This window comes from Pseudomonas sp. B424 (assembly GCF_055408345.1).
The window spans coordinates 1-56616 of the sequence record NZ_JBUZTL010000027.1 but is presented as its reverse complement, the minus strand read 5'-3'; the positions used below and the strand labels follow the sequence as shown (position 1 = coordinate 56616).

The following is a 56616-nucleotide window of genomic DNA, read 5'->3' as shown; positions in this document are numbered from 1 at the left end:
GCTGGCCTTGTTGCTGATCGCAAAACCGATGTGCTTGAGCAGCAGGGCGTCAAATTCCAGCAGCGCCTGATCCTTGTCTTCACGGGCGGCCAGGGCCATTTCCTTGAGAACAAAGGGATGGCAGCGAATGGCGCCCTGGCCAAAAATCATCAGGTTGCGTGACAGGATGTTGGCGCCTTCCACGGTGATGAAAATCGGCGCGCCTTGCCAGTTGCGGCCCAAATAGTTGTTGGGCCCCATGATGATGCCTTTGCCGCCATGGACGTCCATCGCGTGGCTGATGCATTCGCGGCCACGCTCGGTGAGGTGGTACTTGAGAATCGCCGATAGCACCGAGGGTTTTTCGCCCAGGTCCACCGCGTTGGCAGTGAGCATGCGCGCGCTGTCCATCAGCCAGGCATTGCCACCAATCCTTGCCAGGGCTTCCTGGATACCTTCAAAGGCGGCCAGAGGCACATTGAATTGCTCGCGCACCTGGGCGTACTGCCCGGTCACCAGGCTGGTGAACTTGGCGGCGCCGGTGCCGACCGCCGGCAGGGAGATCGAGCGCCCGACCGACAGGCAGTTCATCAGCATCATCCAGCCTTTGCCGAGCATCTCCTGGCCACCGATCAGGTAATCCAGGGGGATGAACACGTCTTTGCCGGAGTTCGGGCCATTCATGAAGGCTGCGCCCAGTGGCAAGTGCCGGCGCCCGATCTCGACGCCCGGGGTGTCGGTGGGGATCAGCGCCAGACTGATGCCCAGGTCTTCCTTGTCTCCCAGCAGTTGATCCGGGTCGTAAGCCTTGAACGCCAGGCCGAGCAGGGTGGCGACGGGGCCGAGGGTGATGTAGCGCTTTTCCCAGTTCAGGCGCAGGCCGAGCACTTCTTCGCCTTGCCACTGGCCTTTGCAAATGATCCCGGTGTCGGGCATTGCGCCGGCGTCGGAGCCTGCCAGCGGGCCGGTCAGGGCAAAGCACGGGATGTCATCGCCGCGGGCCAGGCGCGGCAGGTAGTGGTCGCGCTGCGCGTCAGTGCCGTAATGCAGCAGCAGTTCGGCCGGGCCCAGAGAGTTGGGCACCATCACGGTGGAGGCCAGGTCTCCGCTGCGGGTGGCCAGTTTCATCGCCACCTGGGAGTGGGCGTAGGCCGAGAAACCTTTGCCGCCGTACGCCTTGGGGATAATCAGGGCAAAGAAGCCATGCTCCTTGATATGGGCCCAGGCACGGGGCGGCAAGTCCATCGCCTGACCGATTTCCCAGTCGCTGACCATTGCGCACAGTTCTTCGGCGGGACCATCAATAAACGCTTGTTCCTCTTCTGTGAGCTGGGCCTTGGGGTAGGCCAGCAACTGGTTCCAGTCCGGCCGGCCGCTGAACAGCTGGCCATCCCACCACACCGTGCCGGCATCGATGGCGTCACGCTCGGTTTGCGACATCGGCGGCAAGGTTTTCTGGAACCAGCTGAACAGCGGGGCGGTAAACAGTTTGCGCCGCAAATCCGGCAACAGCAGCAGCGCGGTGGGCGCAGCCAGCAATAGCCAGAGGATCGTCAGCAACCAGCCCGGCACATGGCCGATCACGCCCATGGCCAACAGATAAACCGCGACCACGGCAATGGTCGTCAGCGGGGCGATCCGGCGATGGGCCATATAGGCGATGCCAACGATCAAGACCAGTATCCACAACAACAGCATATTCAATCATCCATGAAACCAGGGGCGTGCACTCTTGTGAGCTTAGTCGCAACTTTCGATCAGGGTTGTAAGGATAGTGACCTTGGGTTGAAGGCAGAGTTCTGCTTCCCGGCGTAGACTGCGTCGGCGTCTATCAATCAGGAGCCAGATCATGCTGAAAGTGTGGGGTCGCAAGAATTCGTCAAATGTCAGGAAGGCGTTGTGGTGTGTCGAAGAATTGGCTTTGCCCTATAGCCGGGTAGAAGCGGGTGGTGCATTCGGGGTTGTAGACAGCCCTGAGTACCGGGCGTTGAACCCTAATGGCCAGGTGCCGATGATCGAAGAGGACGACGGCTTTGTGCTGTGGGAATCGAACACCATCGTGCGCTATCTCACGGCCCGCTATGGCGCGGATACATCCTGGTACCCGACCGATGCTCGTGTCCGGGCGCAGGCTGACAAGTGGATGGACTGGACCAGTACCTCCTTTGCCGGCGCGTTTCGCCCCGTGTTCTGGGGTGTGTTGCGCACGCCTGCCGAGCAGCAGGACTGGTTAGCCATTAACGCCGCGATCAAAGCCTGCGCTCAGTTGCTGGTCATTGTGGATCGGGCTCTTGCTGAAAAACCTTACTTGTCGGGTGATGAAATCGGTATGGGTGATATCCCGCTGGGATCATTTATCTATGCCTGGTTTGAAATGCCCATCGAACGTCCACACCTGCCACATCTGAGTGCCTGGTATGAGCGCTTGAAGCTGCGTCCGGCTTACCGCAGCGCAGTCATGACCGCGTTGACTTAATAGCCACTATTAATACGGGCGACTGTACTTGTGCGGCAAGGCCAAGCACCATACGGCCTTGTCGGACTTGCCCTACAGGCAGTTCGCCCTTATCTAAACCTCCTCTTTCCCCCATCTTGGTGCGTAATCCGATATGAGTTCCGCTCTGTCCATACGGCAGCTAACCAAAACCTACGGCAACGGTTTCCAGGCCCTGAGTGGTATCGATCTGGATGTTGCTGAAGGTGACTTTTTTGCCTTGCTGGGCCCCAACGGTGCCGGCAAATCCACCACCATCGGCATTCTCTCGACCCTGGTAAACAAAACCGGCGGCACAGTGAATATCTTTGGCCATGACCTCGACCGCAATCCGGCTGCCTTGAAGCGTTCGATTGGCGTAGTGCCGCAGGAATTCAACTTTAACCAGTTTGAAAAGACCTTCGATATTGTCGTGACCCAGGCGGGTTACTACGGCATTCCGGCCAAAATCGCCAAGGAACGCGCCGAAAAGTACCTGTCGCAGCTGGGCCTTTGGGATAAGCGCGACACGCCATCGCGCTCGTTGTCGGGCGGCATGAAGCGCCGCCTGATGATTGCCCGTGCGCTGGTGCACGAGCCGCGCCTGTTGATTCTCGATGAGCCGACGGCGGGCGTGGACATTGAACTGCGTCGCTCGATGTGGAGCTTCCTCACAGAGCTCAATCAGCAGGGCACCACCATCATCCTCACCACGCATTACCTGGAAGAGGCTGAGCAGTTGTGCCGCAACATCGGGATCATCGATCACGGCACCATTGTCGAAAACACCAGCATGCGCCAGTTGCTGGGCCAGCTGCATGTCGAGACGTTTTTGCTCGATCTGAAAACCCCCTTGCACGCAGCCCCGCAGCTGATCGGTTACCCGAGTCAATTGCTCGATAACCACACCCTGGAAGTACAAGTCGACAAAGCCATGGGCATTACCGGCCTGTTCACTCAACTGGCTGCGCAAAACATCGAAGTGGTGAGCTTGCGCAATAAAACCAATCGCCTTGAGGAGTTGTTCGTGTCGTTGGTCGAGAAAAACCTGGCAAAGGTGGCGATATGAGCTCGGAGCTGCGTCCCAACCTGATTGCGTTGAACACCATTGTTTACCGCGAAGTTCGACGTTTTATGCGTATCTGGCCACAAACCCTGCTGCCGCCTGCGATCACAATGGTTTTGTACTTTGTGATCTTCGGGAACCTGATCGGTCGTCAAATCGGCGATATGGGTGGCTTCACTTATATGGAGTACATCGTGCCGGGCCTGATCATGATGTCGGTGATTACCAACTCCTACGGTAACGTGGTCTCAAGCTTCTTTGGTGCCAAGTTTCAGCGCTCGATTGAAGAGCTGATGGTGTCGCCGGTATCGCCGCACACCATTTTGATCGGTTTTACCGTGGGCGGGATTTTGCGCGGGTTGATCGTGGGCTTGATCGTGACGCTACTGTCGCTGTTCTTCACCCACCTGCAGGTACACCATCTGGGCCTGACCATTGTGGTCGTGGTGCTGACGGCGACTATTTTCTCGTTGCTGGGGTTTATCAACGCCGTATTTGCGCGCAACTTCGACGATATTTCGATTATCCCGACCTTCGTGCTGACGCCGCTGACTTACCTGGGCGGGGTGTTTTACTCGATCACACTGCTGCCGCCGTTCTGGCAGAGCGTATCGCTGGCCAACCCGGTGCTGCATATGGTTAACGCATTCCGCTACGGCATTCTTGGCGTCTCGGACATAAAGATCAGTGTGGCGCTGACCTTTATGGTGGTGGCAACCATCGTGCTGTACTTCGGATGCGCGAAGCTGCTGGTCAGCGGGCGGGGTATGCGTCAGTAGTTGGGAGCGCCATGTCTTTGAGCTGCGCTGCCGTGTAGAGAACATGCCGATGTCTTGGGTAATGACTTGTCTTGCTAATCAATAAGATAAGTCATGTTCTGTTCACGCAGCGCTAGAGCCGTATTCCAAACGGGCTAGCTAAACGAATCAATATCGAAATTGAAGGGGGTTCCCGCAACGTGGGCCCCCGCAATGGCTGCTATCGCCCGCTCATCATCATCGTCGGCTGCTGGCGGAGCCATTGCCAGTTGTTCCTCCTTACGGTTCTCTGCATGAGCTTTCCAGCGAGGCAAATCGTCCTCTGCCAGTTCGGGTAGTCCCGCGAACAATCCATACACATCGGCCTCACTGATACGGTTTACCCGTAACTCGCTCAGCCGCGTGCGCGTGATTTCTATGTTGGTGAACTCTTGTTGAAGAGCGGCCATCGCCGCGGCTTGATGACTGACATATCTGTCGGGGCTCGCCGCCAGGCGGCTCTCCAGGGTGAGTATTTGCCGCTTGGCATTCGTTAATGCCTCATCCACTTGCTCAAACTCATCAACAGTCACCAATGAGCAATTGGACGTCTGAGCATCCTGCCAGCGGCGCAGGCTGGCCCAACAGTTTGGAATGTAGCTGACGACCATTTTGTGGTGGGCATTATCAATCACCTGCCGCAAGAATGGGCCGCGGGAGGGCAGGCCGTCGGTTGCCTTCAGCGCTACGGCACAACCGTGGTCGTTGATGGTGCTGCACCCTGGCTTCCAGAGGATCGAGGACATGATGCCCGCGTTAAAGTAGACCGGCATGAAGTGTCGCAATGTGCCGTGGTGAGCGTAGGGTTCACCGGTCATGTTGACCATGCCCAGTACCAGCGATGCCACCCCGATAGCCGGATTCACCACGGTAACGACACCCTGTGCCATGTACTCCCGCTGGGTGGACGTACTCATCCATGTCGATGGAACGCTTGGCACCGGGTCGTTGTGGTTGACTATGCGGTGGTGAACCAGCGGTTTTGCGCCCTCAACGAAGGCTTTGTCACCGGCCCGGGGGGCGCCGTAGGTGTAAAGTACGATGTCTGCTGCATACCGTTTATCACGTCGTAGCATTTCAGACACGATCAAGGCAATCGCGCCGCCCAGGCTGTGCCCGGTGATAACCAGTTTTTGTCCGCTGTAAAACTTGTCCAGGTAACGGGTAACAAAAAGGTAGGCCACCTTGGCCGCACCATAAAATCCGTTGTGCACCTTGCCAGGCGAATCGCCAAAGGGCACCTGAGTCGCATCCATGTCGCGCAAGGCATCAGCCACACTGGCCGTGCCCCGGATCGAGAGAAGAATCAGCGCATCATGGTGAGTGATGAAAGCTTGGGTATCGGTGCCACCGTCTTCTGCACGATCATCAAGCCAGTGAATAGTCGCCGGATTTTCCTGCTTCTCCCCCAGGCTTGGGCTATTAACCTGCGGGTAGAGTTCCGGGTCGAAGGGCACCACCTCCAGGCGTCTGGAGTACGGCACCTCCTCATACAGCGGGTAATACGCCTTTCCCCCGGCCTGCGCCGCATCCACCTGCCAAAGCTCGTCAAATTTTGCTAATGCGTCAGCAAACCAATTGCCGATGCTCGGCTGTAGCGGAAAGCTCACTGTGTCGGTTTCTACCGGATGATCGTTGGGCTGCTGGGCAAAGTCGCTGTAACTCAGGGTCGACATCAGTGCCAACTGGTAGAGGTTGAGCGCGCAGAAATCGTTGCCGGGCGACAGCATGGGGCGCAGGGCACGCAGTGGGCGCACCTCCAGCACGGTATGCCGGTTCGGCATCAGCGCAACGCCGAAACGTTTTGCTAGCTCAGGCTTGTAGCCAGCACTCCCTTTGACAGGTAGCGGTCGAAACAGCTTAAAGACATGGAAGTTGGGAGGGGAATGGCGTGCGGCCAACGGCGGCAGGTGTGCGCCGTGTTCCACGAGTTCTCGTACCTCTACCTGATAAAAGGCTCCCGCATTGGTCTTGTCTTGTGCAGGATTGGATTGAGTGCGAAGACCGGCTTTATGAATAAAACGGGTTTTCTCGGCTCGCACCTGTAGTTCGGTAATGGGTAGGGGGTAAGCCTTTCGCTCTATCAAACGCTCGTAAGGCTTTTCCGTACCTTGATACGCTTGATTTAATCGAAGCTCTACAGGGCCGCAGTAGTGATTTTCAACCTTGCCGAAGCCTGTCGCATCCAGCTTGCCGGTGTAAATAATGTCTTCGTGGTCGATGATTTGATAGGCCAGCCCTGCATAAGGTTGTCCATCTCCGAACTCGTCTACTAACTGAAAACTGGTCGAGTCTTCCCGTAAAGGGCAAGCGTGAATGGTGCCATCCATGGATGACCTGTCACGTTCTGGCAGTGTAAGGCTCATGGGGTCACCTCCTTGTTTTCGGTACAACTGGGGTAAATGGTGCAGGTGTCGCGGCCATCCGGCATGCGGAAGGTGCTGAAGTCTTTGTAATTGCCATTGCAAAAGGCATCCTGGTCTTCAAAACTGTCGCCCAAGCATCGCTTCCAGCCACCGGGTACCTTGACCCAGGTATCGCCCATGTAGGGTTCTTCCTCATCAGCCAGCTTGATCTTCAGTTTTACGGTTTTGCCCGGCAACTGATCGAGGGTGTACGCGGCAAACGGACGACCTTTGGTGACATTGCCTTGAGCATCAGTATTTTTGCAGTCAAGAATTTTGGTGATGTAACGCTTGGGGCCAATCGTGCGAAATAACCACTGACACTGCCCGGAAAACTGACTTTCGCCAGCCGCATTGAATGTGCCCTTGTCGCGAGCGTCGAGATAATCGCGCACCGCGATAAACCCGGAATCACCGCCGGAGTCACCAAAGTCTTTGCCGTATACCCCATTGATCTCAAGGTCTATGCCATTCACCACCAACTCGCAGCCTTTGCGGGTGCGGTGTATTTCAATCTCTACAGTGGCCTTGTATTCAGCCCACCATTCGCGGTTGAACTGCTGTTTCACATTGTTATACCTGCCCAGGTTGCAAGATTGACCGGGGACTGGCACGTAGGTCACTTTCGCGACATAGGCAAAGCCCGGAGGCATGTCGGCAGTAAGGGTAAAAGTGTCGGACTTTCCTGTGGCTGAGCAGCCGATATTCAGGACCAGGCAACTGCCGAGAATTAAACTCTGAATGACGCGTTTTATACGGGGGCAGGTATGGATACGACCCTCAAAGGACGCTTTATGACTGTCTTTCAGGGAAGCAAGGCTCATGGGGTCACCTCCTTGTTTTCCGTACAACTGGGGTAAATGGTGCAGGTGTCGCGGCCATCCGGCATGCGGAAGGTGCTGAAGTCTTTGTGGTTGCCGTAGCAGAAAGCGTGCTGGTCTTCAAAACCTTTGCCCATACAGCGTTTCCAGCCACCGGGTACCTTGACCCAGGTATCGCCCATGTAGGGTTCTTCCTCATCAGCCAGCTTGATCTTCAGTTTTACGGTTTTGCCCGGTAGCTGATCAAGGGTGTACGCGGCGAACGGACGACCTTTGGTGACATTGCCTTGAGCATCGGTGTTTTTGCAGTCGAGGATTTTTCTTAGAATTCGAGTTTTACCCGAGGTCCGAAATAACCACTGACACTGCCCGGAAAACTGACTTTCGCCAGCAGCATTGAAAGTGCCCTTGTCGCGAGCGTCGAGATAATCGCGCACCGCGATAAACCCGGAATCTCCGCCAAAATCCCCTCGGTCTTTCCCATACGCCGCGTTGATATCGAGTTCAATGCTGTACAGCACCAACTCGCAGCCTTTGCGGGTGCGGTGTATTTCAATCTGCGCATCAGGCTTGTATTCAGTTCGCCACTCGCGGTTGAACTGCTGTTTCACATTGTTATACCTGCCCAGGTTGCAAGATTGACCGGGGACTGGCACGTAGGTCACTTTCGCGACATAGGCAAAGCCCGGAGGCATGTCGGCGGTAAGGGTAAAAGTGTCGGACTTTCCTGTGGCTGAGCAGCCGATATTCAGGACCAGGCAACTGCCGAGAATTAAACTCTGAATGACGCGTTTCATAAGGGGGCAGGTATGGATACGACCATCAAAGGACGCTTTATGACTGTCTTTCAGGGAAGCAAGGCTCATGGGGCCATCTCCTTGTTTTCCGTACAACCGGGGTAAATGGTGCAGGTGTCGCGGCCATCCGGCATGCGGAAGGTGCTGAAGTCTTTGTAGTTGCCATAGCAAAAGGCATATTGGTCTTCAAATTTTTCGCCCATACAACGCTTCCAGCCACCGGGCACCTTGACCCAAGTGTCGCCGATAGCGGGTTTTTCCTCATCAGCCAACTTGATCTTCAGTTTTACGGTTTTGCCCGGTAGCTGATCAAGGGTGTACGCGGCGAACGGACGACCTTTGGTGACATTGCCCTGGGCATCGGTGTTTTTGCAGTCGAGGATTTTTCTTAGAATTCGAGTTTTACCCGAGGTCCGAAATAACCACTGACACTGCCCGGAAAACTGACTTTCGCCAGCCGCATTGAATGTGCCCTTGTCGCGAGCGTCGAGAGAATCGCGCACCGCGATAAACCCGGAATCACCGCCGGAGTCACCAAAGTCTTTGCCGTATACCCCATTGATCTCAAGGTCTATGCCATTCACCACCAACTCGCAGCCTTTGCGGGTGCGGTGTATTTCAATCTCTACAGTGGCCTTGTATTCATCCCACCATTCGCGGTTGAACTGCTGTTTCACATTGTTATACCTGCCCAAGTTGCAAGATTGACCGGGGACTGGCACGTAGGTCACTTTCGCGACATAGGCAAAGCCCGGAGGCATGTCGGCAGTAAGGGTAAAAGTCTCGGACTTTCCTATGGCTGAGCAGCCGACGGTCAGGGCCAAACAACTGCCAAGAATTAAACTCTGAATGACGCATTTCATACGGGGGCATTCCCCTGCCAATACAGCGTCTCCTGATAAACCCGGTCAAAGTGCATCGCCGGGGTTTCGTTTGGCCGGGGTAGCCAGTTTTTGGGTGGGGTGTAATCCGGCGCCTGCAAGCTTTGCGTCAACAAAAAATGAATGCTGTCGGGTTCCTGCCAGCCCCAGGTGTGCGCTAGGTCGAGTTGACCCCGTAGCCAGGTATCAATGTCTTGTTCTCGGGCCAGATCGAGCAGCGTGTCGAGGTACTCGCGGACCAGGTAACGGCGCGTATTGTCGAACTGTATGCCCTTGAAGGTTTCTTCCGGTGTAGGGGTATGGCACCAGGCGGGGTCTGTGGGCAGGGGATGAACACCGGGATCAGGGTTGTCGGTAACAGTCCACTGCTCAGCCTGCCAGTAACACACGCTGGTCATGAGGCCGAGGTACTCTGCACGTTGCTCGGGTTGCAGGTAGGCCAGTGCACGCCCCAGTACGCGGTTATCGTGAAAGCGATAAAGCGCTTGGTTCGGCCGCTCACCGGTCACCAGACGGTTCTGCCAATGGGCGGTCAACGCATCGAGGTCAGCGCTTGCGGCGCTGGCAAGCCAGCCCCAGTGACGGTCCGGTGTCTTGAGCAGGGCCTGAAGGGCCGGATGCTCAACCGCGTCCAACCGGAAGAGGTAGGGGGCAACGTTGGCCAATGAATCAGCAGGTGTATCCCTATACAGATTGCGGTAGTGATCGACGCCCAGTTCACTGACCAACCCATTTCGCTCGTCAAGTTGGCCATCTGAATCCAGTACCAGGTAAAGGTGTCGTCCCTGCCGGGTTTGCTCTTGCAACCATTGCTCAAGGGTAATCATGCACGTTCTCCAGTGCTGCATAGACCATCACGACAGGCCTCGCACAGTGGGCATTTGTCCGCCGCTTTCTGTTTGACGGCGGCCAGGATGGACAGCGGACTCGCGATAATCGATTGCGGTGCGCTGACCAGCGCCTGCGCGGCTTGCAGCGAAGGAACACCCGCCACGGGCGCACCTCCCTGGACGATGGGCACGCTACTGAAAATGCCGCCTGCGGTAATGAGAATGTGTTGACCACCTGCCTGGAGCGTCAGGCTCATGCCGGCATTGATCACCACATTGGCGGCAGAGACATGGGCGTGTGCCCCCGCCTGAATCACCAGCGTGCCGTCGGCCGTCGTGCTGCTGTTACCGGTGATGCTGATCAGTTCGTTGCCACCGATCACCGTGTTACGCAGACCTTGGGTGGTGTGCAGTTCATCACCCTTGATCAGGCTGGAGCTGTTGTTGTCGACTTGTTCAAAACGGTCGTTGCTGATCAGGCTGTGGCTGTCTCGGGTGACCTGTTCGCGGCGGTCATTACCGACTTTAGTGTCGATGTCGTTGAGGATCACCTGCTCCATGTCGCGCTGCGCACGCAGGTAGATCAGTTCCTGCCCGGCCCGGTCTTCAATCGACAGCTCGTTGTAGCCGCCACTCGCGGGCGAGCTGTGGCTGCGCAGGACCGTTTTGGTTTTGTTCGCGGGCAAGGGGTATGGCACCGGCGTGATCTTGTTGGGTACGCAACCCGTAATCAGCGGGAGGTCGGGGTTGCCCTCCAAATAGGTCACCACCACTTCCATGCCGATACGCGGGATGGTCACCGCACCGAAACCTTCCCCCGCCCAACTGGATGACACCCGTAGCCAGCAACTGCTCTTGTCGCTGCCCAGCTCAGCGCGATCCCAGTGGAATTCGACCTTGACCCGGCCGTATTCATCGCAAAAAATCTCTTCCCCTACTGGGCCGGTGACTCTGGCCGTCTGACTGACCAATACTGATTGGCGCATGACCAAGGGGGGGCGGTAGAACACGTCCCAAGGGATCGCACTGAAGGTGTTGCGGTAACCCTGGGTGAAGCCGTCTTCGGGGTTAACGTCGTGGGCGATCGTTTCTTCTAGCGCCTGAGGCTGCTTGCCTGTGTGCGTCACGCTGAGCAACAGCCACAAGTCGTTGCACGCTGTGCGGGGGTGTTCGGTCAGGTCGAAGAAGTGACCGCTGCGCAGAGTCGGCTGGTCGCTTTTGCCCTCGGCCAACTGGTAGTCGGTGCGGTGCCGCTCCAAGGCCTGCTGGGCAATCTGTTTGCCGAGCTTTTCATTTTCGATCAACGCCGGGTAACGGTAGTCTTCGAGCGCAGGACTGAACTCGGCAGTGAAGTGGCTTTCCAGCAACAGGCTTGGGCGTTTTAAGTCATAGTCCCGGCGCGTGGTGGTGCTGGTTCGGGTGCTGAAACGCATGGAGAACTGGCTGACGACCGGGTGATCCGCGGCGAGGCCAGAGCCTTGCAGAGAGGGCGTGCCCCCCAGCTTTGGGAAATAGGTCTGATCGTCGGTGAATACGAGCAGGTGGCCATCTTGGCTGTGTTGGTGGTGCCACGAAATCCCGTCCTCACTGCACAACCTCTGGATGAACTCGAAGTCGTTTTCCCCATATTGAGTGCAGTATTCGCGTTCCGGGCTGGTGTTGACGTGGAAGGTGTACGCATCGGCCTGGATGCCATGGCCTTTAAGGACCTGAGCCACGATCTGCGGCACTGTCAGGTGCTGAAAAATTCGTTGGTTATGGCTGAACTGCAAGTAGTAAAGCGCTGGCACCAAGGTCAACTGATAGCGGGTCAGACGTTTACCGGCCTCGCCCACGAACACCTCTTCGATATGGCCATGAATGCCTTCACCCCTCAGACCAAACTGGAGAAACGCCGGCTGACTGAGCAGGCTCTCCAGATCGAAATCAGCGGACTCACTGACAAGTTCAACCTGGATCGCATACGGGCTGCTGATGGCTTCGGTGCCCTTAAAGGCCAGCACCTTGAAGTCGTTGCGAACATGGGGGATCACTAACGTGAAATGCGCAGCATTGGCCGACGCGAACATACGCTTGTCCTTAAGCCGATAATGAGGAGTATTGCGATATCTGAGCCTGAGCGAGCTCGAAAACTGCGGTGCAAGCTAGCAGGGCGCCAAGCCGATTGATGTAAGACGCTTCCTAAAACAGGAGGGAATTTTCAGTTGTTCAGGGTGCTGAGTCGGCGAACGGCAGAGGCAATGAAGGTGAGGCTGAAGTGATGGTTCAACTGTCTGGATGCGCTACCCAGAATTATTCATCAGCGCGAAACTGCTGATCCTCGGGTGTGGTATGCGTCAGTAGTTGTCGTTAAATACACATGAAAAGGCCCCTTTCGGGGCCTTTTCTATGGGTGCTTGTTTTTCCGTCCCTTCCATTTACGGCTGACCCACCAGCGCCAATAAAGCATGGTCAGGCAGTAGGCCAGTGCTGCAAGTACCACTCCGCACACGACTGAGCCCAATAGGAATGGTTGCCACACGGTAGAAAGCTGGCCGCTGATCCATTCCCAGGTCAGCGCCTCCGGCAGGGTGCGTGCCGGCACATTCATCAGCCAGGCGCCCAGCTTGTAGGTGCAATAAAACACCGGCGGCATGGTGATCGGATTGGTCAGCCATACCAGCCCCACCGATATCGGCATGTTGCTGCGTACGTTTATCGCCAGGAAAGCCGCCAGCAGCATTTGAAACGGCATGGGGATAAAGGCGGCAAAAATACCCACCGCCATCGCTCGGGCAACGGAGTGACGATTGAGGTGCCAGAGGTTGGGGTCATGCAGCAAGGTGCCCAAAAATCGTAAGGACTTGTGTTCCCTGATCAGGGCCGGATCTGGCATGAAACGTTTGATCAAACGCCGTGGCATGGGCCTCTCCCTAGGTCAAGGGGGCAGTATGCCCAAATTCGACAGGATACCTATTTAGACTTTGTGACAATTTCTTAAGCGCCGGACCCAGATACCAACTAATCCGAGGCAAAGGGATAAGTTGAGTATAGGTATGTATACAAGGATGTTTGCGCTGGCGTCGGGTCTGATCGCCCTGCGGTATTTACCCGCGTTGCCATCAGTGGGCTGGTTGCTGCTGATGTTGATGGCGACGCTGTTACTGTTGGCTTTCCGCGTCTGGGTGGTCGGGTTCTTTCTACTCGGGCTGACCTGGGGCTGCGTTCAGGGGCAAAGGGCGCTGGATGACCGTCTGGCGGATTCGCTCGAGGGTCGCACGCTTTGGGTGGAAGGGCGGGTCGTCGGCCTGCCGCAACAGGCTGACGCCGCGGTGCGTTTTGAGCTGCAAGATGCCCGTTCGCGCCACGGCGTATTACCCGCAACCCTGCGGCTGAGCTGGTACGGCGGGCCGCCCGTCAACAGCGGCGAGCGCTGGCGGCTGGCGGTCAAGCTCAAGCAACCATGGGGGCTGCTTAACCCCCGGGGGTTCGATTATCAGGCCTGGCTGCTGGCCCGACGCATTGGCGCAACGGGCACGGTCAAAGATGGCCAGTTACTGTCTGCGGCCCATCACGCCTGGCGTGACAGCCTGCGCCAACGGCTGTTAAGCCGCGATGCCAACGGTCGGGCGCCCTGGTTGGCGGCGCTGATCATGGGCGACGGCTCGGGTTTGAGCCGCGACGACTGGAAGCTGCTACAGGCCACCGGGACTGTGCATTTGCTGGTGATTTCGGGGCAGCATATCGGGTTGTGTGCAGGGCTGATCTACGGCCTGGTTGCCTTGCTGGCGCGTTATGGGCTGTGGCCGCGCGGCTGGCCGTGGCTGCCCTGGGCCTGCGGCCTGGCGTTTGCGGGGGCAACGGGGTACGGCGTGCTCGCGGGTTTTGCCGTGCCGGTACAGCGTGCGTGCGTGATGCTGGCGCTGGTGCTGATATGGCGTCTTCGGTTCCGCCATCTGGGGGTGTGGTTGCCCTTTTTTCTGGCACTCAACGCAGTGCTGATCATTGAGCCGCTGGCGAGTTTGCTGGCGGGTTTCTGGTTGTCCTTTGCAGCCGTGGCGGTGCTGATATTGACCTTCAGCGCCCGTTTGGGGCCTTGGGGGTGGCGGGCTGCGTGGCTGCGGCCCCAGGGCCTGATTGCCCTGGGCCTGTTCCCGGTGCTGTGGATACTGGGTTTGCCCATCAGTGTGAGCGGGCCCTTGGCCAATCTGGTGGCCGTGCCCTGGATCAGTCTGTTGGTCTTGCCGACGGCATTGTTGGGCACCTTGCTGCTGCCGGTGCCCTGGCTGGGGGAGCACATGCTGTGGCTCTCGGGCGGGTTGTTGGACTGGCTGGTCCGGGGGCTTGGGCTGTTGGCCGGTTATGTTGCGCCCTGGTCACCTGCCGCAGTCCCGCTCAGTGTCTGGGCCTTGAGCACCGCCGGGGCCTTGATCCTGTTGCTCCCGGCCGGGGTGGTGCTCAGGCCGTTAGGCTGGCCCTTGGTGTTATTGGCGTTTTTTACCCCGAGTGAGCCAATCCCCCACGGTCAGGCCGAAGTGTTGCAACTGGATGTAGGGCAGGGCCTGGCGACAGTGGTGCGCACCCGGCATCACACCCTGCTGTATGACGCCGGGCCCAGGGTTCGGGACTTTGATCAGGGCGAGCGGGTGGTAGTGCCTGCATTGCGTGCCCTGGGAGTTGGCGAGTTGGACATGATGCTGCTCAGCCACGCCGACTCGGACCATGCGGGCGGTGCGCTGGCCGTGCAGCGGGCAATCCCCGTGGTGCGGGTGGTCGGTGGTGACGTCCCGGGCCTGCCGAAGCAGTTGCAGGCTCAGTCGTGCGTCAGCGGGGAGAGTTGGGCGTGGGACGGGGTGACGTTCACACTCTGGCGGTGGTCGGGTGCCAGTGATAACAACCAGAAGTCCTGTGTGCTTCAGGTGCAGGCCGGTGATGAACGGTTGCTGTTGACCGGGGATATCGATGCGCAGGCGGAACGGGCCTTGCTGAAGACTCCGCTGGCCGTCCCCACGCAGTGGTTGCAGGCGCCGCATCACGGCAGCCGGACCTCGTCATCCATGGTTTTTCTCAAGGCGCTGTCCCCGGCAGCGGTATTGGTGTCCCGTGGTCGCGGCAATACGTTCGGGCATCCGCACCCTCAGGTCATGGCGCGGTATGAAGCGCTGGGTGTGCAAGTGCTCGACAGCGCGGAGCAGGGGGCCGTCAGGTTTCGCCTGGGGGCTTTTGGCGAGGCTCAGGGCGAGCGCGATCAGCGACGGTTTTGGCGCGATCGGCCAGGTTGAAAAGGGTGTGGCTTTAGCGCGATGGCCCGCCTGCGCCCACCAGAGCAGCTCCCACAGAGTCCGCTTCATTCATATGGTAGAGTGGCGCACTTTTTCGAGGGGATTGTCACTGTGTGGGAACTGGTCAAATCCGGCGGCTGGATGATGCTGCCGATCATTCTGAGCTCTGTTGCCGCGTTGGGCATTATTGTCGAACGCCTGTGGACCCTGCGTGCCAGCCGCGTGACCCCGGAGCATCTGCTCGGCCAGGTCTGGGTCTGGATCAAAGACAAGCAGATGGACAAGGAAAAACTCAAACTGCTGCGCGCCGACTCGCCGCTGGGTGAAATCCTGGCGGCGGGCCTGGCCAACTCCAGGCATGGTCGCGAGATCATGAAAGAGTGCATCGAAGAGGCCGCTGCCCGGGTGATCCATGAGCTTGAGCGTTACCTCAATGCACTGGGTACGATTGCCGCCATGGCGCCGCTGCTGGGCCTGCTGGGTACCGTGCTGGGCATGATCGATATCTTCAGTTCGTTCATGGGCTCGGGCATGACCACCAATGCTGCGGTGCTGGCGGGCGGTATTTCCAAGGCGCTGATCACTACTGCCGCCGGTCTGATGGTGGGTATCCCGGCCGTCTTCTTCCATCGCTTCCTGCAGCGTCGTGTTGACGAACTGGTCGTTGGCATGGAGCAAGAGGCGATCAAGCTGGTCGAAGTGGTACAAGGCGACCGCGAAGTCGACATGGTCGGGAGCAAAGCGTGAAATTTCGTCGCAAGCCACGGGAAACGGTGGATATCAACCTCGCGTCATTGATTGACGTGGTGTTTATCCTGCTGTTGTTCTTTGTCGTGACCACCACCTTTACCCGCGAAACCCAACTGCGCGTCGATTTGCCGGAAGCCGTCAGCGGCTCGCCCAGCGAAGATCAGGGCGCCAAGGAGCTGGACATCGCCATCAGCGCAGACGGGGTGTTTTCGGTGAACAACCAATTGCTGCCCAAGAACGACTTGCAGAGCCTGATGGAGGCCCTGCAGAAAGAATCAGGCGGCGATACCAGCTTGCCGCTGTCGATCAGCGCCGATGGCAAAACCCAGCATCAGGCGGTCATTACCGCAATGGACGCGGCCGGCAAGCTCGGCTTCAGCCATTTGCGCATGACCACTGTTGAGGCGCAGGCGACCCCCTGATGGCCATGTCCGATCGTTTATTGCGCGCCTGGTATGCGGGGCACCCGCTGCTGATCCTGCTGCGCCCGCTGGAGTGCCTTTACCGCCGGGTAGTGGCGCGCAAGCGGGCGCGGTTCGTGGCCGGGGAGGGCGATATTTACCGTCCCCCGGTGCCGTTGGTGGTGGTGGGTAACATCACGGTCGGTGGTACCGGAAAAACCCCGCTGATCCTCTGGCTGATCGAGCATTGCCAGCGCAAAGGTCTGCGGGTTGGTGTGGTCAGTCGCGGCTACGGCGCCACCCCGCCTCAGTTGCCGTGGCGCGTGAGTGCCGAGCAAAGTGCCACGCAAGCGGGGGATGAACCCTTGCTGATCGTACAGCGCACCGGCGTTCCCTTGATGATCGATCCGGATCGCAGTCGTGCGGTCAAGGCCCTGCTGGCCAGTGAACCGCTGGACCTGATCCTGTCTGACGATGGCTTGCAGCATTACCGTCTGGCCCGGGATCTGGAGCTGGTGCTGATCGACAATGCCAGAGGCCTGGGCAATGGTCGCTGCCTGCCGGCCGGGCCGCTGCGCGAACCGGTCGAGCGCCTGCAGAGTGTCGATGCGGTGCTTTACAACGGCGCTGCCCGCGACCCCCAGGGCGGTTTCGCCTTTGAGTTGCAGCCCACGGCGCTGATCAATCTGGTCACCGGTGAGCGTCAGGCACTGGACTTTTTTGCGGCCGGGCAAGCGCTGCACGCGGTGGCCGGGATCGGTAATCCGCAACGTTTCTTCACGACACTTGAAACGCTACACTGGCGGCCAATTGCCCATGCTTTTGCCGATCACGCGCCCTACAGCGCCGAAATCTTGAATTTTACGCCGTCGTTACCCGTGGTCATGACCGAAAAAGACGCGGTGAAGTGCCGCGACTTTGCGTCACCTGACTGGTGGTACCTGGCGGTTGACGCAGTGCCCTCAGAGGCTTTCGCCTTTTGGTTTGATCAACAGCTACTGCGTCTTTTGCCCTAACTCATCTTTATCCAGGGGAACCCTTATGGACACCAAACTGCTCGATATCCTTGCTTGTCCTGTTTGCAAAGGCCCGCTCAAGCTCAGCGCCGATAAAACCGAGCTGATCAGCAAAGGCGCCGGTCTGGCATACCCGATTCGTGATGGCATTCCGGTAATGCTCGAAACCGAAGCCCGCACCCTTACCGCAGAAGAGCGTCTGGATAAATGATTCCGGTTTTCACAGTCGTTATCCCGTCGCGCTTTGCCTCGACCCGTTTGCCCGGCAAGCCGCTGCAAATGATCGCCGGCAAGCCGATGGTCCAGCACGTCTGGGAACAAGCCTGTAAAAGCAGCGCGCAGCGCGTGGTGGTTGCCACTGACGATGTGCGCATTGTCGAGGCTTGCAAGGCGTTCGGCGCCGAGGTGTTGCTGACCCGTGCCGATCACGAGTCGGGCACCGACCGTCTGGCCGAAGTGGCTACGCAACTGGGGCTGGCCAACGATGCCATCGTGGTCAATGTCCAGGGTGACGAGCCCATGATCCCGCCGCAGGTGATCGATCAGGTGGCCGTCAACCTGGCCGCCCACAGCGAAGCGAGCATGGCCACACTGGCCGAGCCGATTGAAGACGCCGAGACGCTGTTCAATCCCAATGTGGTCAAGGTGGTCAGTGACATCAATGGCCTGGCGCTGACATTCAGCCGGGCCACATTGCCTTGGGCCCGGGATGAGTTTGCCCGGAACCCGGCCCAACTGCCGGCCGGCGTGCCTTATCGCCGGCATATCGGCATTTACGCCTATCGTGCGGGTTTCCTGCATGACTTCGTGAGCTGGGGCCCTTGCTGGCTGGAAAATACCGAGCGCCTAGAGCAGCTGCGAGCCCTCTGGCATGGGGTGCGGATTCACGTGGCCGATGTGCTCGAAGCGCCGCCTGCCGGCGTTGATACCGTTGAAGACCTTGAACGCGTTCGGCGTTTGCTGGAGTCATGAGTTTGAACGTTCAGGTCAATGCATCACTCAAGCCCTTCAACAGCTTTGGCGTTGATGTGACGGCGAGCCTGTTTGCGCAAGCCCATACCGATGCCGATGTGCGTGAGGCGTTGCTGTATGCAGCGGATCGCAAACTGCCGTTGCTGGTCATTGGCGGCGGCAGCAACCTGTTGCTCACCGGCAATGTCACGGCATTGGTTCTGCGCATGGCCAGTCGTGGCATTCGCTTGCTGGAAGATGACGGCGAGCGCGTGGTGGTCGAGGCCGAAGCGGGCGAGGTGTGGCATTCCTTTGTGCTGTGGACCCTTGAACAAGGCCTGTCAGGCCTTGAAAACCTCAGCTTGATACCCGGAACCGTGGGGGCTGCGCCGATGCAGAATATTGGCGCTTACGGGGTTGAGATCAAGGACGTGTTTGCAGGGCTCACCGCACTGGATCGCCAAACCGGCGAGCTGCGCGATTTCACCTTGGCCGAGTGCAACTTTGGCTATCGTGACAGCCTGTTCAAACAGCAGGCAGGGCGCTGGCTGATTCTGCGGGTGAGATTCGCCCTCAGCCGTGCTGCAAGCCTGCACCTGGAGTACGGTCCTGTGCGTCAGCGCCTCAGTGAGCAGGGCATCGACCAGCCGACGGCCAGCGATGTGAGTCGCGCAATCAGCAGTATCCGCAGCGAGAAGCTCCCGGACCCGGCAGTGCTGGGCAATGCGGGCAGTTTTTTCAAAAACCCTGTGGTGTCTGCCACCCTGGCCGCTGAGCTGAAGCTGGCGCATCCCGGCATGATTGGCTATCCACAAGCCGATGGGCGGGTGAAGCTGGCGGCGGGCTGGCTGATCGAAGCTGCGGGCTGGAAGGGTTTTCGTGAGGCTGATGCCGGCGTGCATCGTCTGCAGTCGCTGGTACTGGTCAACTATGGTTCGGCTACCGGCTTGCAGTTGCTGGCCCTTGCGCAGCGTATTCAGGCTGACATCGAGCAGCGCTTCGCGGTGCAGCTGGAGATGGAGCCTAACCTGTATTAGTGGCTTGAGTGCCTGTTTCCCGGTCTGGAATATTAATGAATCGAATACCGGCAGGGGCGCTGGCGCTGGCACTGGTGACGTTAACCGGTTGTGTCACCGCACCGCCCAAAGATCAAAACAATCTGTGCAATATCTATCGTCAATACCCGGCCTGGTACAAGGACTCGGTAGCGATGCAGAGTCGCTGGGGTACGCCTGTTCATGTTGCGATGGCAATCATGAAGCAGGAAAGCAGCTTTGTCGCCGACGCACTTCCGCCCCGCGCCTACCTTCTGTGGGTTATCCCGTGGGGAAGGGTCAGTCCGTCCTACGGCTATGCGCAGGCTCAGCCGCCGGCATGGAGCGACTTTGAAAGAAGCATGGGCAGTTCAGGCTCTCGCGACAACTTTGATGATGCCATCATGTTTATCGGCTGGTACGCCGCCGGAACCCAGCAGCAGTTGGGGATCTCCAAGTGGGATACATATAACCAGTACCTGGCGTATCACGAGGGCAGGGGCGGTTACAGCCGCAATACCTACCGCGCCAAACCCTGGTTGATGCAGGTGGCCCGCAAAGTCGAGCAGCAGGCCAAGACCTATGGTGCGCAGCTGGGGCAGTGTCGCGGTGAGCTGGAGAGAGGTCGCCGCACGTTCTGGTTCTTCTGATCGATGTCTGAATCCCGCGTATAAAAAAAGCCCCGCCAGTTCAGAACTGGCGGGGCTTTTTAATGGCCTGTGGAATTACGCGAGGGGTTTGGACTCGTGTTCTTCCTGGGCGGGTGCCTGAGCAGCGGCAGCGGCAGCGGCAGCGGCGGCTGCAGCAGCCTCTTCACGCTTGCGGCGACGCACTTCGCGCGGGTCGTTAGGTGCACGACCATTGCTTGGCAGGGCGACGGCAGCCGGAGCGGCAACCACGACTTCTACCACTTCAGCCGTCACTACCGCTTCAACTGGAGCTGGCTGCTGAGTGACTACGGTCTCGACCACAGCTTCAACGGCTACCACTTCAGGGGCGGCAGGTTCTGCTGCGACGACAGGCGCCGGCTCTGCAACTGGCTCGCGTACTACACGGGCTTCCCGGGGTTTTTCGAAGGCCGGAGTCTCGACGGCTGCTGTTTCAACGATAGTCGCTTCAACAGTTGCAGTTTCGACTGTCCGGGTTTCTGCCGCAGCTTCGATGACAGGCTCCGGAGCAACAACAGGTGCTTCTACCACTGGAGCAGGTTCGGCTACAGGCTGTGCTTCCTGAACCGGTGTCACTTCAACTTCAGGTGCCTTGACCAGTTCGACCGGCGTTACGGCTTCTACGGCCGGCGCTTCAACAACGGTAGCTTCTACTGCAGCTGTTTCTACCGCGCGAGTTTCAGCAACTGGTGCGTGAGTAACAGGTGCCTCGACAGCAGCAGTCACTTCCTGCGCTGCTTCAACAGCCACTACGGTTTCGGCCGGGGCTGATTCCTGGGTTGCTTCAGTTGCGCGTTCAGCTTGCTGGTGAGCCTGGGCTTCAGCAGGTGCGCTGATGATCTGGCTGGCAACCACTTCGGTCACGGCTTGAGCAACAGCGACTTCAGCGGTGGTTGCAGGAGCGTTTTGGGCGATGCCTTCTTCGCTGTTCTCATCCGAGCCTTCAATCACGTCGCCGTTGGCGTCACGCTGACGTTCACGACGGTTGCTGCGACGACGCTGGCCACGGGAGCGGCGACGTGGACGATCGCCTTCGGCGTTGTCCTGGTTCTCGTCCTGGGACTGCTCTTCGCCGGACAGTACTTCTTCGTCTTCGGCAGCTGCTGCAACCTGCTCTTCACGTGGAGCGCGTTCTTCGCGAGGTGCACGAGGCTGGCGTTCTTCACGAGGCGGGCGCGGTGCGCGTTCTTCAGTTACGGCTGCGGCAGCAGCAACGGCAGGTGCTGCGTCCAGTGGCTCGCGCAGTTCACGTACGCGCTCTTCACGGCCTTCGCCACGAGGTTTGCGCTCTTCGCGTGGTGCGCGGGGTGCACGCTCTTCACGGGGTGCACGCGGTGCGCGCTCTTCGCGAGGGGCTTGAGCCACAACCGGTGTTTCTTCGCGAGGCGAGCGCTCTTCACGTGGTTCGCGAGCAGCACGTTCTTCACGTGGTGCACGCTCTTCGCGCGGTTTGCGTTCTTCGTCACGGCGACCGTTGCGGTTACGGCTTTGCTGGCGACCGTTGCGACGCTCTTCGTTACGTGCCGGGCGCTCGGTGGCAACTGGTTTCTCAGTTACGGCTGGCGCTACAGGCGGCTCTTCCTTGGTGGCGAACAGGCTGACCAGCGACTTGACCAGGCCTTTGAACAGGCTTGGCTCGGGGATGGCAGCAGCAGGTGCCGGTGCAACTGGCGCAGCGGCGGCTTCGGTTGGAACCGGTGCCGAAGTGCGTGGCGGTGCTGTTTTAACCGCGGCTTCCTGGCGAACCAGGGTGCGGGTGGCAGCAGCCGGCTGGACTTCTTCCACTTCAGCAGCAGCGGCAGCAATTTCATAGCTGGACTGGTTGGTGTGGGCTTCCGGGCTGTCGTCGCGCAGACGCTGAACTTCGAAGTGTGGCGTTTCGAGGTGATCGTTCGGCAGGATGACGATGCGGGCACGGGTGCGCAGTTCGATCTTGGTGATCGAGTTGCGTTTTTCGTTCAGCAGGAACGCGGCAACCGGGATTGGCACTTGAGCGCGCACTTCGGCAGTGCGGTCTTTCAGGGCTTCTTCTTCGATCAGGCGCAGGATGGCCAGCGACAGCGACTCAACATCACGGATGATGCCGGTGCCGTTGCAGCGTGGGCAAACGATGCCGCTGCTTTCACCCAGGGATGGACGCAGGCGTTGGCGGGACATTTCCAGCAGGCCAAAGCGCGAGATACGGCCCACTTGAACGCGGGCGCGGTCTGCTTCCAGGCATTCGCGGACTTTTTCTTCCACGGCGCGCTGGTTTTTGGCAGGGGTCATGTCGATGAAGTCGATGACGATCAGGCCGCCGATGTCGCGCAGGCGCAACTGACGGGCGATTTCTTCAGCCGCTTCAAGGTTGGTTTGCAGTGCGGTTTCTTCGATATCGCTGCCTTTGGTGGCGCGGGCCGAGTTGATGTCGATGGACACCAGGGCTTCGGTCGGGTCGATAACGATGGAACCGCCGGAAGGCAGTTCAACGACGCGCTGGAAGGCGGTCTCGATCTGGCTTTCGATCTGGAAACGGTTGAACAGCGGAACGCTGTCTTCGTAGAGTTTGATTTTGCTGGCGTACTGCGGCATCACCTGGCGGATGAAGGTCAGGGCTTCGTCCTGGGCTTCAACGCTGTCGATCAGCACTTCGCCGATGTCCTGGCGCAGGTAATCGCGGATAGCGCGGATGATCACGTTGCTTTCCTGATAGATCAGGAATGGCGCGGAGCGATCCAGCGAGGCTTCTTTAATGGCGGTCCACAGTTGCAGCAGGTAGTCGAGGTCCCACTGCATTTCTTCGCTGCTGCGGCCCAGGCCGGCAGTGCGCACGATCAAGCCCATGTCGGCAGGGGCGATCAGGCCGTTCAGCGCTTCGCGCAGTTCGTTGCGCTCTTCACCTTCGATGCGACGGGAGATACCGCCAGCACGCGGGTTGTTAGGCATCAGCACGAGATAGCGGCCGGCGAGGCTGATGAAGGTGGTCAGGGCTGCGCCCTTGTTGCCACGTTCTTCTTTCTCGACCTGCACGATGACTTCCTGGCCTTCGCTCAGGACGTCCTTGATGTTTACGCGGCCTTCAGGGGCTTTTTTGAAGTACTCGCGGGAGATTTCCTTAAGGGGCAGGAAGCCGTGGCGCTCAGAGCCGAAATCGACAAAGGCAGCCTCAAGGCTTGGTTCTATGCGAGTAATACGGCCTTTGTAGATGTTGGCTTTCTTCTGCTCGCGGGCACCCGACTCGATGTCCAGGTCATAGAGGCGTTGGCCATCTACCAGTGCAACGCGCAACTCTTCAGGTTGAGTTGCGTTAATCAGCATTCTTTTCATGTTGTACCGTCGGTTTCCGGGCTACCGGAAACGGCGTTCGGCACACACGACTTCTCATGGTCGGTGTCAGGTGCGTCAGGAGTAGTTGGCCACTCCAGTGTCCAGCGAGGTTCGACCAATGGGGGCGAAGTCGCGACTTACGCTTCCTGCTTGCTGTGGTGACTTAAGTAAGCACTCAGTCAGGAGGAGGAATCAACAGCGGCTGTGGACGAGATGAAGCGTCTTGATAAAGCCTAGTGCTACACAGTCCGGCGGTTGTGCATCTCCACCCTACACCTATCCTTGATAATTCGGGTGCTGCCGCGCGCAGAATCCGCAGCGGGTTGGCATTTACCGTGTTCTCCAAAAGGGGAGTTCACGCATCATGGCTAATAAAGGCGATGTTTCCGAAGCATTCGCTCGAAATGCCAGTAGCTGACTGCACTTTGTGAACTGGCCGTGAATATCGGCGTAAAAGGCGAGTTTTCACTCTGCTTTCCAGGCTCGCTTCAGGCCTCATGTCACCTGCGCTCGTTACAACTCCAGGTATTGCGTATGCAGCAAAAGCCCCGTAGGACGGCCTCGCGTCCTTGTTAAGAGCGTTGGTCAGGGCCGGTGATACACCGTTAATCCGCTGTCCAGGCCGCTTTTGGCGGCGTTCGCGACTATAGCAGCAATGATTAAGTGCTTCAATTCCATAAAAAATTGTTATCATCCGCGGCATGACGACGACTACCCCCCCGACCCCCAGCGTCCAGCTGCTTGAGGTCTCGCCGGAATATGCCGGCCAACGCATCGACAACTTTCTACTTGCACGGCTCAAGGGTGTTCCCAAGACCTTGATTTACCGCATTTTGCGTAAAGGCGAAGTGCGTGTGAACAAGGGGCGGATCAAACCCGAGTACAAGCTGCAGGCGGGCGATATTGTGCGCGTACCGCCGGTTCGTGTGCCCGAGCGCGACGAGCCGGTGCCTGTGGCGCAAGGTTTGCTGCTGCGTCTTGAGGCGGCCATTGTCTATGAAGACAAGGCGCTGATTGTATTGAACAAGCCCGCGGGTATTGCCGTGCATGGCGGCAGCGGCCTGACGTTCGGCGTGATTGAAGCCTTTCGTCAGATGCGTCCCGACGCCAAGGAGCTGGAACTGGTGCATCGCCTGGACCGCGATACGTCCGGGCTGTTGATGATTGCCAAAAAGCGCAGCATGTTGCGCCACTTGCATGAAGCGCTGCGCGGCGACGGTATCGACAAGCGCTACATGGCGCTGGTTCGTGGCAACTGGGCAGCTTCGATCAAGCAGGTACGTGCGCCGTTGATGAAGAGCAATCTGCGTTCCGGCGAGCGCATGGTTGAAGTCAACGAAGAGGGCAAAGAGTCGGTCACCGTGTTCAAGGTGCTGCGCCGCTTCGGTGATTTTGCAACCATGGTTGAAGCCAGGCCGATCACTGGCCGTACTCACCAGATCCGCGTGCACACCTTGCATGCCGGGCACTGCATTGCCGGTGATACCAAATACGGCGATGAAGGGTTCTCCAAGGAAATCCGTGACCTGGGCGGCAAACGGCTGTTCCTGCATGCCTACATGCTGACGGTGCCGATGCCCGATGGCAGTGAAATGAAATTCCAGGCCCCTGTTGACGAAATGTGGGCCAAGACCGTGGAGCGACTGAGTGTCCCCTACTGAGTACAAGCTGCTGATCTTTGACTGGGATGGCACGCTGGCTGACTCCATCGGTCGTATTGTCACCGCAATGCAGGTTGCTGCGCAGCGTTCGGGTCGGCCTGAGCGCGATGCGCCTGCGGTCAAGGGGATTATCGGGCTGGGATTGCCCGAGGCGATCCTGACGCTTTATCCCGACATGACCGCTGAGCAGGTCATTGCCTTTCGTCAGCACTATGCCGATGTGTACATCGCCATGGATGCTGAGCCTTCCCCGTTGTTTGCCGGGGTCAAGGAGTCGCTTGAAGCCTTTCGTGAGCAGGGTTATCGCCTGGCGGTTGCAACAGGCAAGGCGCGTCGGGGGCTTGATCGTGTGCTCGGGGCTCACGGTTGGGAAGATTTTTTCGACATCACCCGTGCGGCGGATGAGACGGCGAGCAAGCCGGATCCCTTGATGCTGAACCAGATTCTGGCCCATTGCGATGTGCGCCCGGACCAGGCATTGATGGTGGGTGATGCTTCGTTTGATTTGCTGATGGCGCGCAATGCGGGTATCGATTCTGTTGCGGTAGGCTATGGTGCTCAGTCGATGGAGCGCTTGCTCACGTTTGAGCCCAGGCTGGCGATTGGCAGTTTTCCCGAATTGCGCGCTTGGCTGGAACGTCAGGTTTATTAAAGTCTTTGCTGGGGTAGTGCATGGTTGATCAATGGAAGGCGCCTTCTGAGGCTGAGTCGGCTGTCGGTGATGACAAGAGCTGGAAGTTGCTGGAAAAGACCTTGTTGGCGGGTATTCAGGAGCAGCGCCGTGCGCGTCGCTGGGGCATCTTCTTCAAGGTGCTTACGTTCTGCTATCTGATCGGGGTGTTGATGCTGTTTACGCCGCTGCTGAGTGTGGAGCGGAGTGCGATCAGTGGCTCCAGCTATACCGCGCTGATTGATGTGCGTGGTCCGATTGCCGACAAGGAGCCGGCCAGTGCCGATAACCTGGTCACCAGTCTGCAGGCTGCGTTCGAAGATCCGCGGGTCAAGGGTGTGGTGCTGCGCATCAACAGCCCGGGCGGCAGTCCGGTGCAGTCGGGTTATGTCTATGATGAAATCCGTCGTTTGCGCGGTCTGCACCCCGATACCAAGGTGTATGCGGTGATCTCCGATCTGGGGGCTTCCGGCGCTTATTACATTGCCAGTGCCGCAGATGAGATCTACGCGGACAAAGCCAGTCTGGTGGGTTCGATTGGCGTGACGGCGGCAGGCTTCGGTTTTGTCGGTGCAATGGACAAGCTGGGCATTCAGCGTCGCGCTTACACGTCGGGCGAGCACAAGGCATTTCTGGATCCGTTTGAGCCTGAAAAGCCGGACGAAACCAAGTTCTGGCAAGGCGTCCTGAATGTGACGCACGAGCAGTTCATTGCCAGCGTCAAGCAGGGGCGTGGCGATCGCCTGAAGGACAAGGAGCACCCGGAGTTGTTCTCGGGGCTGGTCTGGACGGGTCAGCAAGCGCTGCCGCTGGGTTTGATCGACGGGCTGGGCAATGCCAGTTCGGTTGCCCGTGATGTGGTCGGCGCAAAAGAGCTGGTGGACTTTACGGTCCAGGAATCGGCGTTTGATCGCTTCTCGAAAAAACTCGGTGCGAGTGTGGCTGAGCAATTGGCGATGTGGATGGGCTTTCAAGGGCCTACCCTGCGCTGATTGACGAGTGCTTGAAAAAAAACCGGCCCGTGAAGGGCCGGTTTTTTTATGTGCGTTTAACGCAGATTTCGCTCAGGGGGTGTCGACGCCTTCGGTGAGCAGCATGTCCACCAGGCGAATCAGTGGCAGGCCGACCAGGCTGGTGGCGTCATCGCCTTCGGTGCGTTGAAACAAGCTCACGCCCAGGCCTTCGGCCTTGAAGCTGCCAGCGCAGTCGTAGGGCTCCTCTGCGAGCAGGTAGCGCCGGATCTGCTCTGGGCTCAGTGTGCGCATGTGCACGGTGAAGGGGATGCAGTCGGTCTGCTGGTGCCCGGTCTGGCTGTTGAGCAGGGTCAGGCCGGTCAGGAAGCTGACGCTGGCTCCGCTTGCGCGGGTCAGTTGCTGGTGCGCCTTGTCGTAGGTGTGGGGCTTGCCGATGATCTGTCCGTCGAGGACTGCGACCTGGTCCGAGCCAATGATCAGGTGGTTTGGGTGGCTGGCGGCCAGTGCCCGGGCTTTCTCCAGGGACAGGCGCTTGACCAGTTCGACAGCAGTCTCGCCAGGGCGGCGGCTTTCGTCGATGTCGGGTGAACTGCAGCTGAAAGGCAGGCGCAGGCGAGCCAGTAAATCGCGGCGATAAACCGAGCTTGAAGCGAGTAATAAAGGCAGCATGCGCAACTCCTGTGGGCGGTTGCAGATTCTAACGGGCGTACGGGATGTCGCACAGGCACAATTTCCTTTGACAGGTGAGGGGGTCGTCCCTAGAATGCTGCGCCTATGTTGAATGACCCGATTCCACCTCACGTTGACCCGCGCAAATTAGCTGATCGTGGCACTACCCTTCAAGGTGAAGTGCTGCTGGCTGATTTGGAGAGACTCTGCGACCCGCTTTCCGACACTGTCGGTGTGGTCCAGGCGAAGTTTATTTTTGAACGAGATGAACGTAGATCTGTGGTCATCCACAGCTCTATCGACGCCGAAGTCAAAATGGTTTGCCAGCGCTGTCTTGAGCTGGTCACCCTGCCGATCCACAGCGAGTGCAGTTATGCTGTGGTGAAGGAGGGTGCAAATACCCAGTCGTTACCGCAAGGTTATGACGTGCTGGAACTGGGCGAAGATCCTTTGGATCTGCTGGCACTGATCGAGGAAGAGCTTTTGCTTGCCTTGCCCATTGTGCCTGCTCATCATCCGGAAGAATGCCAGCAGCCGGCGGGTCTCGATGAGCCCGATCCAGGCGAGGACGAGGTAACGCGGTCCAACCCGTTCAGTGTATTGGCGCAGTTAAAGCGTGACCCAAACGTTTAGGAGTTAATTAATTATGGCTGTTCAGCAGAACAAAAAATCCCGCTCTGCCCGTGACATGCGTCGTTCGCACGATGCTCTTTCGGCTAGCACTTTGTCTGTAGAAAAAACCACCGGTGAAATTCACCTGCGTCACCACGTATCGCCAGAAGGCGTATACCGTGGTCGTAAAGTGATCGACAAGGGCGCTGACGAGTAATCACTTGTCCGCTCAGGTCATCGCGATCGACGCAATGGGCGGGGACTTCGGTCCCCGCAGCATTGTTCAGGCCTCTATTGCTTGCCTGTCTGCTACCCCCTCGCTGTATCTGACCCTCGTCGGTCAACCCTCCATACTTGAAGAACTGATCGCTGGCCATTCGGCTGTGGATCGCGCGCGCCTGACCATTACTCCCGCATCAGAAGTCATCGCCATGCACGAGCGGCCTTCGCACGCCTTGCGCGGCAAGCCTGACTCGTCCATGCGTGTTGCGCTGGAGTTGTTGCGTGATGGCAAGGTGCAGGCGTGTGTGAGTTCTGGCAATACCGGTGCTCTGATGGCGCTGTCGCGGCATGTGCTCAAGACCTTGCCGGGGATTGACCGCCCGGCGATGGTGGCGGCGGTTCCGACCCAGACCGGCTACTGTCAGTTGCTGGATCTGGGGGCCAATGTCGATTGCACTGCTCAGCAGTTGTTCCAGTTTGCGGTGATGGGGTCTGTGGCGGCGCAGGCGCTGGGTGTGTCTCGTCCGCGGGTTGCCTTGCTCAATATCGGCACCGAGGACGTCAAGGGCAACCAGCAGGTCAAGGAAGCTGCTGCCTTGTTGCAGGCAGCGACGGGGTTGAATTACATCGGATTTGTCGAAGGTGATGGTGTGTACCGTGGCGAAGCTGATGTGGTGGTGTGCGACGGATTTGTAGGCAATATCATGCTCAAATCCAGCGAAGGCCTGGCGACGATGATTTCGAGCCGGCTTGAGGCGGTCTTCCGGCGCACGCTGTTCAGTCGGTGCGTGGGCGTGCTGGCGTTGCCGTTGATGCGGCGTTTGCAGTCCGATCTGGCGCCTGCGCGGCATAATGGCGCGAGTTTTCTCGGGTTGCAGGGCATTGTTGTGAAAAGTCACGGTTCGGCAGGTGCTCAGGGCTTTCAGAGTGCGATAGAGCGCGCATTGATTGAAATCCATGAAGACCTGCCAAAGCGTTTGTATGGACGCCTTGAAGGGTTGTTGCCGTAGGCGTTTTGCCGCGCGAGTGCTTAAATGTGACCGCTCGGTCCAATCAGCCATCCAACTGTCAGTTTCTTGCGCCCGCTACGGCAGGGCGTCAATTCTCCGACGACAAGATCATTAGGGGCTTGTTATATGTCTACATCCCTCGCATTCGTCTTTCCAGGGCAGGGTTCGCAGTCCCTCGGCATGTTGGCCGAGCTGGGCGCGGCTCATCCGCTGGTCATTGATACGTTCAAGGAAGCTTCCGATGCCCTGGGTTACGACCTGTGGGCGGTGACCCAAGAGGGTCCGGCAGAAAAACTGAACAGCACAGATATTACCCAGCCTGCCATTCTGACGGCTTCGATCGCCTTGTGGCGTCTGTGGCTGGCCGAAGGCGGCAAGCGCCCGGACTTCGTTGCAGGCCACAGCCTGGGCGAGTACAGCGCGCTGGTGGCTGCCGAGTGCCTGACGCTGGCCGAAGCGGTCAAGCTGGTAGAGCGCCGCGGCCAACTGATGCAAGAAGCAGTGCCGGCAGGGCAGGGCGCCATGGCGGCGATCCTGGGCCTGGACGATGCTGTTGTCCTGCAGGCCTGTGCCGAAGCGGCGCAGGGTGAAGTGGTCAGCGCGGTGAACTTCAACTCGCCAGGCCAGGTCGTGATTGCAGGCGCCAAGGCAGCTGTCGAGCGTGCCATGGAACTGTGCAAGGCAGCAGGTGCCAAGCGTGCCTTGCCGCTGCCGGTCAGCGTACCGTCGCACTGTGAGCTGATGCGCCCGGCGGCTGAGCGTTTTGCCGAGTCCATCGAGGCTATCGACTGGAAAATGCCATCGATCCCGCTGGTACAAAACGTCAGCGCCGGTGTTGCAGCCGATCTGGACACTCTCAAGCGCGACTTGCTTGAGCAGCTGTACAAGCCTGTGCGCTGGGTTGAGTCGGTTCAATGCCTGGCGGCCAACGGCCCGGTTGAATTGGTTGAGTGCGGTCCGGGCAAGGTCCTGGTCGGCATCAGCAAGCGTTGCGCCGAAGGCGTAACGACCCACAACTTGAATACCCCGGATGCCTTCGCTGCCGCACGCGCGGCACTGGTCTGAATTAGGAGAAGCCTGCATGAGCTTGCAAGGTAAAGTTGCACTGGTAACAGGCGCAAGCCGTGGCATTGGCCAGGCTATCGCGCTGGAATTGGGTCGTCAGGGCGCCGTTGTCATCGGCACTGCGACTTCTGCTTCCGGTGCTGAGCGCATTGCTGCCACGCTGAAGGAAAACGGTATTCAGGGTACCGGCATGGAACTCAATGTCACCAGCGACGAATCAGTCGCGGCGGTGTTGGCCAGCATTCAGGAACAGTTCGGCGCGCCGGCGATCCTGGTCAATAATGCCGGTATCACCCGCGATAACCTGATGATGCGCATGAAAGATGGCGAGTGGCATGACGTTATCGATACCAACCTGAACAGTCTGTTTCGCCTGTCCAAGGGTGTTTTGCGCGGCATGACCAAGGCCCGTTGGGGACGAATTATCAGTATTGGCTCTGTTGTGGGTGCCATGGGCAACGCAGGCCAAGTAAACTATGCCGCTGCCAAGGCCGGCCTCGAAGGTTTCAGCCGTGCGCTGGCGCGTGAAGTGGGCTCGCGCTCGATCACCGTCAACTCGGTAGCACCAGGGTTTATCGATACTGATATGACCCGCGAGCTACCGGAAGCACAGCGTGAAGCTTTGCAGGCACAGATTCCGCTGGGCCGCCTGGGCCAGGCACAAGAGATCGCCAGTGTGGTCTCTTTCCTGGCTTCGGACGGTGCAGCTTACGTGACTGGAGCTACAATTCCGGTCAACGGCGGGATGTACATGAGTTAAATGTGACGGATTGCTTCAAAAAAATGTCATACGAGCTGTCTAAAATCCGTTATAAAGCTGCAATCTTTTTATAGGCAGCTGGTTGTTGTGAGGTGAGTGCAAAGCTTTCAGTTGAAAAACCGAAAAGCCTTTCGATACACTTGCCCACTGGCCAGCTGCCTGAATTTGTCCATTAGGAGTGAAAACAAGGTATGAGCACCATCGAAGAACGCGTCAAGAAAATCGTAGCCGAGCAACTGGGCGTTAAAGAAGAAGAAGTGACCAATGCCGCTTCCTTCGTTGAAGACCTGGGTGCCGACTCCCTTGACACCGTTGAGCTTGTGATGGCTCTGGAAGAGGAATTCGAGACTGAAATTCCTGACGAAGAAGCTGAAAAGATCACTACTGTACAAGCAGCTATCGATTACGTTACTAGCCACCAGGCGTAATAGTTTGTAATCGTTGCTTGCTGTCATGGAAAAACCGCACTGCCGCTCTGGCGTGCGGTTTTTTCTTTAGGTGTGATGCAAAGTGTCGTCAATAGAAAAAGGAGAGTGCTGTGTCGCGTAGACGCGTCGTAGTCACCGGTATGGGGATGTTGTCGCCACTGGGTGCGGATGTACCTAGCACCTGGCAAGGCATTCTGGCAGGCCGAAGTGGCATTGGTCTGATCGAACACACGGATCTTTCTGCCTATTCCACCCGTTTTGGCGGCTCGGTACAGGGCTTTAATGTTGAGGATTACCTCTCCATCAAAGAATCCCGAAAACTTGACCTGTTTATTCAATACGGTCTGGCAGCCGGGTTTCAGGCTGTGCGCAATTCCGGCCTGGAAGTCACGGACGCCAATCGTGAGCGCATCGGTGTGGCAATGGGGTCGGGTATTGGCGGTTTGACCAATATCGAAGAAACCAGCCGTACCCTGCATGAGCAAGGCCCGCGACGGATTTCCCCGTTCTTCGTGCCAGGCTCGATCATCAATATGATTTCCGGTTTTCTGTCCATCCATTTGGGTACACAGGGGCCTAACTACGCCATTGCGACAGCCTGTACCACCGGTACGCACTGCATCGGCATGGCGGCACGCAACATTGCCTACGGCGAAGCCGATGTAATGATTGCCGGCGGTGCCGAAATGGCTGCCTGCGGTCTGGGCATGGGCGGCTTTGGTGCCTCGCGTGCATTGTCGACCCGTAACGACGACCCGACCCGTGCCAGCCGTCCGTGGGACAAAGGCCGTGATGGCTTCGTTCTGTCTGACGGTGCCGGTGCGCTGGTGCTCGAAGAGCTTGAGCATGCCAAGGCGCGTGGCGCGACCATCTACGCCGAGCTGATCGGCTTCGGGATGAGCGGTGACGCGTACCACATGACCTCGCCTCCGGCTGACGGGGCGGGTGCTGCACGCTGCATCACCAATGCCTTGCGTGATGCGCAGATCAGCCCTGATCAAGTGCAGTACATCAATGCCCACGGTACCTCGACACCTGCCGGTGACCTGGCAGAAGTCTCGGCGATCAAGTCGGTGTTTGGCGACCACGCCTACAACCTGGCCGTGAGCTCGACCAAGTCCATGACCGGTCACCTGTTGGGCGCGGCGGGCGCAGTTGAGGCGATCTTCAGCGTGCTGGCGATCAACAGCCAGATTGCGCCGCCGACCATCAACCTCGATGAGCCCGATGAGGGCTGCGACCTGGACTTCGTGCCGCACACCGCGCGGGAGATGCCGATCGATGTAGTGTTGTCCAACTCCTTCGGGTTTGGCGGTACCAACGGCTCGCTGGTTTTCCGCCGGTACGCCGAGTGATGCAAAGCTGGGTCGACGGTCAACCGGCGAACGCTCTGGCGTCGCTTAAAGACCGTGGGCTGGCCTATGGCGATGGTCTGTTTGAGACCATCGCTGTCAAGGCCGGGCAACCCTTGCTGCTGGAGCTGCATCTGCAGCGTCTGGCGCAGGGGTGTTCCAGGCTGGTGATTGCTGCGGATCAGTCCTTGATTCGCAGCGAGTTGCTGGCTTATGCGCAAGCGATGGGCGAGGGCGTGCTCAAGCTCATCCTGACCCGTGGCGATAGCCTGCGTGGTTATGGCGCGTCCCCCGAGGCCAAGCCTCGAAGAATCCTGCAAGCCAGTCCGGCGGCGGCTTACCCTGATGCCTACGCGCAGCAAGGTATTGCACTGTTTGACTGTGCCACCCGTTTAGCCGAGCAACCGCTGTTGGCGGGGCTCAAACACCTCAATCGACTCGAACAGGTGATTGCGCGCTCCGAATGGCAAGACCCGGCCTACGCCGAGGGCTTGATGCGCGACACCTCGGGCCGTGTGATTGAAGGGGTATTCAGCAATCTGTTTATGGTGCGAGACGGCGTCTTGATGACTGCCGACCTGCACCGTTGCGGCGTGGCCGGCGTGATGCGGGCTGCACTGCTGGCTGAGGCCGTGCGCCTGGCCATCCCTTGTCAAGTCACAGACATCAGCCTTGCGCAGCTGCTGCAGGCCGATGAACTCTTCCTCTGCAACAGCGTGTATGGCGTTTGGCCCGTACGCGCATTTGCAGACCTGAGCTGGCCGGTGGGGCCACTCACCCGTAAACTGCAAGGCATTGCTCGCACCCTATTGGATGTTTGATTCGTGAAACGTAAATTCTTGGTGCTGCTGGAGACAGGTCTGGTGCTGGCGGGCTTGCTGCTGGGCGCCAGTGCCTGGAAGCTCAACTCCGCGCTGGAACAACCCCTCAACCTGACGCAAGAGCAATTGCTCGACGTACCGGCTGGCGCCACGCCGACCGGCACGTTCAACCGTCTCGAAGCCGACGACATCCTGAACGATGCGTTCTGGTTGCGTTTGTACTGGCGCTTCAATCTTGAGGGCCAGCCCCTGCACAGCGGTGAATACCGCATGACCCCAGGCATGACCGCCCAGGACCTGATTGGCCTGTGGCAACGTGGCGAAGTGGTGCAATACAGCCTGACCCTGGTCGAAGGCTGGAACTTTCGCCAGGTACGCAGTGCCCTGGCCAAACATGAAAAAATCGAACAGACCCTCGACGGCCTGAGCGACAGCGAGGTCATGGAAAAACTCGGTCATCCGGGTGTATTCCCCGAAGGCCGATTCTTTCCTGACACCTATCGCTTTGTGCGGGGCATGACAGATGCCCAACTGCTCGAAAAAGCCTACAACCGGCTGGAGAAGGTTCTGGCCCAAGAGTGGGAGCAGCGTGCGCCTGATTTGCCGTACACCGGGCCATATCAGGCTCTGATCATGGCCTCGCTGGTCGAAAAAGAAACCGGTGTGCCCCAGGAACGTGGGCAGATTGCCGGGGTTTTTGTGCGTCGCATGAATATCGGCATGCCGCTGCAAACTGATCCTACGGTGATCTATGGTCTGGGCGAACGTTACAACGGCAAGCTGACCCGGGCCCATTTGCGTGAGCCTACGCCGTACAACACCTACACCATCCCCGGCTTGCCGCCGACGCCGATTGCCATGGTCGGGCGTGAAGCGATTCACGCTGCCTTGCACCCGGTCAGCGGCTCCAGCCTGTATTTTGTGGCCAAGGGCGATGGCAGCCACACGTTTTCCGATGACCTGGATGCTCACAACAGCGCCGTGCGCGAGTTCCAGATCAAGCGCCGGGCAGATTACCGCTCGAGCCCTGCGCCGACCCCTGCTACCGAGCCGGCGAGTACCCCGGTCGGACCGCAAGGCCCGAAAGACACTGATTAAGGATTGCTGCCTGTGACTGGCTTGTTTATTACCCTGGAAGGCCCCGAAGGCGCGGGCAAAAGCACCAACCGTGAGTACCTGGCAGAGCGTTTGCGCGCCGAAGGTATCGACGTGGTGCTGACCCGCGAACCCGGCGGTACACCGTTGGCAGAGCGTATCCGCGAGCTGTTGCTGACGCCCAGCGATGACGCCATGTGTGCCGACACCGAGCTGCTGCTGGTGTTCGCCGCCCGCGCCCAGCATCTGGCCGAAGTCATTCGCCCGGCCTTGGCCCGTGGTGCGGTGGTGTTGTGTGATCGTTTTACCGATGCGTCCTACGCCTACCAGGGCGGTGGCCGTGGAGTGCCGCACGAACGCATCGCGACCCTCGAAACCTTTGTTCAAGGCGCGCTGCGTCCGGATCTGACCCTGGTGTTTGATCTGCCGATTGAAGTCGGCATGGCCCGGGCCAGTGCCCGCGGTCGTCTGGACCGTTTTGAGCAGGAAGGGCGCACGTTCTTCGATGCCGTGCGTAGTACCTACCTCGCCCGTGCCGCCGCCGAACCCGGGCGTTACCGCCTGATCGATGCCGCGCAAACCCTGGAGCAGGTGCAGGGCCAGCTGGACGTATTGTTACCGCAAATGTTGGGGCTACACCGTGGCTGAGGCCTATCCGTGGCAAGACAGCCTGTGGCAGCAGATGGCCGGGCGTGCGCAACATGCCCACGCCTATTTGCTGCACGGGCCGGCGGGTATCGGCAAGCGGGCGCTGGCCGAGCGACTGATGGCCAGCCTGCTGTGCAAGCAGCCGGTCGGGCTTGAAGCCTGCGGCGCGTGCAAGTCCTGCTCGTTGCTGGCTGCCGGGAGCCATCCCGACAACTACATCCTTGAGCCTGAAGAGGCTGACAAGGCGATCAAGGTCGATCAGGTGCGCGACCTGGTCAGCTTTGTGGTGCAGACCGCCCAATTGGGCGGGCGCAAGGTGGTGCTGGTCGAGCCGGTGGAGTCGATGAACATCAACGCCGCCAACGCCTTGCTCAAAAGCCTTGAAGAACCCTCGGGCAACACTGTCTTGCTGTTGGTCAGCCATCAGTCCAGCCGGCTGCTGCCGACCATTCGCAGCCGTTGCGTGCAGCAGGCCTGCCCTTTGCCGAGCGAGGCCTTGAGTCTCGAATGGCTGGCCGGCGCTCTGCCTGATACCAGCGATTCCGAGCGGGCCGAGTTGTTGACCCTTGCCGCCGGTTCGCCACTGGCGGCTGTCAAATTGCAGGCCCAGGGTGTTCGCGAGCAGCGGGCGGCCGTCGTGGACGGGGTCAAGAAGCTGCTCAAACGCGAATTGTCAGCCACGCAACTGGCTGAAAGCTGGAATGCAATTGCGCTGCTGCTCTTGTTCGACTGGTTTTGCGACTGGTCGAGCCTGATCCTGCGTTATCAGCTGACCGAGGACGAAGCCGGCCTTGGGCTGGAAGACATGCGTAAAGTGCTGCAATACCTGGCGCAGAAAACCCCGCAGGACAAGGTCCTGAATATTCAGGACTGGATTCTCGCCCAGCGCCAGAAAGTACTGGGCAAGGCCAACCTCAACCGGGTGTTGTTGCTTGAGGCGTTACTGGTGCAATGGGCAGGCCTGCCCGGCCAGCGCTGATTTGATCGAATTGAAAAACAGGTAATTTTTGTATGCTCGTTGACTCCCATTGCCACCTCGATCGTCTTGATCTGAGTGCCCATGACGGCTCGCTGGATGCGGCCCTCGAGGCTGCGCGTCAGCGCGGTGTCGGGCATTTTCTGTGTATCGGCGTGAGTGCCGACAACGCGGCTGATGTCAAAGCCCTGACGGACCGTTATGCCGATGTGGATTGCTCGGTGGGCGTCCACCCGCTGGATGTTCAGCCGGGAGCCGCGCCAGCGCTGGACTGGCTGCTGGGCGAGTTGAACCACCCGCGGGTGGTGGCCATTGGCGAAACAGGCCTGGATTACCACTACGAGCCCGAAGCCGCCGAGTTGCAGCAACTGTCGTTCCGCGTACATTTGGACGCGGCCCGGCAGACCGGCAAGCCTGTGGTGATCCACACCCGCGGCGCCCGCGCCGATACCCTGGCCCTGCTGCGTGAGGCGGCGTTGCCCCAGGCCGGTGTGTTGCACTGCTTCACCGAAGACTGGGACATGGCCAAGGCTGCGCTGGACATGGGGTACTACATTTCCTTGTCGGGGATCGTAACCTTCCGCAATGCCGACGCTTTGCGCGATGTTGCCCGTCAGGTGCCAGCAGATCGCCTGCTGGTCGAGACCGATTCGCCTTACCTCGCACCGATCCCCTATCGTGGCAAACCGAACCTGCCGCAGTACGTACGTGAAGTGGCAGAGTTTCTGGCCATGTTGCGCGGTGAGTCCTACGAGCGTTTTGCCGAGCAAACGACTGAAAACTTCCAGCGGCTATTCCCGCTGGCTCGGGTTGCGCAGTCAATCTGACGTGGGAGCGGGCTTGCTCGCGATGCAGGCAACACGGTCTGTCAGAAAGACCGCAGTGATGCAATCGCGAGCAAGCCCGCTCCCACCGTTTTTAAGGTAAACAGCAGGCAAAAAAAACCCGGGCTCTGGGGAATCCGGGTTAAGACCATTAGGAGTAAAACAAAGGCACACATTCCGTTGCTGCCTATATCGGCGAAACACTTTGGGGGGGATGTCACGCCGACATATTAAGTATTGGTCAGCTTTATCCAACGTCCAGCCGGGATTGATCGTTTTTTAAACAGATTTGGAATACCCGTGCTTCGCTTGAGTACTCATTGAATTGCAAGGAAATCGTTTGCAGCCATCGATATGCAGGATGATCCGTGCAATTTAGCGTGACTAATGCATAATACTCCGCTTCTATTTTGACCCCAACAGACCTTTTCTTATGCACAAAGAACCCCGTAAGGTCCGTGAGTTTCGTCGCCGCGAGCAAGAAATTCTCGATACCGCGCTCAAGCTGTTCCTCGAACTGGGTGAAGACAGTGTCACCGTCGAGATGATTGCTGATGCCGTGGGTATCGGCAAAGGCACGATCTACAAGCACTTCAAGTCCAAGGCCGAGATCTACCTGCGCCTGATGCTCGACTACGAGCGCGACTTGAATGAGCTGCTGCATTCCGCTGACGTGGATAAAGACAAGGAGGCTCTGTCGCGGGCCTACTTTGAATTCCGCATGCGTGACCCTCAGCGTTACCGGCTGTTTGACCGCCTTGAAGAAAAGGTCGTCAAAGGCAATCAGGTGCCCGAGCTGGTTGAGGAGTTGCACAAGATCCGTGCTTCCAACTTTGAGCGTCTGACCCTGCTGATCAAGGGCCGGATCAGCGAAGGCAAGCTTGAAGACGTACCGCCTTACTTCCATTACTGCGCGGCCTGGGCCCTGGTGCACGGCGCCGTGGCGTTGTACCACTCGCCGTTCTGGAGCAATGTGCTGGAAGATCAGGAAGGTTTCTTTCAGTTCCTGATGGACATCGGGGTACGTATGGGCAACAAGCGCAAACGTGACACCGACACCCCGCCAGCGGAGTAAGCACCGCCAGCATTTGCTTCATGGCAGATGGCCTTGAAGCTTATACTCAGGCAAGGGTCTGTTGACGTTTGATTGTGAGCCGCGTCGCTGGGTCAAATTTTGCCAGGCAAGGCGCAGGGCGAAGGGAATGGTTGTTCCCTTCTTAAGCCCTGCAACGCAGCCTGGCGAAATTTGACACGCGACCCGAAGGGCCGATAGCCCATGTGGCCCAGGGCGGCGTTGCTCGCAGCTTATTTGGAACAACCCAAAAACGCTGCTCGCGTCTTGCCCTGCACCCCATGGACTATCGGCGCGGCCACAACCAAACGCCAACAGACCCTAGGGCCTTGCTAAAACCTGATTTATGAGTCAGGTTTTGCGGCGACCCATTTCCCCGTGCCGGAGTCATCCATGATTGTCGATCGCCAGGGCAGACGTTTTCGCAATTTGCGTATCAGTCTGACTTCAGCTTGCAACTACGCCTGTACCTACTGCGTGCCCAACGGCAAGCGACTGGTCGCGGCGCAGGATGAGCTATCGGCCGAGGCCATGGTGCGCGGGGTGGCCTATCTGATTGAAGCAGCGGGCATCGAGCGCTTGCGCATTACCGGTGGCGAGCCGCTGGTCAGCCCAAAGCTTGAAACCTTTATGCGTGAAGTCGGGCAGTTGGGGTTGAGTGATATCAGCCTGACCACTAACGGCCAGTTGCTTGCGCGCAAGCTGCCTTTGTTGCTGGACGCGGGCATCCGCCGGCTCAATGTTTCCCTCGACACCCTTGATCCTGAAGCCTTTCGCCGCATTGCCCGGGGCGGCGACCTGCCGACCGTGCTCGACGGCATGCAGCAGGCCCGTGAAGCGGGAATCAAGATCAAGGTCAATATGGTGCCGTTGCGCGGGCAGAACCTGGATCAGGTCATGCCGCTGCTGGAGTACTGCCTTGAACGCGGCTACGAGCTGCGTTTTATCGAACTGATGCGCATGGGGCATCTGGCCAGTGATGGCAATGCCTTCCTGCAGCAGTTCGTCAGCTTGCAGCAGCTGTTGTCGCTGATTGGCGAACGCTACGAGTACTTGCAGGCGGATGCGCCGATCGACGCCACGGCGGTGCGTTACCAGATCCCCGGGCACGGTTACTTCGGGGTGATTGCCAACGAAAGCGTTCCGTTTTGCCGGACCTGCTCGCGCCTGCGGCTGTCCTCCACGGGCTGGTTGCATGGTTGCCTGTCGTCGAGCAATCGCCACTATGTGGGCGACTTGCTGAACAAGCCCCGGCATCAGGCGCTGCCTGCGCTGCAAGGCTTGTTGATGAAAGCCCTGGGGGACAAGCAGGATGTTGCGTTCTCGGGCGGTGCCACTGTAATGAAAATCATCGGCGGGTAACGGCATCTGTGGGAGCGGGCTTGCTCGCGATGCAGGCAGCGCGGTGTATCTGGTCTGTGGCATTGATTGCATCCCGAGCAAGCCCGCTCCCACAGGTAAGCAGTGTTCCGCGCAAACTGGCGCGCAATCTGCATCACGCGGTTACTCGCCGGTTTTCTGTCACCGGCCATCGGGAGAGCGGGATGCGTGGTTTGATTGTATGGCTGACTTTTTTGGCGCTGGGTGGCTGTATGACGGTCAGCGACATGGGCGAGGGTGCGCGCTATCAGATGAGTGACGCGGGCCTGCTCGATCACAGCAATACCCGGCGCAGCAATTCGCTGCGCATCCAGCCCGACTCCTTTATCTATATCGCCCAAGGGCCGTTTGCCCCGATGGGTGACCCGTACGTGCGCCCCAATGTCGTGGCCGAAGAAGCCTTCAACGGTTTTGTCGAATACTTCCCCATGGTGCGCCGCGCCAAAGAGCCGCTGGGGCTCGATCAGGCCATGAGCGAGGCCCGGGGTTTTGGTGCGCATTATTTGCTGTACACCCGTTTCGCCCGTGCCGATGACCGGATCAGCAACAGCGACGAATGGCTCGACCAGGAAGAGATCAGTCGTCTGGGGATCGACAGTGGCGTGATTCAGGTGATGCTGATCGAAACCAGTACCCAGTATTTGATCGACACCGCCACCATTCGCAGTCGTGGCGGTTTGCTGACGTTCCATGACAACAAGCCGGCCGACCTGATTGGCCCGCCGCTCGCCAAGTACGCGCGCAGCTTGATAGGCTTGAGCGATCAATAAGACAAGGAGAGCAACATGAGCGAGCCGGTAGATGTCAGTAACCTGTTGGCGCAAATCCCCAGGGCTGACAAAGGCCTGCCGCCCGTTCACTTGTGGGATACCGCGTTTTGCGGTGACATCGACATGCGCATCGCCCGTGATGGCACCTGGTATTACATGGGCACGCCCATCGGCCGTAAGCCCATGGTCAAACTGTTCTCGACCATCATCCGCCGCGACGGCGATGATTATTTCCTGATCACCCCGGTGGAAAAAGTCGGGATCAAAGTCGATGACGCGCCCTTTGTCGCGGTCGCCCTGGAGGTAGAAGGGGCGGGGGAGCAGCAAATCCTGCGTTTCACGACCAACGTTGACGAGTCCATCAGTGCCGGCAGCGAACACCCGCTGCGTATCGTCATTGACCCGGTCACCCAGGAGCCCGCACCCTACGTGCATGTGCGGCGCAACCTCGAAGCCCTGATCCATCGTAATGTGTTCTACCAACTGGTAGAGCTGGCGGTGGTTCGTGAAGTCGACGGGCAGAACTGGCTGGGCGTGTGGAGCGGTGCCGAGTTTTTCCCCATTGGCCCTGAACCCTAACAATAAAAAATCAGGAGCACTTATGTCGTGGACAGCCGTAACCCCTCACCGGGCAACACTTGGGGAGGGGCCGTTCTGGGACGCTCCCGAGCAGGCGTTGTATTGGGTCGACATTGCCGGCAAACAGGCTCTGCGTCTGCAGGGTGACAACGTTCGGATCTGGCAGATGCCCGAGCACGTTTCAGCCTTTATCCCCTGTGCCAGCGGCGATGCGCTGGTCACTCTGAGCAGCGGCGTATATCGACTTGATCTGGATTCTCCAGGCCTTGATCCGCGCCTCACACTGCTCTGCATCGCCGACCCGCAGCCGGGCAATCGCCCCAACGAGGCCCGTTGCGATGCCTTGGGCCAGCTGTGGCTGGGTACCATGCAGAACAACATTGGCGAGCAGGGCGAGGACTTGCCGATCAAACGCCGCAGTGGCGGGTTGTTCCGGGTCGCGGGCGATGGCCGGGTGACGCCGCTGCTCAACGGCCTGGGGATTCCCAACACACTGTTGTGGAGCGCGGACGGCACCACTCTGTATTTCGGCGACAGCCTGGATGCCACGATTTATCAGTACCCGGTGGCGGCCGATGGTTTTCTGAGCCCGCCCGAGATCTGGCGCGGCCCGCATCCGTTGGGCGGCCCTGATGGCTCGGCGATGGATGCCGACGGGTTTGTCTGGAACGCACGCTGGGACGGCAGTTGCCTGCTGCGCCTGGCCCCCGATGGTCAAGTCGACCGGGTGATCGAGCTGCCCGTCAGCCGCCCCACCAGTTGCGTATTTGGCGGCGCAGACCTGCGCACCCTGTTTATCACCAGCGCTGCCAGCCCCGCCAACCACCCTCTGGACGGATCATTACTGTCGATCCGGGTCGAAGTGCCGGGCGTTCTCTGTACACGATTTGCAGGTTAAATCCCTTAATATGGGATGCAAAATTATATATTGAGATATTGCTAGCCCTGGGTTTATAGTCGGCCACAGCTCCACGCACTCACACTTAAAAAAACAAAACAGGTGAAGTGATGCCGATCTACCCCAGGGTGTTCCCGCGCGCCCCTCCGTCACACCCAACCCTCCAGGCTTTTTAACCGGTCATCGACAGATGCCCGGCTTTCGTCGTGCCTTTTTTCAGGAGTCTTGAATCATGGCTGAACCTCTAGCATTGCCGCCGGTGGCCGAACCACCCCGGGGCGAGCGCCTGAAGAACAAGGTGGTACTGCTGACCGGCGCTGCGCAGGGGATCGGCGAAGCCATTGTCGCCAGCTTTGTGTCGCAACAGGCGAAAATGGTCATCAGCGATATCCAGGCCGAGAAGGTCGAGAAAGTCGCCGCCCATTGGCGTGAGCAGGGTGCAGATGTGCGGGCGATCAAGGCCGACGTCTCCTGCCAGGCAGACCTGCATGCAATGGCCGCACTGGCCATGGAGCTGCACGGTCGGGTCGATGTGCTGGTCAACTGTGCCGGGGTCAATGTGTTCCGTGACCCTCTGGAAATGACCGAGGAAGACTGGCGCCGCTGTTTCGCCATCGACCTGGACGGCGCCTGGTACGGCTGCAAGGCCGTCTTGCCGCAGATGATCGAGCAGGGCATCGGCAGCATCATCAACATTGCCTCAACCCATTCGAGCCACATCATTCCCGGCTGCTTCCCGTACCCGGTGGCCAAACATGGCCTGCTGGGCCTGACCCGTGCCCTGGGCATCGAATACGCCCCCAAGGGCATTCGGGTCAACGCCATTGCCCCGGGGTATATCGAGACGCAACTCAACGTCGACTACTGGAATGGTTTCGCCGACCCCCATGCCGAGCGTCAGCGCGCACGCGACCTGCACCCGCCGCGTCGCATCGGGCAGCCGCTGGAAGTGGCGATGACCGCCGTGTTCCTGGCCAGCGATGAAGCGCCGTTTATCAACGCCTCCTGCATCACCATCGATGGCGGGCGTTCGGTGATGTACCACGACTGAACCCATGATTTGACGTTTAAGGCTTTCAAAACTTTAAAAATAAAAACAAAGGAGTCAGCTATGAAACATCGTCCCGGTATTCGTTCCCTGTGCTGTGCGGCCCTGGCCGTCGGTGCCATCAGTCTGAGCAGTGCGCTGTTGGCCGCCGAGCAGGTAAAGATCGGTTTTCTGGTCAAGCAGGCGGAAGAGCCCTGGTTCCAGACCGAATGGGCTTTCGCTGAAAAAGCCGCGAAAGACAAAGGCTTCACCCTGATCAAGATTGCCGTACCGGATGGCGAGAAAACCCTGTCGGCCATCGACAGCCTGGCGGCCAACGGCGCCCAGGGCTTTGTGATTTGCCCGCCGGATGTGGGGCTCGGCCCGGCGATCATGGCCAAGGCCAAACTCAACGGCCTGAAAGTGATCGCTGTGGATGACCGCTTTGTCGATGCCAGCGGCAAGTTTATGGAAGAGGTGCCGTACCTGGGCATGGCGGCGTTCGAAGTCGGCCAGAAGCAGGGTAATGCAATGGTCGCCGAAGCGAAAAACCGCAACTGGGACTGGAAAGATACTTACGCGGTGATCAACACCTTCAATGAACTGGACACCGGTAAAAAACGCACCGACGGCTCGGTCAAATCCTTGAAGGACGCGGGCCTGCCCGACGATCACATCCTCTACTCGGCGCTCAAGACCCTCGACGTGCCCGGCAGCATGGACGCCACCAACTCGGCGCTGGTCAAACTGCCCGGTGGCGCGAAGAACCTGATTATCGGCGGGATGAATGACAGCACCGTGCTCGGTGGTGTGCGCGCCACGGAAAGTGCCGGGTTCGCCGCGGCCAATGTGATCGGCATCGGCATCAATGGCACCGACGCCATTGGCGAACTGAAAAAACCCAACAGCGGTTTCTTCGGCTCCATGCTGCCGAGTCCGCATATCGAAGGCTACAAGACGGCGACCATGATGTTTGAGTGGATCACCGAAGGCAAAGAGCCGCCGCTGTACACCGCCATGGATGAGGTGACGCTGATCACCCGTGACAACTTTCAGGAAGAACTGACCAAGATCGGTCTGTGGAATTGAGCTGTTTTGCGTTCTCAGCACCGAGGTGGTCATGCAACAGCACACAGCTCATCCAGCACTAACGGACGTCACCGGCAGCCTGCGTTTTAACGGGATCGGCAAACATTTCCCCGGTGTACAGGCGCTGGCCAATATCAGCTTCGCCGCTCACCCGGGGCAGGTGCATGCACTGATGGGCGAAAACGGCGCGGGTAAATCCACGTTGCTGAAAATCCTGGGGGGCGCCTATACCCCCAGCAGCGGCCATTTGCAGATCGGCGAGCAGTCGCTGACCTTCAAGTCCACCGCCGAAAGCATCGCCAACCGGGTCGCGGTGATCCACCAGGAGCTGCACCTGGTGCCGGAAATGACCGTGGCCGAGAACCTGTTTCTCGGGCATTTACCCGCACGTTTCGGTCTGATCAACCGCAGTGCTCTGCGGCAAAACGCGCTGGAGCTGCTCAAGGGCCTGGCTGATGAAATCGACCCCCAGGAGAAGGTCGCCCGCTTGTCGCTGGGGCAGCGGCAACTGGTGGAAATCGCCAAGGCACTGTCCCGCGGCGCCCATGTGATTGCCTTCGATGAACCCACCAGCAGCCTCTCGGCCCGTGAAATCGACCGCCTGATGACCATCATCGGGCGCCTGCGCGATGAGGGCAAAGTGGTGCTCTATGTCTCCCATCGCATGGAGGAAGTGTTCCGGATCTGCAATGCGGTGACGGTGTTCAAGGACGGTCGTTACGTGCGCACCTTCGAGCAGATGAGTGAGTTGACCCACGATCAGTTGGTGACGTGCATGGTCGGTCGGGACATTCAGGACATCTACGATTACCGGCCTCGCGAGCACGGTGACGTGGCGCTCAAGGTCGAGGGCCTGCTCGGCCCGGGGCTGCGCGAGCCGGTGAGTTTCGAGGTGCACCAGGGCGAGATCCTCGGCCTGTTCGGGCTGGTAGGGGCCGGGCGTACCGAGTTGTTGCGCATGCTCAGCGGGCTCACCCGCCATAGCGCCGGGCGTCTTGAACTGCAAGGCGCGCAGCTGACCTTGCGCTCGCCCCGTGATGCGATTGCTGCCGGGGTGCTGCTGTGCCCGGAGGATCGCAAGAAAGAGGGCATCATGCCGCTGGCCAGCGTGGCCGAGAACATCAACATCAGCGCCCGGGGAGCCCACTCGACGTTGGGATGCCTGCTGCGCGGGGTGTGGGAGCGTGGCAACGCCGACAAGCAGATCAAGGCGCTGAAAGTGAAGACCCCAAGCGCGTCACAGAAAATCATGTACCTGTCCGGCGGCAATCAGCAAAAGGCCATTCTCGGGCGCTGGCTGTCGATGCCCATGAAGGTGCTGCTGCTCGACGAGCCGACGCGGGGCATCGATATCGGTGCCAAGGCCGAGATTTACCAGATCATCCACACCCTGGCCGCCAGCGGCATTGCAGTGATCGTCGTGTCCAGCGACCTGATGGAGGTGATGGGTATTTCTGACCGCATCCTGGTGCTCTGTGAAGGGGCGGTGAGCGGCGAGTTGCCCCGCGACCAGGCCAATGAATCCAACCTGTTGCAAATGGCCTTGCCACGCCAACGCGGCTGATGGCGTGAACCCCTGAGAGGTTTTTATGACCGTACAAAATACATCGCTGCCGGCAACCCGTAAAAAACTCGACATGCGGCGCTTTCTCGACGACTGGGTGATGTTGCTGGCAGCGTTTGCGATCTTCCTGCTCTGCACCCTGTTGATCGACAACTTCCTGTCGCCGCTGAACATGCGTGGCCTGGGGCTGGCGATTTCCACCACCGGGATCGCCGCCTGCACCATGCTCTATTGCCTGGCGTCGGGGCATTTCGACCTGTCTGTCGGCTCGGTCATTGCGTGCTCCGGGGTCGTGGCCGCAGTGGTCATGCGCGACACCGACAGCGTGTTCCTGGGTGTCAGCGCGGCGCTGGCGATGGGGCTGATTGTCGGCCTGATCAACGGCATCGTCATCGCCAAGCTGCGGGTCAATGCGTTGATTACGACACTGGCGACCATGCAGATCGTGCGTGGCCTGGCGTACATCTTTGCCAACGGCAAGGCGGTGGGGGTGTCCCAGGAGTCGTTCTTCGTCTTTGGCAACGGCCAGTTGTTCGGCGTACCGGTGCCGATCCTGATCACCATTGTGTGCTTCCTGTTTTTCGGCTGGCTGCTCAACTACACCACCTACGGGCGCAACACCATGGCCATTGGCGGCAACCCGGAAGCGGCGCTGTTGGCGGGGGTCAATGTCGACCGCACCAAAATCATCATCTTCGCCGTCCACGGGCTGATCGGTGCACTGGCCGGGGTGATCCTCGCGTCGCGCATGACTTCGGGCCAGCCGATGATTGGCCAGGGGTTTGAGCTGACCGTGATTTCGGCCTGCGTGCTGGGCGGCGTGTCGCTGAGCGGGGGGGTAGGGATGATCCGGCACGTGATTGCCGGGGTACTGATCCTGGCCATCATCGAAAACGCAATGAACCTTAAAAACATCGATACCTTCTACCAGTACGTGATCCGTGGCTCGATCCTGTTGCTGGCAGTCGTTATTGATCGGTTGAAGCAGCGCTGACCCCCTGAGGTTTGGTTTTTCAGGGTTTAATTTCCCTATATATGAGACTGCAATTTATATATTGAGATTTGCGTGATCTAAGGTTTATAGTCGCCTGCACTGATTCACAGCATTCACTGCTAAAAACAAAACAGGTGAAGCGATGCAGGCGCAATTGATCGCGCTCGATTGGGGGACTACCTCCCTTCGTGCTTATTTACTCGGCCCCGCCGGGCAGGTGCTGAAAATGCGCTCGCTGGCCTGCGGGATCATGCAGCTACCGGGCACGCCCCGGTTCGTTGCCGGTCACTGGTGCACTGACGGCTTTGAACTGGCCTTCGATGATGCGTGCGGCGACTGGCTGCAGGCTCAACCCGGCCTTGCGGTGATCGCCTGTGGCATGGTCGGCAGCGCTCAAGGCTGGCGCGAAGCCCCTTACCGCGAAACCCCCGCCAGCCTCCCGGCATTGAGCACCGCCTTGCAGGTCGTGCGCAGTGTGCGCGGTGTCGATGTGCACATCGTTCCCGGCGTGATTGAGCACTCGACCTTGCCCAATGTGATGCGCGGCGAAGAAACCCAGGTGCTGGGCGTGCTGCACACCCATTCTCACCTCAACGATTGCCTGATCGGCCTGCCTGGCAGCCATTCCAAATGGGTGCAGGTACAGGACAGCTGCCTGGTGCATTTCGATACCTTCATGACCGGCGAGCTTTACGCCGCCGTTTGCGAACACACGATCCTGGGCCGTACCCAGCAACAAGCTGCGCAGTTTGATGCGTCGGCATTCGAGCGCGGAGTGGAGGTGGCGTTGTCGCCGGTCGGTCAACTCGGCCCGCTGTCGACCTTGTTCAGTGCCCGCACCCTGGGCCTGACCGGGCAACTGAGCCCCACACAGCAACCCGACTACGTGTCCGGCCTGCTGATCGGCCATGAGCTGTCAGCGCTGAGCACTGCGCTGCGCCAACGCCTGGGCGGGCAACCGCTGCCCGCGATCATTCTGATCGGTAACACCCAACTCTGTGAGCGTTACCAGCGAGCGCTGGGCGCCTGCGGGTTTACCGATGTGAGCCTGGCAGAACAGGCCACCGAACAGGGTTTATGGCACCTGGCCCAAGCGGCGGGGTTACTCCAACACACTCATCTGGAGGGCTGAGATGCTCAAGCAAGCATTGGCACAAAACGGATTGATCGCCATCCTGCGGGGGCTGCGGCCGCAAGAGGCGCAGGCCATTGGCAAGGTGCTGTATGACGAAGGCTTTCGCACCCTGGAAGTCCCTCTCAATTCCCCTGAACCCTATCAAAGCATCCGCATTTTGCGCGACAGCTTGCCCGCCGACTGCCTGGTGGGCGCGGGTACGGTCCTGACACCCGAGCAGGTCGAGCAGGTCAAGGCTGCGGGCGGACAGGTAATTGTGATGCCCCACAGCGACCCCAAAGTGCTGCGGGCGGCCAAGGCGGCGGGCCTGTACCTGTCGCCGGGAGTTGCCACGCCCACCGAAGCCTTTGCCGCGCTGGCCGAAGGCGCCGATGTGCTGAAGATGTTCCCGGCCGAGCAAATGGGCCCGGCCGTGGTCAAGGCCTGGCTGGCAGTGTTGCCTGCCGGTACCTTGCTGATCCCGGTTGGCGGGATTACCCCGGACAACATGCAGGTGTTTGTGGATGCCGGCGTATCCGGTTTCGGTCTGGGCTCGGGGTTGTTCAAGCCCGGTCTGAGCCCGGCTGACGTGGCGGTTCGCGCCAAGGCCTATGTGCACGCCTGGAACACCCGGCGTCAGGCCGACTGACTGGCGCTGTGGCGCCCCATCGAACAAGAGAGATAACAAGATGAAAATTACCAAGCTGACGACATACCTGGTTCCGCCGCGCTGGTTGTTCCTGAAGATCGAAACCGATGAAGGCGTGACCGGCTGGGGCGAACCCGTGGTCGAAGGCCGTGCCCACACCGTGGCAACCGCGGTGGATGAGCTGTCGGATTACTTGATCGGCAAAGACCCGCGCAACATCGAAGACATCTGGACCGTGCTCTACCGCGGCGGTTTTTACCGTGGCGGGGCGGTGCACATGAGTGCCCTGGCCGGTATCGACCAGGCCCTGTGGGACATCAAGGGCAAGGCCCTGGGTGTGTCGGTCAGCGACCTGCTGGGCGGCCAGGTGCGGGACAAGATCCGCGTCTACTCGTGGATCGGCGGCGACCGCCCGGCCGACACCGCCCGCGCCGCCAAAGAGGCCGTCAGCCGGGGCTTCACCGCGATCAAAATGAACGGCACCGAAGAGCTGCAGTTTGTCGACAGCTTTGAAAAGGTCGATCTGGCGCTGGCCAACGTCGCCGCCGTGCGTGATGCGGTTGGGCCCAATGTCGGTATCGGCGTGGACTTCCATGGTCGCGTGCACAAGCCGATGGCCAAGGTGCTGATGAAGGAGCTGGACCCGTACAAGCTGATGTTTATCGAAGAGCCGGTGCTCAGCGAAAACTACGAAGCGCTCAAAGAACTGGCACCGTTGACCAGCACCCCGATTGCCCTGGGTGAGCGGCTGTTTTCACGCTGGGACTTCAAGCGTGTGCTCAGCGAAGGTTATGTCGACATCATCCAGCCGGATGCGTCCCATGCCGGCGGCATCACCGAAACCCGCAAGATTGCCAACATGGCCGAGGCCTACGATGTAGCGCTGGCCTTGCACTGCCCGCTGGGGCCGATTGCGCTGGCTGCCTGCCTGCAGCTGGATGCGGTGTGCTACAACGCGTTCATCCAGGAGCAAAGCCTGGGTATTCACTACAACGAAAGCAACGACCTGCTCGACTACGTCAAAGACCCGTCGGTGTTCGACTACGACAAGGGTTTTGTCAAAATCCCCAACGGCCCGGGCCTGGGGATCGAGATCAACGAAGAGTACGTGCAGGAGCGCGCGCTGGTGGGTCACCGCTGGCGCAACCCGATCTGGCGTCATGCCGATGGCAGCTTCGCCGAGTGGTGAGTTGTGGGAGCGAGCCTGCTCGCGATTTGGCCAACCCGGTGTGACTGCAATACCGGGCTGATGCAATCGCGAGCAGGCTCGCTCCCACCGCTGTAAACGACCTCAATAACCATAAAAAAGAGGCATGCCCATGTCATCTGCAAGCACTGTCGCGCCCGCGATTTTAGTGGCGCCTAGCCGCAAGCGTTTTTTCATCATGGTTCTGCTGTTTATTACCGTGGTGATCAATTATCTGGACCGCAGCAACCTGTCGATTGCCGCTCCCGCCCTGACCACGGATCTGGGGCTGGACCCGGTGCATGTCGGGCTGATTTTCTCGGCCTTCGGCTGGACCTACGCCGCCATGCAAATCCCCGGCGGCTGGCTGGTGGATCGCGTGCCGCCGCGCATTCTCTACAGCGTCGCCTTGTTGCTGTGGTCGGTGGCCACGGTGATGCTTGGCTTCGCAGCGAGCTTTATCGCCCTGTTCGTGTTGCGCATGGCGGTGGGTGCGCTGGAAGCCCCGGCGTACCCGATCAACAGCCGTGTGGTGACGACCTGGTTCCCCGAACGCGAACGCGCCACCGCCATTGGCTTCTACACCTCCGGGCAGTTTGTGGGGCTGGCGTTTCTGACCCCGGTACTGGCCTGGTTGCAGCACCAATGGGGCTGGCACATGGTGTTCGTCGCCACCGGTGCGGTGGGGATTATCTGGGCCGGAATCTGGTATGCGGTGTACCGCGAGCCGCGTGATTTCAAGGGCGCCAACCAGGCGGAAATCGACCTGATCAGCGAGGGCGGCGGGCTGGTGGATATCCAGACCCAGACCGCCAAACGCAAGGCGCCGTTCAGTTGGCTGGACCTGGGTATCGTGCTCAGCAAGCGCAAACTGTGGGGCATCTACCTGGGGCAGTTTTGCCTGAACTCGACGTTGTGGTTTTTCCTGACCTGGTTCCCGACTTACCTGGTGAAGTACCGCGGCATGGACTTCATCAAGTCCGGCCTGCTGGCTTCGCTGCCGTTCCTGGCCGCCTTTGTCGGCGTGCTGTGTTCGGGGTTTTTCTCCGACTGGCTGATTCGTCGCGGTTACTCGGTGGGCTTTGCCCGCAAGCTGCCGATCATTGGCGGGCTGTTGATTTCGACGTCGATCATTGGCGCCAACTTTGTCGACTCCACGCCGTTGGTGATTGCATTCCTGGCACTGGCATTTTTCGGCAACGGGCTGGCATCGATCACCTGGTCGCTGGTGTCGACCCTGGCCCCGGCGCGCCTGCTGGGCCTGACCGGAGGGGTGTTCAACTTTATCGGCAACCTGTCGGCGATTACCACGCCGATCGTGATTGGCTTCCTGGCCACCGGCGACTCGTTCGCCCCGGCAATCACCTACATTTCGGTGCTGGCGCTGCTGGGTGCACTGTCCTACATCTTGCTGGTGGGCAAGGTTGAACGGATCGAACTGTAGAAGTCAGCCCGCCGGGCGACCATAATGCTGCCCGGTTCTCCCCCCTCTCAATGGAAAGGCTGGCTATGCAGGACGACTCCACAAAAATCGCACCCACCGGTACCCAAACCTTGCTCCGCGGGTTGGCGGTGGTGCAGGCCGTGGCCAATGGCGCGCGCGACCTCAAGGACATCGCTCGGGTGATCGGGACCACGCGCAGCACTACGCACCGTCTGGCCAGTTGCCTGGTGGACGAGCGTTACCTGCGGGTGTTGCCAAAAGTGGGGTATCTGCTGGGGCCCAAACTGATCGAGCTGGGTTTTCAGGCCCGTGAAGAGTTGCCGCTGGTGACGCTGGCGGGGCCATATCTGGACAAGTTGTCGCTGTTGACCGGCGACACCATTCATTTGGCGGTGCGTGAGGATGACGAGGTGCTGTACCTGCACAAGAACCCGGGGCGCAATGGCCCGGAAATGCGTTCGCGGGTAGGGCATCGCATGCCGTTGGCGCGTACCGGTATCGGCAAGGCGATGTTGCTGGATGCGCCGGTGGGGGAATGGCGGCGCCTGTATGAGGCCAGCCATCCAGCCGATGGCAAAAACCTGCAGTGGCCTGAGCATCAGGAAGTGTCGTGGGAGCAGTTCGAAGAGCGCATGCGCAGCTATGTAGCGGGCGGCTATGCGTTTGATCTGGAGGACAACGAACCGTCGATCCGTTGTGTGGCGGCACCGATACGCGATGCCAGCCGCAAAATCGTGGCTGCCATCAGTATCGCCAGTACCGTGCCTTACATGTCACTGGAGAAAATGACCGGGTTGATCCCGGTCATTACCCATGCAGCGCAGCAGATTTCGGCGGAGTTGGGGGGGTAAGACCCTCAACGCAATTGAATGTGGGAGCGGGCTTGCTCGCGATGCAGCCAGCGCGGTTTGTTTCAAGGACCGCAGTGATGCAATCGCGAGCAAGCCCGCTCCCGCAAAAGCCAGTGCTTAGGCTTTCAGCGTTTTCATGTCGATCACGAAGCGGTACTTCACGTCGCCTTTGACCACGCGCTCAAAGGCTTCGTTGATGTTTTTGATGTCGAGCATTTCGATGTCGCAGGTAATGCCGTGCTCGGCGCTGAAATCGAGCATTTCCTGGGTTTCGGCAATGCCACCGATCAACGAACCGGCCAGTACGCGGCGCTTGAACACCAGGTTGAAGGCGTTCAGTGCCGGCTCGACCGGTTCGATCAGGCCAACCAGAATGTGTACGCCGTCAAAGGTCAGGGTTTCGAGGTAGGGGTTCAGGTCGTGCGGCACCGGAATGGTGTCCAGCAGGAAGTTGAAGGTACCGGCCGCGGCTTTCATCTGCTCGTCATCAGTGGACACGATCACGTGGTCGGCACCTTGACGGTAGGCCTCTTCTGCCTTGGCCTGGGAACGTGTGAACAGGGTCACTTGCGCGCCCATGGCCTTGGCGAACTTGATACCCATGTGGCCCAGGCCGCCCATGCCCAGAATCCCGACCTTGTCGCCTGGCTCGACGCCGTAGTGTTGCAGCGGCGAATAGGTGGTGATACCGGCGCACAGCAGTGGAGCGGCGCTGGCCGGGTCGAGGTTTTTCGGGATGCTCAGCACGAAGTGTTCGCTGACAACCATATTGTTCGAGTAGCCGCCCATGGTCAGGGTGCCGTCGATGCGATCCGGGCTGGCGTAGGTTTGGGTCATGCCTTCCAGGCAGTATTGCTCCAGGTCTTCCTTGCAGGCCGAACAGGTGCGGCACGAATCGACCATGCAACCCACACCGACCAGATCGCCGACCTTGTGCTTGGTGACTTTGTCGCCAATGGCCGTCACCTTGCCGACGATTTCATGGCCGGGCATCAGCGGATAAGTCGCGAAGCCCCAGTCATTGCGTGCCTGGTGGATGTCGGAGTGGCAAACGCCGCAGTACAGCACTTCGATGGCGACGTCGTCCGGGCGCGGGGCGCGGCGGTTGAACTGCATTGGCGCCAAAGGGGCCTTGGCATTCTGAGCGGCATAACCGATAGCGTTGTAGGTGACATTGGACATGGAAAACCTCGCGTAGCGTTGACTGTGAACAGGACGCAATTTTGCGCTTACAAGTCTTTCAGGACTATGACGATTCCTCCGCCTGTCATGCCTATTACTCCGGCGTCGAGGGGGAAGTGTCGCTTTATTGACCAATTCTGCGAAGATGCGGCTGTCTATTCCTCTTGTGAACTTCTATCCATGTTTTTGACTCGTCATCGTGATGAGAACGCCATGTTGGTGTCCCTGATTGAGCCGCTGGCCACACAAACCGGCTTTGTGTCGACTTTGCTGCCTGAAGTTCGTGTGGTCTCGGCGTGCCGGGTAGTGGCCCGGATGCCGCAGATTTATGAGCCTAGCCTAATGGTGATAGCCCAAGGCAGTAAGTTGGCCTACCTGGGGCAGCGCACGATGGAATACGGTGCCGGGCATTATCTGGTGCAGGCGTTATCGGTGCCGTTCGAGTGTGAAACCTTTGCCTCTGAAGACGCCCCTTTGCTGGGCGTGGCCATCAGTATCGACCGCGCCGTATTGGGCGAGCTGGTACTGGCCATGGGGCTGGCTCCTGACCGCAGTGCCGTGGCACAGACGCCGGAGTCGATGACCTCGGCGGTTCTGGATGACGACATGCGCCAGGCGGTCGAGCGCCTGCTGCGCTGCCTGCATGACCCGCTGGAGTGCCGGATCATGGGCCAGGCGCGGTTGCGCGAAGTGCTGTTCGCGGCCTTGCGCGGCCCGCAGGCGGGCGTGTTGCGGGCATTGGTCGAGCAGCAGGGGCAGTTTGCGCGGGTGGCGGCGTCGTTGAGCCATTTGCATGAGCACTTTGCCGAGCCGCTGAATGTCGAGACGCTGGCCCGTTGCGCCAACATGAGCGCGTCGACCTTTCATGAGCATTTCAAGCGCAGCACCTTGCTGTCGCCGGTGCAGTACCTCAAGCGCCTGCGATTGTTGCGGGCCCAGCAGTTGCTGTTGAGCGAAGGGTTGGGGGTGGCGCAGGTGGCGTTGCGGGTGGGCTATCAGAGCACGTCGCAGTTCAGTCGCGAGTACAAACGCTACTTTGAGCGCAGCCCGGGGCATGAAGGGGTGGGGTGCTAGCCAGCCGGTGTGACGGGCGTGTTGTGGAAGCGGGCTTGCTCGCGATGCGGGCAGCGCAGTCTGTCAGGCAAACCTGGGCGATCCCATCGCGAGCAAGCCCGCTCCCACAAATCCGGGGGCAATAAAAAAGGCTCCCGAAGGAGCCTTTTTTGACTTACATGTTCGGGTAAGTCGGACCGCCGCCACCTTCAGGGGTAACCCAGGTGATGTTCTGCGACGGGTCTTTGATGTCGCAGGTTTTGCAGTGAACGCAGTTTTGCGAGTTGATCTGGAAGCGCTTCTCGCCGCTTTCCTGGGTGATCACTTCGTAAACGCCCGCCGGGCAGTAACGCTGTGCCGGCTCGTCGTAGAGCGGCAGGTTAACGCTGATCGGGATACTCGCGTCACGCAGCTTGAGGTGGCACGGCTGCTCTTCTTCATGGTTGGTGCTGGAGATGAACACCGAACTGAGTTTATCGAAGCTGAGTTTGCCGTCTGGTTTCGGGTAGTCGATCTTCTTGCAGTCCTTGGCCAGCTTCATGCAGGCGTAGTCTGGCTTGGTGTCGTGCAGGGTGAACGGCAGTTTGCCGCCGAAGATGTTCTGATCCATCCAGTTGAAGCCCGCGCCCATGATCGGACCGAACTTGTGCATCGCCGGGCCGAAGTTGCGGCTGGCGAAGAGTTCGTCGAACAGCCAGCTGGCTTTGAATGCTTCTACGTAGGTGTTGAGTACGTCACCGCCTTCGGAGTCAGCGAGCAGCGAATCTGCCACAGCCTCTGCCGCCAGCATGCCGGACTTCATCGCCGTGTGGCTGCCCTTGATCTTGGCCACGTTCATGGTGCCCAGATCGCAACCGATCAGTGCGCCACCGCTGAAGACCATTTTTGGCAGGGAGTTCAGACCGCCTTTGGCCAGGGCGCGGGCGCCGTAGCTGATGCGCTTGCCGCCTTCCAGGTACTGCTTGAGCACCGGGTGATGCTTGAGGCGCTGGAACTCGTCGAACGGCGACAGGAAGGTGTTGCTGTAGGACAGATCAACGATCAGGCCGACAACGACCTGGTTGTTTTCCAGGTGATACAGGAAAGAGCCGCCGGTATTTTCGCTGCTGATGATGTCCAGCGGCCAGCCGGCAGTGTGAACGACCAGGCCTGGTTGATGCTTGGCCGGATCGATTTCCCAGATTTCCTTGAGGCCGATGCCGTAGTGCTGGCTGTCGGCGTCGCTGTCGAGCTTGAAGCGTTCGATCAGTTGCTTGCCAAGATGGCCGCGGCAGCCTTCGGCGAACAAGGTGTACTTGCCGCGCAGTTCCATGCCGGGGGTGTACAGGCCTTCTTTCGGGTTGCCTTCGCGGTCAACGCCCAGATCACCGGTGATGATCCCGCGGACTACGTTGTTTTCGTCGAACAGGACTTCCTGAGCAGCAAAGCCGGGGTAGATTTCTACGCCCAGGTTCTCGGCCTGTTGTGCCAACCAGCGGCACAGGTTGCCCAGCGAGATGATGTAGTTGCCTTCGTTGTGCATGGTTTTAGGCACAAACAGGTCAGGCACCTTGGTCGCGGTGCTGTCGCTGCGCAGTACATAAATATCGTCGCGGGTAACCGGGGTGTTGAGCGGGGCGCCCAGCTCTTGCCAGTCCGGGAACAATTCGTTCAGGGCACGGGGTTCAAACACCGCACCGGACAGAATGTGAGCACCGACTTCGGAGCCTTTTTCAACCACGCAGACGCTGATTTCTTTACCGGCTTCGGCGGCCTTCTGCTTTAAGCGGCAGGCGGCGGACAAACCGGCGGGGCCGGCGCCGACGATGACCACGTCGAATTCCATGTACTCGCGTTCCACAGGCTATCTCCTACTCAAGGCTCAACGGTGTTTTTCTAATTGGAGGTTTGGCGTTTCATCCATTATTCCCTCGGCCCGGGGCCGAAGACGCAATGGATGATGCACCGCTCTCTCTATGGGCGCGCATTATATCTACACCACTGGCAGCGTCCAATACAAACGTTTGTTTGAATCCTCTGCAAGCCAGATAAAACAAAGACGCACGGCTCAAAACTGGCCTATTTGCTGTATTGACCGCAAATGGCGTTCCGGTCAAGATACGGTCGGTTTTGCGCTCGCCGTAGGCTGATTGTCGGTTTCAAGAGCACCTCTAAAGACAGGGCACAGGCACGAGCCTGTAGGAGCCTGCCATTTTTTGAGCGGAGTTTACACGTCCTTTCGGTGGATGACTTGGTAGTCACACCTGATAGACGGCCGCAAGAGAAGGACTTGGCACTCGTCTCTTCTAATAAGGAAGGCAACGATCTTTGGAGGTGCCCTTGTGCCAATGAGCATCAACCGCCAGGTTCGCCTAGGCGACTTTCTTTTCACCGGAGAGTAACGAGGAATCCATGAAGGTTCTTGTAGCTGTCAAACGAGTGGTCGATTACAACGTTAAAGTACGCGTCAAAGCGGACAACTCCGGCGTTGACCTCGCCAACGTCAAGATGTCGATGAACCCCTTCTGCGAAATCGCAGTGGAAGAAGCCGTACGCCTGAAA

At 59.2% G+C, this 56616-nt stretch carries 53 protein-coding genes and 1 pseudogene (1 of these 54 only partly in view); 42 read left to right on the top strand and 12 right to left on the bottom strand.

Translation table 11 applies throughout. The annotated features are described in order from the left end of the window. A protein-coding gene (locus ACZRMS_RS22630) for an acyl-CoA dehydrogenase (RefSeq protein WP_463997154.1) crosses the window boundary here: on the bottom strand, positions 1-1677 show its 5' portion. It extends 771 nt beyond the left edge of the window; 1677 of the gene's 2448 nt are visible here — the first part of the coding sequence; its start codon is at positions 1675-1677; the stop codon falls past the left edge of the window. 151 nt (positions 1678-1828) lie between these two features. Here ACZRMS_RS22630 and ACZRMS_RS22625 point away from each other — a divergent pair, with 151 nt between their 5' ends. The 3 genes from ACZRMS_RS22625 (at position 1829) to ACZRMS_RS22615 (ending at position 4297) form a co-directional block, all read left to right on the top strand. After that, positions 1829-2455, top strand: a complete 627-nt coding sequence (locus ACZRMS_RS22625; protein ID WP_463997153.1) for a glutathione S-transferase — start codon at positions 1829-1831, stop codon at positions 2453-2455. Between the two features lie 133 nt (positions 2456-2588). After that, positions 2589-3521, top strand: a complete 933-nt coding sequence (locus ACZRMS_RS22620; protein WP_463997152.1) for an ABC transporter ATP-binding protein — start codon at positions 2589-2591, stop codon at positions 3519-3521. Then, positions 3518-4297: an ABC transporter permease gene (locus ACZRMS_RS22615; RefSeq protein ID WP_339473864.1), complete on the top strand. Its 780-nt coding sequence runs from the start codon at positions 3518-3520 to the stop codon at positions 4295-4297. The genes ACZRMS_RS22620 and ACZRMS_RS22615 overlap by 4 nt, the downstream gene beginning before the upstream one ends. Positions 4298-4431: 134 nt before the next feature. Here ACZRMS_RS22615 and ACZRMS_RS22610 read toward each other — a convergent pair whose 3' ends face one another. The 7 genes from ACZRMS_RS22610 to ACZRMS_RS22580 form a co-directional block, all read right to left on the bottom strand. Further along, on the bottom strand, positions 4432-6681 hold the full coding sequence (locus ACZRMS_RS22610) for a lipase family protein (RefSeq protein WP_463997151.1): 2250 nt from the start codon (positions 6679-6681) through the stop codon (positions 4432-4434). Next, positions 6678-7475 (bottom strand): hypothetical protein, encoded by a 798-nt coding sequence (locus ACZRMS_RS22605; protein ID WP_463997166.1) that lies wholly within the window; start codon positions 7473-7475, stop codon positions 6678-6680. The genes ACZRMS_RS22610 and ACZRMS_RS22605 overlap by 4 nt, the downstream gene beginning before the upstream one ends. A gap of 65 nt (positions 7476-7540) precedes the next feature. Next, on the bottom strand, positions 7541-8338 hold the full coding sequence (locus ACZRMS_RS22600) for a hypothetical protein (RefSeq protein ID WP_463997165.1): 798 nt from the start codon (positions 8336-8338) through the stop codon (positions 7541-7543). A gap of 65 nt (positions 8339-8403) precedes the next feature. Then, positions 8404-9201 carry a hypothetical protein gene (locus ACZRMS_RS22595; protein ID WP_463997150.1) on the bottom strand — a complete coding sequence of 266 codons (798 nt, stop codon included), beginning with the start codon at positions 9199-9201 and terminating at the stop codon, positions 8404-8406. Beyond that, entirely contained in the window at positions 9198-10046 is an 849-nt protein-coding gene (locus ACZRMS_RS22590) for a DUF4123 domain-containing protein (RefSeq protein ID WP_463997149.1), read from the bottom strand. Before ACZRMS_RS22590 ends, ACZRMS_RS22595 begins: the two co-directional genes overlap by 4 nt. Then, on the bottom strand, positions 10043-12118 hold the full coding sequence (locus ACZRMS_RS22585) for a type VI secretion system Vgr family protein (RefSeq protein ID WP_463997148.1): 2076 nt from the start codon (positions 12116-12118) through the stop codon (positions 10043-10045). Before ACZRMS_RS22585 ends, ACZRMS_RS22590 begins: the two co-directional genes overlap by 4 nt. 317 nt (positions 12119-12435) lie before the next feature. Then, positions 12436-12951, bottom strand: coding sequence for a DUF2062 domain-containing protein (locus ACZRMS_RS22580; protein WP_463997147.1), 516 nt, complete (start codon positions 12949-12951; stop codon positions 12436-12438). A gap of 145 nt (positions 12952-13096) precedes the next feature. On the opposite strand from ACZRMS_RS22580, the gene ACZRMS_RS22575 reads away from it, so the two are divergent. The 8 genes from ACZRMS_RS22575 (at position 13097) to ACZRMS_RS22540 (ending at position 20112) form a co-directional block, all read left to right on the top strand. Further along, the gene (locus ACZRMS_RS22575) at positions 13097-15310 is read left to right on the top strand and encodes a DNA internalization-related competence protein ComEC/Rec2 (RefSeq protein WP_463997164.1); all 2214 of its coding nucleotides are present in this window, start codon (positions 13097-13099) and stop codon (positions 15308-15310) included. A gap of 111 nt (positions 15311-15421) precedes the next feature. Then, the gene (locus ACZRMS_RS22570; protein WP_048359512.1) at positions 15422-16057 is read left to right on the top strand and encodes a MotA/TolQ/ExbB proton channel family protein; all 636 of its coding nucleotides are present in this window, start codon (positions 15422-15424) and stop codon (positions 16055-16057) included. Then, positions 16054-16482 (top strand): ExbD/TolR family protein, encoded by a 429-nt coding sequence (locus ACZRMS_RS22565; RefSeq protein ID WP_463997146.1) that lies wholly within the window; start codon positions 16054-16056, stop codon positions 16480-16482. The genes ACZRMS_RS22570 and ACZRMS_RS22565 overlap by 4 nt, the downstream gene beginning before the upstream one ends. Next, positions 16482-17477, top strand: a complete 996-nt coding sequence (gene lpxK / locus ACZRMS_RS22560; RefSeq protein ID WP_463997145.1) for a tetraacyldisaccharide 4'-kinase — start codon at positions 16482-16484, stop codon at positions 17475-17477. The genes ACZRMS_RS22565 and lpxK overlap by 1 nt, the downstream gene beginning before the upstream one ends. 25 nt (positions 17478-17502) lie before the next feature. Next, the gene (locus ACZRMS_RS22555) at positions 17503-17688 is read left to right on the top strand and encodes a Trm112 family protein (protein ID WP_086796064.1); all 186 of its coding nucleotides are present in this window, start codon (positions 17503-17505) and stop codon (positions 17686-17688) included. Then, positions 17685-18449 (top strand): 3-deoxy-manno-octulosonate cytidylyltransferase, encoded by a 765-nt coding sequence (kdsB, locus tag ACZRMS_RS22550; protein WP_463997144.1) that lies wholly within the window; start codon positions 17685-17687, stop codon positions 18447-18449. The genes ACZRMS_RS22555 and kdsB overlap by 4 nt, the downstream gene beginning before the upstream one ends. After that, positions 18446-19465, top strand: coding sequence for a UDP-N-acetylmuramate dehydrogenase (murB, locus tag ACZRMS_RS22545; protein ID WP_463997143.1), 1020 nt, complete (start codon positions 18446-18448; stop codon positions 19463-19465). The genes kdsB and murB overlap by 4 nt, the downstream gene beginning before the upstream one ends. Positions 19466-19500: 35 nt before the next feature. Next, complete coding sequence (locus ACZRMS_RS22540; RefSeq protein ID WP_463997142.1) at positions 19501-20112, top strand: transglycosylase SLT domain-containing protein; 612 nt, start codon at positions 19501-19503, stop codon at positions 20110-20112. A gap of 75 nt (positions 20113-20187) precedes the next feature. Here ACZRMS_RS22540 and rne read toward each other — a convergent pair whose 3' ends face one another. Beyond that, entirely contained in the window at positions 20188-23436 is a 3249-nt protein-coding gene (gene rne, locus ACZRMS_RS22535) for a ribonuclease E (RefSeq protein WP_463997141.1), read from the bottom strand. Between the two features lie 701 nt (positions 23437-24137). On the opposite strand from rne, the gene rluC reads away from it, so the two are divergent. From rluC to ACZRMS_RS22520, 3 genes are read left to right on the top strand one after another with little or no spacing between them, the layout of a single operon-like run. After that, positions 24138-25097, top strand: a complete 960-nt coding sequence (gene rluC, locus ACZRMS_RS22530; protein WP_048358808.1) for a 23S rRNA pseudouridine(955/2504/2580) synthase RluC — start codon at positions 24138-24140, stop codon at positions 25095-25097. Continuing rightward, on the top strand, positions 25084-25749 hold the full coding sequence (locus ACZRMS_RS22525) for an HAD-IA family hydrolase (RefSeq protein WP_463997140.1): 666 nt from the start codon (positions 25084-25086) through the stop codon (positions 25747-25749). The genes rluC and ACZRMS_RS22525 overlap by 14 nt, the downstream gene beginning before the upstream one ends. A 20-nt stretch (positions 25750-25769) precedes the next feature. Continuing rightward, entirely contained in the window at positions 25770-26759 is a 990-nt protein-coding gene (locus ACZRMS_RS22520; RefSeq protein ID WP_463997139.1) for a S49 family peptidase, read from the top strand. 72 nt (positions 26760-26831) lie between these two features. Here ACZRMS_RS22520 and ACZRMS_RS22515 read toward each other — a convergent pair whose 3' ends face one another. Next, positions 26832-27410, bottom strand: coding sequence for a Maf family protein (locus tag ACZRMS_RS22515; protein ID WP_463997138.1), 579 nt, complete (start codon positions 27408-27410; stop codon positions 26832-26834). Between the two features lie 105 nt (positions 27411-27515). Between ACZRMS_RS22515 and ACZRMS_RS22510 the strand changes: the two genes are divergently transcribed. From ACZRMS_RS22510 to ACZRMS_RS22385, 26 genes are all read left to right on the top strand, one after another. Continuing rightward, the gene (locus ACZRMS_RS22510; RefSeq protein ID WP_463997137.1) at positions 27516-28043 is read left to right on the top strand and encodes a YceD family protein; all 528 of its coding nucleotides are present in this window, start codon (positions 27516-27518) and stop codon (positions 28041-28043) included. A gap of 13 nt (positions 28044-28056) precedes the next feature. Next, the gene (gene rpmF / locus ACZRMS_RS22505; RefSeq protein WP_003442519.1) at positions 28057-28239 is read left to right on the top strand and encodes a 50S ribosomal protein L32; all 183 of its coding nucleotides are present in this window, start codon (positions 28057-28059) and stop codon (positions 28237-28239) included. Positions 28240-28243: 4 nt separating this feature from the next. Next, positions 28244-29254 carry a phosphate acyltransferase PlsX gene (gene plsX, locus ACZRMS_RS22500; RefSeq protein ID WP_463997136.1) on the top strand — a complete coding sequence of 337 codons (1011 nt, stop codon included), beginning with the start codon at positions 28244-28246 and terminating at the stop codon, positions 29252-29254. Positions 29255-29380: 126 nt separating this feature from the next. Next, positions 29381-30319: an ACP S-malonyltransferase gene (fabD, locus tag ACZRMS_RS22495; RefSeq protein ID WP_463997135.1), complete on the top strand. Its 939-nt coding sequence runs from the start codon at positions 29381-29383 to the stop codon at positions 30317-30319. Positions 30320-30335: 16 nt separating this feature from the next. Then, complete coding sequence (gene fabG, locus ACZRMS_RS22490) at positions 30336-31079, top strand: 3-oxoacyl-ACP reductase FabG (RefSeq protein ID WP_048358801.1); 744 nt, start codon at positions 30336-30338, stop codon at positions 31077-31079. A gap of 191 nt (positions 31080-31270) precedes the next feature. Continuing rightward, positions 31271-31507: an acyl carrier protein gene (gene acpP, locus ACZRMS_RS22485; protein WP_016779952.1), complete on the top strand. Its 237-nt coding sequence runs from the start codon at positions 31271-31273 to the stop codon at positions 31505-31507. Positions 31508-31617: 110 nt separating this feature from the next. Beyond that, positions 31618-32862, top strand: coding sequence for a beta-ketoacyl-ACP synthase II (gene fabF, locus ACZRMS_RS22480; RefSeq protein WP_463997134.1), 1245 nt, complete (start codon positions 31618-31620; stop codon positions 32860-32862). Continuing rightward, a complete protein-coding gene (pabC, locus tag ACZRMS_RS22475) occupies positions 32862-33680 on the top strand; it encodes an aminodeoxychorismate lyase (RefSeq protein ID WP_463997163.1) in 819 nt (272 codons plus the stop codon). Before fabF ends, pabC begins: the two co-directional genes overlap by 1 nt. A 3-nt stretch (positions 33681-33683) precedes the next feature. Continuing rightward, positions 33684-34778 carry an endolytic transglycosylase MltG gene (gene mltG, locus ACZRMS_RS22470; RefSeq protein ID WP_463997133.1) on the top strand — a complete coding sequence of 365 codons (1095 nt, stop codon included), beginning with the start codon at positions 33684-33686 and terminating at the stop codon, positions 34776-34778. A gap of 12 nt (positions 34779-34790) precedes the next feature. After that, positions 34791-35423: a dTMP kinase gene (gene tmk, locus ACZRMS_RS22465; protein ID WP_463997132.1), complete on the top strand. Its 633-nt coding sequence runs from the start codon at positions 34791-34793 to the stop codon at positions 35421-35423. Next, positions 35416-36402 (top strand): DNA polymerase III subunit delta', encoded by a 987-nt coding sequence (locus ACZRMS_RS22460; RefSeq protein WP_463997131.1) that lies wholly within the window; start codon positions 35416-35418, stop codon positions 36400-36402. Before tmk ends, ACZRMS_RS22460 begins: the two co-directional genes overlap by 8 nt. A gap of 32 nt (positions 36403-36434) precedes the next feature. Then, complete coding sequence (locus tag ACZRMS_RS22455) at positions 36435-37226, top strand: TatD family hydrolase (protein WP_463997130.1); 792 nt, start codon at positions 36435-36437, stop codon at positions 37224-37226. 430 nt (positions 37227-37656) lie between these two features. After that, on the top strand, positions 37657-38298 hold the full coding sequence (locus tag ACZRMS_RS22450) for a TetR/AcrR family transcriptional regulator (protein WP_048358794.1): 642 nt from the start codon (positions 37657-37659) through the stop codon (positions 38296-38298). 390 nt (positions 38299-38688) lie between these two features. Next, positions 38689-39657 carry a GTP 3',8-cyclase MoaA gene (locus ACZRMS_RS22445; RefSeq protein WP_463997129.1) on the top strand — a complete coding sequence of 323 codons (969 nt, stop codon included), beginning with the start codon at positions 38689-38691 and terminating at the stop codon, positions 39655-39657. 182 nt (positions 39658-39839) lie between these two features. Further along, positions 39840-40445 (top strand): DUF4823 domain-containing protein, encoded by a 606-nt coding sequence (locus ACZRMS_RS22440; RefSeq protein WP_463997128.1) that lies wholly within the window; start codon positions 39840-39842, stop codon positions 40443-40445. A 15-nt stretch (positions 40446-40460) separates the two neighbouring features. Next, complete coding sequence (locus ACZRMS_RS22435) at positions 40461-41024, top strand: DUF1285 domain-containing protein (protein WP_463997127.1); 564 nt, start codon at positions 40461-40463, stop codon at positions 41022-41024. A 22-nt stretch (positions 41025-41046) separates the two neighbouring features. Further along, positions 41047-41922 carry an SMP-30/gluconolactonase/LRE family protein gene (locus ACZRMS_RS22430; RefSeq protein WP_463997126.1) on the top strand — a complete coding sequence of 292 codons (876 nt, stop codon included), beginning with the start codon at positions 41047-41049 and terminating at the stop codon, positions 41920-41922. A 232-nt stretch (positions 41923-42154) separates the two neighbouring features. Further along, positions 42155-42973: an SDR family oxidoreductase gene (locus ACZRMS_RS22425; protein WP_463997125.1), complete on the top strand. Its 819-nt coding sequence runs from the start codon at positions 42155-42157 to the stop codon at positions 42971-42973. Between the two features lie 60 nt (positions 42974-43033). After that, entirely contained in the window at positions 43034-44038 is a 1005-nt protein-coding gene (locus ACZRMS_RS22420) for a substrate-binding domain-containing protein (RefSeq protein WP_463997124.1), read from the top strand. A 31-nt stretch (positions 44039-44069) separates the two neighbouring features. Then, on the top strand, positions 44070-45602 hold the full coding sequence (araG, locus tag ACZRMS_RS22415; protein ID WP_463997123.1) for an L-arabinose ABC transporter ATP-binding protein AraG: 1533 nt from the start codon (positions 44070-44072) through the stop codon (positions 45600-45602). 25 nt (positions 45603-45627) lie between these two features. After that, positions 45628-46596 carry an L-arabinose ABC transporter permease AraH gene (araH, locus tag ACZRMS_RS22410; RefSeq protein ID WP_463997122.1) on the top strand — a complete coding sequence of 323 codons (969 nt, stop codon included), beginning with the start codon at positions 45628-45630 and terminating at the stop codon, positions 46594-46596. Positions 46597-46738: 142 nt separating this feature from the next. Beyond that, positions 46739-47728, top strand: coding sequence for a 2-dehydro-3-deoxygalactonokinase (locus tag ACZRMS_RS22405; protein ID WP_463997121.1), 990 nt, complete (start codon positions 46739-46741; stop codon positions 47726-47728). Position 47729: 1 nt separating this feature from the next. Continuing rightward, positions 47730-48359, top strand: a complete 630-nt coding sequence (locus tag ACZRMS_RS22400) for a 2-dehydro-3-deoxy-6-phosphogalactonate aldolase (protein WP_463997120.1) — start codon at positions 47730-47732, stop codon at positions 48357-48359. 40 nt (positions 48360-48399) lie between these two features. Beyond that, positions 48400-49548, top strand: a complete 1149-nt coding sequence (gene dgoD, locus ACZRMS_RS22395) for a galactonate dehydratase (protein ID WP_463997119.1) — start codon at positions 48400-48402, stop codon at positions 49546-49548. Between the two features lie 130 nt (positions 49549-49678). Continuing rightward, positions 49679-50989 carry an MFS transporter gene (locus tag ACZRMS_RS22390; RefSeq protein ID WP_463997118.1) on the top strand — a complete coding sequence of 437 codons (1311 nt, stop codon included), beginning with the start codon at positions 49679-49681 and terminating at the stop codon, positions 50987-50989. 65 nt (positions 50990-51054) lie between these two features. Further along, positions 51055-51840 (top strand): IclR family transcriptional regulator, encoded by a 786-nt coding sequence (locus tag ACZRMS_RS22385; RefSeq protein ID WP_463997117.1) that lies wholly within the window; start codon positions 51055-51057, stop codon positions 51838-51840. A gap of 117 nt (positions 51841-51957) precedes the next feature. Here ACZRMS_RS22385 and ACZRMS_RS22380 read toward each other — a convergent pair whose 3' ends face one another. Further along, positions 51958-53022: an NAD(P)-dependent alcohol dehydrogenase gene (locus ACZRMS_RS22380; protein WP_463997116.1), complete on the bottom strand. Its 1065-nt coding sequence runs from the start codon at positions 53020-53022 to the stop codon at positions 51958-51960. A 180-nt stretch (positions 53023-53202) separates the two neighbouring features. Between ACZRMS_RS22380 and ACZRMS_RS22375 the strand changes: the two genes are divergently transcribed. Continuing rightward, complete coding sequence (locus ACZRMS_RS22375; RefSeq protein WP_048358779.1) at positions 53203-54096, top strand: AraC family transcriptional regulator; 894 nt, start codon at positions 53203-53205, stop codon at positions 54094-54096. A gap of 154 nt (positions 54097-54250) precedes the next feature. Here the strand turns inward: ACZRMS_RS22375 and ACZRMS_RS22370 are convergent, their stop codons facing one another. After that, positions 54251-55915 (bottom strand): electron transfer flavoprotein-ubiquinone oxidoreductase, encoded by a 1665-nt coding sequence (locus ACZRMS_RS22370; protein WP_463997115.1) that lies wholly within the window; start codon positions 55913-55915, stop codon positions 54251-54253. 551 nt (positions 55916-56466) lie between these two features. Here ACZRMS_RS22370 and ACZRMS_RS22365 point away from each other — a divergent pair. Then, positions 56467-56616, top strand: a pseudogene (locus ACZRMS_RS22365) (electron transfer flavoprotein subunit beta/FixA family protein); the annotation flags it as partial.

Bases quoted from the DNA above. Each gene is read 5' to 3' on its own strand.
- ACZRMS_RS22625 (WP_463997153.1), top strand. From the start codon at position 1,829: ATGCTGAAAGTGTGGGGTCGCAAGAATTCGTCAAATGTCAGGAAGGCG.
- ACZRMS_RS22620 (WP_463997152.1), top strand. From the start codon at position 2,589: ATGAGTTCCGCTCTGTCCATACGGCAGCTAACCAAAACCTACGGCAAC.
- ACZRMS_RS22615 (WP_339473864.1), top strand. From the start codon at position 3,518: ATGAGCTCGGAGCTGCGTCCCAACCTGATTGCGTTGAACACCATTGTT.
- ACZRMS_RS22610 (WP_463997151.1), bottom strand. From the start codon at position 6,681: ATGAGCCTTACACTGCCAGAACGTGACAGGTCATCCATGGATGGCACC.
- ACZRMS_RS22600 (WP_463997165.1), bottom strand. From the start codon at position 8,338: ATGAAACGCGTCATTCAGAGTTTAATTCTCGGCAGTTGCCTGGTCCTG.
- ACZRMS_RS22595 (WP_463997150.1), bottom strand. From the start codon at position 9,201: ATGAAATGCGTCATTCAGAGTTTAATTCTTGGCAGTTGTTTGGCCCTG.
- ACZRMS_RS22590 (WP_463997149.1), bottom strand. From the start codon at position 10,046: ATGATTACCCTTGAGCAATGGTTGCAAGAGCAAACCCGGCAGGGACGA.
- ACZRMS_RS22585 (WP_463997148.1), bottom strand. From the start codon at position 12,118: ATGTTCGCGTCGGCCAATGCTGCGCATTTCACGTTAGTGATCCCCCAT.
- ACZRMS_RS22580 (WP_463997147.1), bottom strand. From the start codon at position 12,951: ATGCCACGGCGTTTGATCAAACGTTTCATGCCAGATCCGGCCCTGATC.
- ACZRMS_RS22575 (WP_463997164.1), top strand. From the start codon at position 13,097: ATGTTTGCGCTGGCGTCGGGTCTGATCGCCCTGCGGTATTTACCCGCG.
- lpxK (WP_463997145.1), top strand. From the start codon at position 16,482: ATGGCCATGTCCGATCGTTTATTGCGCGCCTGGTATGCGGGGCACCCG.
- ACZRMS_RS22555 (WP_086796064.1), top strand. From the start codon at position 17,503: ATGGACACCAAACTGCTCGATATCCTTGCTTGTCCTGTTTGCAAAGGC.
- kdsB (WP_463997144.1), top strand. From the start codon at position 17,685: ATGATTCCGGTTTTCACAGTCGTTATCCCGTCGCGCTTTGCCTCGACC.
- murB (WP_463997143.1), top strand. From the start codon at position 18,446: ATGAGTTTGAACGTTCAGGTCAATGCATCACTCAAGCCCTTCAACAGC.
- ACZRMS_RS22540 (WP_463997142.1), top strand. From the start codon at position 19,501: ATGAATCGAATACCGGCAGGGGCGCTGGCGCTGGCACTGGTGACGTTA.
- rne (WP_463997141.1), bottom strand. From the start codon at position 23,436: ATGAAAAGAATGCTGATTAACGCAACTCAACCTGAAGAGTTGCGCGTT.
- rluC (WP_048358808.1), top strand. From the start codon at position 24,138: ATGACGACGACTACCCCCCCGACCCCCAGCGTCCAGCTGCTTGAGGTC.
- ACZRMS_RS22520 (WP_463997139.1), top strand. From the start codon at position 25,770: ATGGTTGATCAATGGAAGGCGCCTTCTGAGGCTGAGTCGGCTGTCGGT.
- ACZRMS_RS22515 (WP_463997138.1), bottom strand. From the start codon at position 27,410: ATGCTGCCTTTATTACTCGCTTCAAGCTCGGTTTATCGCCGCGATTTA.
- ACZRMS_RS22510 (WP_463997137.1), top strand. From the start codon at position 27,516: ATGTTGAATGACCCGATTCCACCTCACGTTGACCCGCGCAAATTAGCT.
- rpmF (WP_003442519.1), top strand. From the start codon at position 28,057: ATGGCTGTTCAGCAGAACAAAAAATCCCGCTCTGCCCGTGACATGCGT.
- fabD (WP_463997135.1), top strand. From the start codon at position 29,381: ATGTCTACATCCCTCGCATTCGTCTTTCCAGGGCAGGGTTCGCAGTCC.
- fabG (WP_048358801.1), top strand. From the start codon at position 30,336: ATGAGCTTGCAAGGTAAAGTTGCACTGGTAACAGGCGCAAGCCGTGGC.
- acpP (WP_016779952.1), top strand. From the start codon at position 31,271: ATGAGCACCATCGAAGAACGCGTCAAGAAAATCGTAGCCGAGCAACTG.
- pabC (WP_463997163.1), top strand. From the start codon at position 32,862: ATGCAAAGCTGGGTCGACGGTCAACCGGCGAACGCTCTGGCGTCGCTT.
- ACZRMS_RS22455 (WP_463997130.1), top strand. From the start codon at position 36,435: ATGCTCGTTGACTCCCATTGCCACCTCGATCGTCTTGATCTGAGTGCC.
- ACZRMS_RS22450 (WP_048358794.1), top strand. From the start codon at position 37,657: ATGCACAAAGAACCCCGTAAGGTCCGTGAGTTTCGTCGCCGCGAGCAA.
- ACZRMS_RS22445 (WP_463997129.1), top strand. From the start codon at position 38,689: ATGATTGTCGATCGCCAGGGCAGACGTTTTCGCAATTTGCGTATCAGT.
- ACZRMS_RS22440 (WP_463997128.1), top strand. From the start codon at position 39,840: ATGCGTGGTTTGATTGTATGGCTGACTTTTTTGGCGCTGGGTGGCTGT.
- ACZRMS_RS22435 (WP_463997127.1), top strand. From the start codon at position 40,461: ATGAGCGAGCCGGTAGATGTCAGTAACCTGTTGGCGCAAATCCCCAGG.
- ACZRMS_RS22430 (WP_463997126.1), top strand. From the start codon at position 41,047: ATGTCGTGGACAGCCGTAACCCCTCACCGGGCAACACTTGGGGAGGGG.
- ACZRMS_RS22425 (WP_463997125.1), top strand. From the start codon at position 42,155: ATGGCTGAACCTCTAGCATTGCCGCCGGTGGCCGAACCACCCCGGGGC.
- ACZRMS_RS22420 (WP_463997124.1), top strand. From the start codon at position 43,034: ATGAAACATCGTCCCGGTATTCGTTCCCTGTGCTGTGCGGCCCTGGCC.
- araG (WP_463997123.1), top strand. From the start codon at position 44,070: ATGCAACAGCACACAGCTCATCCAGCACTAACGGACGTCACCGGCAGC.
- araH (WP_463997122.1), top strand. From the start codon at position 45,628: ATGACCGTACAAAATACATCGCTGCCGGCAACCCGTAAAAAACTCGAC.
- ACZRMS_RS22405 (WP_463997121.1), top strand. From the start codon at position 46,739: ATGCAGGCGCAATTGATCGCGCTCGATTGGGGGACTACCTCCCTTCGT.
- ACZRMS_RS22400 (WP_463997120.1), top strand. From the start codon at position 47,730: ATGCTCAAGCAAGCATTGGCACAAAACGGATTGATCGCCATCCTGCGG.
- dgoD (WP_463997119.1), top strand. From the start codon at position 48,400: ATGAAAATTACCAAGCTGACGACATACCTGGTTCCGCCGCGCTGGTTG.
- ACZRMS_RS22390 (WP_463997118.1), top strand. From the start codon at position 49,679: ATGTCATCTGCAAGCACTGTCGCGCCCGCGATTTTAGTGGCGCCTAGC.
- ACZRMS_RS22385 (WP_463997117.1), top strand. From the start codon at position 51,055: ATGCAGGACGACTCCACAAAAATCGCACCCACCGGTACCCAAACCTTG.
- ACZRMS_RS22380 (WP_463997116.1), bottom strand. From the start codon at position 53,022: ATGTCCAATGTCACCTACAACGCTATCGGTTATGCCGCTCAGAATGCC.
- ACZRMS_RS22375 (WP_048358779.1), top strand. From the start codon at position 53,203: ATGTTTTTGACTCGTCATCGTGATGAGAACGCCATGTTGGTGTCCCTG.